Below are 53049 nucleotides of genomic sequence, written 5' to 3'. Positions count from 1 at the left end.
CCGCTCCCGGCTGTCCTCGCGCAGCAGGGCGGCGGCCAGCGCGGGGGTGATGGTGAAGGTCGCCAGCAGCGCGCCGATGATCGCATAGGCATAGGTCTTCGACATCGGGCCGAAGATGCGGCCCTCGATCCCGCCGAGCGTGAAGAGCGGGATGAAGGCGGCGATGATGATCAGTGCCGAGAAGAAGATCGCCTTGTCCACCTCGCCCGCCGCGCGGAGGACGGTGAGCGACAGGCCCGACAGGTCCCGCGAGCTGGCCGGCGCGATGTAGCGGTGCGCGGGGTTCCGGCTGAGGCCGAGATGCCGGTAGATGTTCTCGACCATGATGACGGTGGCATCGACCAGCAGGCCGAAATCGAGCGCGCCGAGGCTGAGCAGGTTGGCGCTCTCGCCGCGGGCCATCATCAGCAGGATGGCGAAGAGGAAGGCGAAGGGCACCGTCGCCGCCACCACCAGGGCACCGCGGAAGTCGCCGAGGAAGAGCCACTGGATGAGGAGGATGAGGGCGACGCCCTCGATGATGTTGTGGACCACCGTACGGGTGGTGATCTTCACCAGATCCTCGCGGTCGTAGAGCGGGACGATCTTCACCCCCGGCGGCAGCACGCCGCCGGCATTGATCCGCGCCACCTCCTGCTGCACGCCGCGGATGGTCGGCAGGGTCTGCTCGCCGCGGCGCATGAGCACGGTGGCGAGGACCACGTCGTCGTTGCCCTCCTGCCCGGCGATGCCGAGGCGGGGCTGGTTGCCGATCTCGACGGTGGCGATGTCGCCGAGCAGGACGGGCATGCCGCCCTCGGCCGAGACCACCACGCTGCGGATGTCGTCCAGCCCGCGGATCAGGCCGATGCCCTGCACCACCGCCGCCTGCGGCCCGATGCGGATGGTCCCCGCGCCCACGGTCGCATTGCCGGCGCGCACCGCCTGGATGACCTGCGGCAGGGACAGGCCGAGCGCCGCCATCCGCCGGAGGTCGACCACCACGTTGTAGCTCTTGGTCAGCCCACCGAAGGAGGTCACGTCCACCACCCCGGGGACGCGCTTGAAGCGGCGGTCGAGCACCCATTCCTGGAGGGTCTTGAGGTCGGCCAGCGAATAGCCCGGCGGCCCGACCAGGCGGTAGCGCATGATCTCGCCGATCGGCGAGAGCGGGCTGATCTGCGGCTGGACGCCCTCCGGCAGCCCATTGAGCTGGCCGAGCCGGTTCAGCACCTGCTGCAGCGCCTGGTCGTAGGTGTAGTTGAAGTTGAACTGCACCCGGACGTCGGAGAGCCCGAAGAGGCTGGTGGAGCGCACCGAGGTGAGGTTCGGCAGCCCGGCCATCGCCACCTCGACGGGGATCGAGACATAGCGCTCGATCTCCTCGGCCGACTGGCCGGCATTCTGGGTGATGATGACGACCTGGGGCGGTACCGGGTCCGGATAGGCTTCGATGTTCAGCCTGGTGAAGCCGATGAGCCCGATAACGATGAAGGTGAAGAACAGCAGGATGACCAGCGGCCGGCGCTGGAGGGAGAAGGCGACAATCTGACGCATGCTGGTCTTTCCGACTGGGCCGGGGCAGCCGGCGGCTTATTCTGCCGTGGCTGCCTGCCCGGCTGCCACGTCCATGCGGAGGCTCAGTCGATCCGTGCCGCGCGGTCGATGAAGAGGGCGCCGCCGGTGACGACGCGGTCGCCGGGCTTCAACCCTTCGGTCACCTCGACCATGTCGCCCGAGCGGATGCCGGGCGCGATCTTGCGGAGCAGGAAGCGGTTGCCGTCCAGCGCAACCCAGACGCTGGCCTCGGCGCCGCGGTAGATGATGGCATTCACCGGGACGCCGACATTCTCCTCGCCCTCGCCGACCGAGATGCGGAAGGTGGCGAACATCTCGGGCTTCAGGAGGTTCTCGGGGTCCTTCACCTCGGCGCGGACGGTCATCCGCCGGGTGGAGGGGTCGAGCCCGGCGCCCATGGTGGCGATGCGGGCATCGAAGCGATGGCCCGGCAGGGCGCCGACGCTGACCTCGACCGGCTGGCCAAGCTTGATCATCGGCGCATCCAGCTCCCGCACCGCGGCGACGAGCCACATGCTGGAGAGGTCGGCGATGGTGAAGACCGGGTCGGCGGCGCCGGTCGAGAGCCACTGGCCGGGGCCGACCCGGCGCTGGACGACGGTGCCGGCGATCGGCGCGGTCACCGGGATGATGGCATCGACCTGCCGGGTCTGCTCGATGCGGGCGATCTGGTCCATGCCGCGACCGAGGACGCGCAGCTTGTCCCGCGCCGCGGCCAGGCTGGCCTCCGCGCTGCGCAGGTCGGCGATGGCGCCGAGCGCGGCGGTGCGGGCCTGCTCGACGTCGCGCTGCGAGGCGGCGCGGGCGCTGAAGAGGCTGTTCTGCCGGGCCTCCTCGCGCCGCGCCTGGTCGAGCGTGGCGCGGGACTTGTTGGCCAGATCGGCGGCCGAGAGCAGGTCGTTGGCGGCACCGGCGAGGTCGGTGGTCTCGATCTCGAAGAGGGTGTCCCCGGCCTTCACCTGGTCGCCCATGCGGACCATGGCGCGGACCACCCGGCCGTTATAGGGCGAGAAGACCGGGGTGGAGCGGTCCTCGTTATAAGCGATGCGGCCCTCGGCGACGCGCTCGGCCCGGAAGGCGCGGGCATGCATCTCCTCGATCCGGAGGGCGCGCATCTCGGTGTCGGAGAGGCGGAATTCACCCTGGGACAGCGGCTCGTTCTGACTGGCAACGGGCGAGGTCGGCACCGCCCCGGCGGCCTTCCGGCTCGCCTCATAGGCGTAATAGCCGCCACCGGCCACGATGCCGGCCAGCGCCAGCAGCAGCCAGAGCCGGCCGCGCCCGCGCGGCGGGGCCCGGGCGGGTTCCGGCGCCGGTTGCGGGGCGACGGGCTCGGGGAGCGGCTTCTGCGACGCCGCGGCATGCAGGCTCACGGCGTCCACCGTCGAGGCGAAGCCATCGGTCCCCTTCGGCGGCGGCAGGTGTCTGGCGTTCATGGCGTTCCCGGAGCCTGGCGATGCGTCTTATTCCGATGGTACCCAGCCTGCCTTCGGCAGAACCTTCCGGCCAAGCTGGTCCGGCATCGTCACGATACATCATGCATGAGGCGGACTTACACAGACATTGCGCGAAACCTGAAACCTGCGCCATCTGTGGCCAACAATTCCCTGAAAACGTCTCATAAAGGGAACGCCTCCGCCAGACCTCATTGGGTGCCGGCCCGCCACATGCGATGAGGATCACTCCAGCCGATGCAGAGGACCGTGATGATCGATACCAGCCAATTTCTCGCGGATCTGGACCGTCTGCGGCAGATCGGCACCTACCGCACCGGCGTCCACCGGCCGACCTTCAGCCCCGAGGACATGGAGAGCCGGCGCTGGCTGGTCGCCGCCATGGAGGCGGTGGGGCTCGAGGCGCAGATCGACGGCATCGGCAATGTCTTCGGCCGGCACCGGGGCCCGGGGCCGCATCTGCTGGCCGGCAGCCATCTCGAGACGCAGAACCAGGCGGGCTGGCTGGACGGGGTGCTGGGCGTGGTCGCGGCGCTGGCGCTGGCGCGGGCCGGGCTGCCGGTCGATGTCTGCGCCTATGCGGATGAGGAGGGGCATTGGGGAGACTTCCTCGGCAGCCGCAGCCTGGTCGGCGCGCTGGACGAGGCGGCGCTGGACGCGGCGCGCAACCGGCATGACGGCCGGCCGCTCCACGAGGCGCTGCGGGAGGTGGGGCTCGCAGGGCGGGAGCGCCTGCGGCTCGACCCCGGCCGCTACAAGGGGGCCTTCGAGCTGCATATCGAGCAGGGCACGCAGCTCGAACGGGCCGGGATGCGGATCGGCGTGGTCACCGGCATCGTCGGCATCCGGCAGTGGCGGATCACCATCACCGGGCAGCAGGACCATACCGGCGGCACCACCATGGCAGAGCGGCGCGATGCCGGGCTGACGGCGGTGCGGCTGCTGGCGGCGGTGGACCAGGAATTCCCGGGGGTCTGCGCCGAGCGCAGCGTCTGGACCACCGGCCGCATCCTGCTGGAGCCAAATGCGCCGCAGATCATCCCGGGCCGGGCGGAGATCACCTTCTCCTTCCGCGACCTCTCGCCCGAGGTGATGGACCGGATGGAGGACTGCCTCCGCCGCGTGGTGCAGGAGAGCAACCGGCGGGAGCGCTGCCCGGCGGTGCTGGAGCCGATCGGGCACACCCTGCCCTCCCCCTGCGACCCCGCGATGCGGGCGGCGCTGCGGGAGGCGGCGGCGGAGCTCTGCCCCGGCGCCTGGGCGGAGATGCCGAGCGGGGCGATCCATGACAGCCAGATCCTCGCCCGGGTGATGCCGGTGGCGATGCTCTTCGTCCCCTCGATCGGCGGGATCAGCCACCACTGGACCGAGGACACGAAGCGCGAGGACCTGGCCCTTGGCCTCGAGGTGCTGGCCGGGGGCGCGCGGCGCTTCCTGGCCGGCTAGGGGATTGGCCGGGCCGGGGCCCGGCCAATCCGGCTAGATCATCAGCTCGATCAGGAAGGGGCCGGGGCGGGAGAAGCTCTGCGCCATCAGGTCGCCGAGCGCCTCGAGCGTCGTCGCCTGGGCCGCCTCGACACCCATGCTGTTGGCGAGCTGGACCCAGCCGATATCGGGGTTGCCGAGATCGAGCATGTCCATCGCCGTGCGGCCGGGATTGGCGCCGACATTCTGGTACTCGCCGAGCAGGATCTGGTACTTGCGGTTCGAGAGCAGCACCGTCGTCACCGGCAGCCGCTCGCGCGCCTGGGTCCAGAGGCCCTGCACCGTGTACATGGCGCTGCCATCGGCCTGCAGGCCGATGACGCGCCGGCCGCCGCCGGCGATGGCCGCGCCGACCGCGACGGGGATGCCGTAGCCGATGGCGCCGCCGCAATTCTGCAGCCAGTCATGCGCCGGGGCCGCGACCGTCTCGGGGAAGAAGCCGCGGCCATAGGTGACGGATTCGTCGACGATGATGGCGCCTTCGGGCATCAGCGCGGCGACGGCGCGGGCCAGGCCCTCGGGCGAGAGGGCACCGCGCGGCGCCTCGGGCCGCCGCCCGGCGGAGGGGATGGCGGCGGCGGGGGCGCCGAGCTCATCGGCCAGCGCGGCCAGCGCCGCCTCGGCATCCTGCTCGTTGCGCGTCAGCACATGGACGGCGGCATCAGCCGGGTAGAGGCGGCTCGGCTTGCCGGGATAGCCGAAGAAGCCGATCGGCTCCTTGGCATTGACCAGGACGAGGTTCTGCACATCGGCCAACGCGGCCAGCGCCTGATCGACCACATAGGGCACGCGGTCGAGCGGCAGGCGGCCCTGGCCACGCTGGGTGCGGGCGTTGGAGCCCTCGGCCAGCAGCCGGCAGCCGGTGGCGGCGGCGATGCGGTGGGCCTGCTTCTGCGCGCCCTCGGTCAGGGCGAGGCCGCCGAGGAGGAGCAGGACGCCCCGCTTCTCCCGCAGGATGCGGGCGACCTGCTTCACCGCATGCGGGTCCGCGACCGGGGCGGCAGGCACCGGCAGGGCCTCGGCGACGACGCCGCCCTCGTTCCAGGAGCTGTCCGAGGGCAGGATCAGCGTGGCGATCTGGCCGGGCGAGGTGCGGGCGGCCTGGATGGCGGTCGCGGCATCGGCGCCGACATCCTCCGACCGGGTCGAGGTGCGGGTCCAGGCGGAGACGCCGCGGGCCCAGCCCTCGGTATCGGCGGTCAGCGGCGCATCGAAGGGACGGTGATAGACCGCCTGGTCGCCCACGATGTTGACGATGCCGGAGCGGGCGCGGCGCGCGTCGTGCAGGCCGGCGAGGCCGTTGGCGAGGCCGGGGCCGCAATGCAGCAGGGTGCAGGCCGGCTTCCCGGCGATGCGCCAGTAGCCATCGGCCGCGCCGGTGACGATGTTCTCCTGCAGGCCGAGGACGCAGCGCATGCCGGGGATGCGGTCGAGCGCCGCCACGAAATGCATCTCGCTGGTGCCGGGGTTGGAGAAGCAGACATCGACCCCTCCCCCGAGAAGGGTCTTCACCAGGCTTTCGGCTCCGTTCACGGCGCGGTCCTCTCCTCAACTTGGGGCGCAGGGTGCGCGGCCTTGCGGCGATGGGCAAGATGGGGCGACACATGGCATTCTGTTGCGCAACCGAGGGGGAGAGCCGCGATGGCCGTGCAACGCTTCATCGTCTCGCGCCGGGTGGCGCTCGGACTCGCCGCCGGACCCCTGCTGGTGGCGGCGGGCGAGGCCCGGGCGCAGCCACGGCTCGACCGGCTGAGCTTCGTGACCAATTGGCGCGCCCAGGCGGAGCATGGCGGCTTCTACCAGGCGCAGGCGGCCGGGCTCTACCGCGCTGCCGGGCTGGAGGTGGAGCTGCGCTCCGGCGGGCCGCAGATCAACCCGGCGCAGCTGCTGATCGGCGGGCGCGTCGACATGGCGATGGGCAACGGGCTCGGCGCGCTGGGCTTCGTGCGCGAGGGCATCCCCTTCCTCTGCATCGCCGCCGTCTTCCAGAAGGACCCGGTGGTGATGATCGGCCATCCCGGCCAGGGCATCACCGGCTTCGAGTCGCTGAAGGGCAGGCCGGTGCTGATCAGCGCCGAGCCGCGCGTCACCTGGTGGCCCTATGTGCGGCAGAAATACGGGCTGAGCGACGAGCAGGTGCGGCCCTATACCTTCAGCCTGGCGCCCTTCCTGGCCGACAAGCGGGTGGTGCAGCAGGGCTATCTCGGCAGCGAGCCCTTCTCGATCCGCCAGCAGGGGGTCGAGCCGGTGGTGCTGCTGGTGCATGACAGCGGCTTCCAGGACTACGGCACCACCATCCATATCGGGGCCAGGACCCTGGCCGAGAAGCGCGAGCCGGTGCAGCGCTTCGTCGATGCGACCATGGCGGGCTGGGACCAGTACCTGAAGGGCCAGGCCGGCGGCTTCGACACCGAGGGCGCCAACCGGCTGATCCGCGCGCAGAACCCGGAGATGGGCGCCGACCTCATCGCCTATGGGACGGCGATGATGAACCGGGAGGGCATCGTGCGGTCCGGCGATGCCGCGAGCCTCGGCATCGGGGCGATGACGGAGGCGCGCTGGGCGGCGCTGCATGCGGCCGCCGCGCAGGTGGGCGTGGTGCCGCAGGGGCTGGACTGGCGGCGGGCCTTCGACCTCGGCCTGGTCAACCGGGGGATCGGCAAGGCCTGAACGCGCCTCGATCCCGCTCAAACCGCTTGAGGCCGAACCAGGCAAGTGCCTGATCCACCTCGTTTCGGCTTGACAATTTTAGGATTTTAGTCCTTTATGCCGGTCCCGGCAGGGGCCGGGATGGAGGCGTGCATGATCATCCGGGTGTCGCCGCAATGGCAGCTGACGATCCCCAAGGCGTTGCGCGAGGAATTCGGGCGGGTGCGCGAGGCGGAGGCGCGGATGGAGCGCGGGGTGCTGATGGTGCGGCCGGTGCTCGCCCCCTCCGCCGATTGGGTGGCGACGCGCTTCGCGCCGCAGGGAATCACCCGCGAGGTGCTGTGGGAGGCGATGCGGGTGATCGAGGGGCGGCGGCGGAAGACGGAAGGCGGCACTTGATAATATTCCTATAGCCTGGATCGGGTGGCGAAGGCAAGCCTTGCCGCCCGCGCTGTCCTCCCGCCATTCTCCCCCATGATGCCCGCCCTGCCCTGCACCCCCGCGTGACGCTCGTCGCCCTCGATGGCGTCGGCAAGCGCTTCGCCAGTGGAACGGAGGCGCTGGCCGGGGTCGACCTGCGGATCGGGGCGGGGGAGTTCCTTGCCATCCTCGGGCCCTCGGGCTGCGGGAAATCGACACTGCTGCGGCTGATCGCCGGCCTCGCCGAGCCGAGCCGCGGGCGCATCACGCGGGCGGCCTCGCGGCAGGTTGGCTTCGTCTTCCAGGAGGCGACGCTGCTGCCCTGGTCGGATGCCCTCACCAATGTCCGCCTGCCGCTGCGGCTCGCCGGGCTGCCGCGTGCCGAGCAGGAGGCGCGGGCGGCGGCGGCGCTGGAGCAGATGGGGCTCCGGGGCTTCGAGCGCGCCTATCCGCGGGAGCTGTCGGGGGGCATGCGGATGCGCGTCTCCATCGCCCGCGCCCTGGTGACGCGGCCGAGCCTGCTGCTGATGGACGAGCCCTTCGCCGCGCTCGACGAGCTGACGCGGCACCGGTTGAATGACGACCTGCTGGCGCTCTGGGCCGGGAGCGGGGTGACGGTGGTCTTCGTCACCCATTCGGTCTTCGAGAGCGTCTACCTCGCCTCCCGCATCGTCGTCATGGCGGCGCGGCCGGGGCGGGTGGCGGCGGAGCTGGCCGTGCAGGCGCCAGCGCCACGGCCGGCGGGGTTCCGCACCTCGCCCGACTACGCCGCGCTCTGCCGGCAGGCGACGGAGGCGCTGGAGGGGGCGCTAGGGGAGGCGAAGCCGCGATGAGGCTGGTGGATGCGCTGGCGCCGGCCGCCGTCGGGGTGGCGGTGCTCGGGGCCTGGGAGGGGCTGGTCCGCCTTTATGGCGTGCCGGCCTATGTGCTGCCGGGGCCGGCCGCCATCGCCGGGGCGCTGGCGGAGGATTGGCCGCTGCTCTCCGGCTCCCTCCTGGTGACGCTCAGGATCGCGCTGCTGGCGCTGCTGCTGGCCGTCTCGCTCGGCGGGCTGCTGGCGGTGGCCTTCGCGCAGTCGCGCTGGGTGGAGCGGGCCTTCTTCCCCTATGCCGTGGTGCTGCAGGTGACGCCGATCGTCGCCATCGCGCCGCTGATCCTGATCTGGGTGGATGACGTCACCCTCAGCCTGCTGATCTGCGCCTGGATCGTCGCCTTCTTCCCGGTGCTGTCGAATACCGTGCTCGGGCTGAACAGCGCCGACCGCAACCATGTGGAGCTGTTCCGCCTCTATGGCGCGACGCGGTGGCAGACGCTCTGGCTGCTGCGGCTGCCGGGGGCGCTGCCCTTCTTCCTGGCCGGCCTCCGCGTCGCGGGCGGGCTGGCGCTGATCGGGGCGGTGGTCGCGGAATTCGTCGCCGGCGCCGGGGGCACCGGGTCCGGCCTCGCCTTCCGCATCCTCGAGGCCGGGTACCAGTTGAAGATCCCGCGCATGTTCGCCGCGCTGGCGCTGATCTCGGCGCTCGGCATCGCCATCTTCGCGGTGCTCGGGCTGGTGCAGCACCTGCTGCTGCGGCGCTGGCACGAGAGCGCGATGCGGCCCGAGGGCTAAAGCTAGGGGGTGGAGCAAGGGATCGGGAGCAGGGAAAGATTACGACTCCGCTTCACCGCCAGCGCCGCGCGGGAAGGACGGGGCGTGCCGGGCGACGATCGTCAGCCCTCGGGCGGCGCCTTGGCCTGGGAGAGCGCGGCATTCTGGTAGCGCGGGTCCTGCGTGACCTCGCGGCCGAGCCAGTCGGGGCGGGCGAAGTCCTGGTCCGGGCCGGCCAGTTCGATCTCGGCCAGGACCAGCCCGGCGAGATGGCCGGCGAATTCATCGACTTCCCAGACCAGCCCGTCATGGCGGATGCGGGTACGGGTCTTCTCGATGATCGGCGGCGGGCAGAGCGTGGCGAGCATCGCCTCCGCCTCCGCGGGCGGGATCCTGTACTCGTATTCCGCGCGGGCCAGCAGGCCGGGGCCCTTGATGGTGAGGAAGGCGGCCTCCCCCGCCTGGCGGATGCGGACGACCGGCGTGCCGGCATGCAGGTAGCCCTGCCGCAGGCGGAGGCCGGGCTCCGTCGCCTGGCCGCGCCAGCCCTCGCCGGTGACGAGGAATTTGCGTTCGATCTCGGTGCCCATGCCCTGGGTATGTAGGGCATGGAGCGGGCCGGGGGAACGCCAGGCTTCAGGCGGGCGGGATGCGGATCACCATGCCCAGCCCCGGCATGGCCCCGCCGAGGACCGGTGCATTGGCCTCCAGCAGGCGCCGCTCGTCGCCGCCGAGATGGCGGGCGGCGAGTGTCGCCAGGGTCTCGCCCGGCTGCATGGTGTGGAACAGGCTGCGGCCGGGGCCGAAGCGCGTGCCGGTCTCGACCTGGGCGTGGTGGATGGCGGTCTCGGCCGCCTCGGTGCTGGCGGCGCCGGCCGGCAGCCGGGCGAAGGCGCCGAGGCTGTCGAGCAGGCCGGGCGTGCGGGCCGGCACCAGCTTGTCCTCGACGCGTGACACGCCCTGGAGGTTGCCGGCGGCAAGCACGAGAAGCTCCGCCGCCTCGCCATCCGCGACCTGGCCTTCGAGCGTCACCGCTTCGCCGCGGCGGGTGATGCGGACGCCGCTATGGGTCAGGCCGAGCCGGTCGAGATGGGCGGCGATCGCCTCCGGCTCGGCGCCCTGGGCGGACAATCCGGCTTCGGCGGGGAATTCGTAGCTGGGCATCGGCATCTCCTTCGGCCCGGGCAACGTGTGACATCGGGGGCGGGTTGCGCCGGGGGCCAGGGGCCCTCACCTTCCGGCGCATGGAACCGCCGCTTCTCGTCCAGCCCGACCCCACCGATCCGCGGCTGACCCGCCGCGTCTCGGGCCTCGACCAGACCGGCGCGCGTGTCGAGGCGAGCGTCACGGTGGAACGGCCGCTGACGCTCTACCTGAACGGCCAGGAGATCGTCACCATGATGACGATCCTCGACCGGCCGGAGGAGCTGGCGCTCGGCTACCTGCTGAACCAGGGGATGCTGCGGCGCGACGATGCCGTGCAGGGCGTCGAGTATGACGAGGATCTCGGCGTCGTCGTGGTGCGGACGGAGCGGCGCACGGACTACGAGGAGAAGCTGAAGAAGAAGACGCTGACCAGCGGCTGCGCGCAGGGCACCGCCTTCGGCGACCTGCTCGAGGATTTCGCCGCGCGGCGGCTGCCGCCGGCGGAGCTGCGCACCTCCTGGCTGTACCGGCTGCTGCACCGCATCAACACGCTGCCGACGCTGTATCTCGAAGCCGGCGCGATCCATGGCTGCGCGCTCTGCGAACAGGACCGGCCGCTGGTCTATATGGAGGATGTCGGCCGGCACAATGCGGTGGACAAGATTGCCGGCTGGATGTTCCGCGCGGGCTGCGAGCCGGGCGACAAGATCTTCTACACCACCGGCCGGCTGACCTCGGAGATGGTCATCAAGACGGTGCGCATGGGCATCCCCATCCTCGTCTCGCGCAGCGGCTTCACCGCCTGGGGCGTCGAGCTGGCGCGGGAGGCGGGGGTGATGCTCATCGGGCGCTGCAAGGGGCGGCGCTTCACCGCGCTCTCGGGCGAGGAGCGGATCGTCTTCGATGCCGACCTCGCCTATGTCGAGGAGGAGAGCGCGAAGCACTGGCGGAAGAATGGCCGGGATGACTAGCGTGCTCGCGGTGGTGCTGGCCGGCGGGCTGGCGCGGCGGATGGGCGGCGGCGACAAGCCACTGCGGATGCTCGGCGGGCAGCCCCTGCTGAACCATGTGCTGGCGCGCGTCGGGCCGCAGGTGGCCGGTGTCATCCTCAATGCCAATGGCGATGCGGGGCGCTTCGCCGGCTATGGGCTGCCGGTGGTGGCGGACCCGGTGCCGGACCATCCGGGGCCGCTGGCGGGCATCCTGGCCGGGCTCGACTGGGCGGCGGCGATGCGGCCCGAGATCGCGGATGTGCTCTCGGTGCCGGGCGACTGCCCCTTCCTTCCGGCGGACCTTCTCGCGCGGCTGCGGGCGGCGCGGGCGGCGGCGGGGGTGCCGATGGCCTGCGCCGCCTCGGGCGGCTGGACGCACCCGCCCGTCGCGCTTTGGCCGGTTGCGCTGCGGGGCGAGCTCCGGGCGGCGCTGCTGGCCGGGGAGCGGAAGATCGACCGCTGGACCGCGCGCTTCGGCTGCGCCAGCGCGGAATGGCCGGCCGAGCCCTTCGATCCATTCTTCAATGCCAATGCTCCGGACGATCTGGCCGAGGCGGAGCGGCTCTTGTCTTCCGGCCTGGCCGGACCCATAGGAACCGCGAGCAGAACCATTTCGGGAGATCTCCCATGAAAGCCTTCCTCGCCGGCGTCATCGCCGCCGCCGCGCTGGCCATTGCCGCCGCCACCATCCTCGACACGGAAGTGCAGCGCAGCGCGACCGAGCATTTCCAGACGGAGGGCGTGCGGCTCTAACCCTCACGGCACGGAGGCCGGGCTGACCCTCCCCGCGGGTGCCGGGGTCATCTTGTTGTGACCGATCACGGCGCTGTACCGCCCCGTCACTGGGATGCTGATATTATCGCGGTCAAGCACCGAGGCCGGACCCACCGGCTCGGACCGGGGGCGGAAGCGTGGCCAACCTCTATGCTCTGGGGGAAGCAGCCCGGCGGCGGCGCTGGGTCGGCCATGCCGTGGCGGTGGCCGGGACCGCGCTCGGGCTCGGGTTGCGGCTGGCGCTCGGCGAGTGGTTCCAGGGCTTTCCCTTCATCAGCTTCATCCCTGGCGTGCTGGCCGCCGCCTGCCTTGGCGGGCTGGTGCCGGGTGTCCTGGCAGTTCTGCTCTCCTCCCTCGCGGTCTGTTACTTCCTGATCGAGCCCGTCGGCAGCTTCACCCTCGGCTCCGTCTCCGCCTGGATGGGCCTTGGCTCCTTCGTGGCGGTGGGCGGCGGGCTGGTGGGGCTGGCCGACCTGGCGATGCGGAGCGGCATCCGCCTTGGCGAGACGAGCCGCGCACTCGCCGCCGCCAATGCCCGGCTGGAGCAGACGGTCGCCGAGCGCATGCGGGAGCTGACGCTGCTGAATGCCGAGTTGCGGGCCGAGATGGAGCGCCGCGACGGCAGCGAGGCGCAGCTCCGCCATCTGCAGAAGCTGGAAGCGGTCGGCCAGCTCACCGGCGGTATCGCGCATGACTTCAACAACATGCTGGCGATCGTCATCGGCAGCCTCGATGCGATGCGGCGCCGGCTGGCGCAGGGCCGCACCGATATCGAGCGGCATCTCGACGCCGCGATGGAGGGCGCGCGGCGGACCGCGACGCTGACCCACAAGCTGCTGGCCTTCTCCCGCAACCAGCCGCTGGCACCGGCCGTCGTCGATGCGAATGCGCTGGTCGCCGGGCTGGAGCACCTGCTGCGGCGGACGCTCGGCGAGACGATCGGGCTGCGATGCGCCCTGGCCGATGACCTGTGGCGCTGCCGCGTCGATCCGGGCCAGCTCGAGAATGCCCTGCTGAACCTCGTCATCAATGCGCGGGACGCAATGCCGGAGGGCGGGCGGCTGACCATCGAGACGCAGAATGCCTGGCTCGACGATGCCTATGCGGCGGAGGAGCCGGATCTGCTGGCCGGGCAATATGTGATGATCGCGGTGACCGATACCGGCTGCGGCATGACGCCCGAGGTGGCCGCACGGGCCTTCGACCCCTTCTTCACCACTAAGGGCGAAGGGCGCGGGACAGGGCTTGGGCTCAGCCAGGTGCATGGCTTCATCAAGCAGTCGCAGGGGCATGTGCGGATCTATTCCGAGCCGACCCATGGCACGACGGTGAAGGCGTATCTGCCGCGGCACCGTGGCGAGGAGGCCAGCCCGCCCCCGCCGGCGGACCGGGCCGAGCCGCCGCCGCGGGGCCAGCGCGAGCTGGTGCTGCTGGTGGAGGACGACCCCGCGGTGCGCCGGGTGCATGCCGGGATGCTGCGGGAGCTCGGCTATGCGGTGCAGGAGGCGGCGGATGGGCCGGAGGCGCTTGCCCTGCTGGAATCGGCCGAGGGGCTGCGGCTGCTCTTCACCGATGTGGTGATGCCGGGGATGAACGGGCGGGTGGTGGCGGAGCGGGCGCGGATGCTGCGGCCGGGCCTGCCCGTGCTCTACACCACCGGCTATGCGCCGAACGCCATCCTGCATAACGGCGTGCTGGATGCGGGGATGGCGTTGCTGACCAAGCCCTTCACCCTCGACCAGCTGGGGCGGAAGCTGCGGCAGGTGCTGGAGGAGGGCTGAGGCCCCCTTGGCCTCGCCGGCGCCAGCGGACAGGATGGCCGCAAGACCGGTGCGACGTCCCGTCGCGGCCGGCGCCATCCTGGGAGGCGTGACGCCGATGCGGTCCCTGCTCGTCCTGAGCCTGCTGCTTGCCTCGCTCGGCCCGGCGCGGGCGGAATACCCCGAACGGCCGATCACCATGGTGATGCCCTATTCGCCCGGCGCGGCGGATGTGCTGATCCGCGCCATGGGCGAGCATATCCAGGCGATGCTGGGCCAGCCGCTGGTGCCCGCGACACGCGATGGCGCCTCGGGCGTCGTCGGGATGCGGGCCGTCGCCGGGAGCGCGCCGGATGGCTACACCCTCGGCCATACGCCGATGACGGCGATCGTCGTCCAGCCGCATCTGCTGCGCGACGCGGGGATCGGCCCGGACAGTTTCGAGGGTGTCTGCGGCACCAATGAGAATGTCATCACCGTCGCGGTGCGGGCGGACAGCCCGGTGCGCGACCTGCCCGGCCTGGTCGAGGCGGCGCGGCGGCGGCCGCTGACCTTCGGCAGCCCGGGTCCGAATTCGCTGCCGCAGCTGGCGGTCTGGCGGGTGCAGCGGGCGACGGGGGTGGAGATGAACCACGTCCCCTACCGGGGCGAGGCGCCGCATGTGAACGACACGCTGGCAGGCCGGCTCGACTTCTCCGCGGCCATCGTCAGCTCGGTGGCGGAGCTGGTGAAGGCCGGGCGGATGCGGATGCTGGCGGTCTTCTCCGAGAACCGGCATCCGGCCTTCCCGGATGTGCCGACCGCGCGCGAGCAGGGTATCGATGCGCTGCAATTCTCGCAGGTGGGCATCTATGCGCCGCGCGGCACGCCCGCACCGGTGCTCGACCGGCTGGAGGCGGCCTGCCGGGCGGCGCTCGACCAGCCCGCGGTGCTGCGTGTGCTGGCGAATACGGCGAGCCCGGCGCGCTTCCTGCCCCGTGCCGCGCTGACGCGGATGATCCGGGAGGAATACGCCAACTACGGGCGGATCCTGCGCGCGCTCGGCGTCGAGCCGCAATAGGCTCAGCGCACCAGCACCTGGGCGGCCTCCCGCGTCTTGTGCACCGCCTCCCCTGCCTCGCGCACCGCGTCGGCGATGCCGCCGATGTTGGTGGAGACGGTGGAGACTGTGCCCGAGGCGTTCCGCATGGCCTCGGCCAGGCTGCGGGTGACGGCGTTCTGTTCCTCGACGGCGGCGGCGGTCAGGGTGACGCTGTCGAGCACGGTGGAGACCGCGTCGCGGATCGCCTCGAGCGCGCCGGCGACGTTGGTGGAGGTGGCCTGGATGCCGTCGATCTCGGTCGAGATCTGCTCCGTCGCCTTGGCGGCCTGGACGGCGAGGTTCTTGACCTCGGAGGCGACGACGGCGAAGCCCTTCCCGGCCTCGCCGGCACGCGCCGCCTCGATCGTCGCGTTGAGGGCGAGGAGGTTGATCTGGCTGGCGATGTTGCGGATCAGCCCGACGATGCCGCCCATCGCCTGGGCGCCCTGGGCCAGGCTGTCGGTCGTGCGGGCCAGGGTCGTCGTCTGCTCCGAGGCGCATTCGGTCGCGTTGCGGGAGCGGGCCATGCTCTCGCTGATCTCGCCGATCGAGGCGGCGAGCTGCTCGATGCCGCCGGCCGCGCTCTGCACATCCTCGGCGGTATGGCCAGCGGCGACGGCGGCGGTCTCGGCGCCGGTGGTGGAGCGCTCGATCGCCCGGTCGATCTCGGCGAAGTTGCGGTCGATGAGCAGCTTCAGATTGGCGAGGAGGTGGATCTGCGCGGTGATGTCGGTGGCGAATTTCACCACCTTGGTGACCTTGCCCTTGGTGTCGAGGATCGGGTTGTAGGCGCCGTCGATCCAGACCTCGCGGCCACCCTTGCCGAGGCGGCGGAACTGCGCGGCCTGGTATTCGCCGCGCTGCAGCGCCTCCCAGAAGCGGGCGTAGTCGGGGCTGTCGCGAAGGGCCGGCTCGACGAAGATGGTGTGATGGCGCCCGCGCACCTCCTCCAGCGTATAGCCCATCGCCTTGAGGAAGTTGTCGTTGGCGTCGAGGATCGTGCCATCCGGGTTGAACTCGATGACGGCCTGGGAGCGGCTCACCGCCATCATCTGGGCGGCATGATCGAGGCCGGCCAGACGATCCCGCGCATCGGCCCATTCGACGACGAAGCCGATCCGCGCCTTGCCCTCGAACAACGGCGTGGTGCGGAGGTCGAGCACGCGGTCGCCGAGGCGGATCGTCTCCTCATGCGGGGCGCGCATCGTCTCGAGCCTGCGGCGCTGCTGGGATGGATCCGGGTGGAAGGCGTCGATCGCACTGCCGATCAACGCATCGGCCCGGAAATTCTGCAGCTGCTTGCGCAGGTCCTCCTCCGCCTCCCGCACCATGGCCATGGCGGAATGGTTCATGTAGACGATCATGCGGTTCTGGTCGGCGACCATGACGCTGGTGCGAAGCGGATCCAGCGCTGCGATCCGGGTGTTCAAACCCTGGGGTTTGCGGAAGGGATTGTGCATCGTCTCATCTCCTTGGCTGCGTGATCCATTTTGATCGACAAGGGCTAAGAACGGGTTAGCGCCCTCGTTGCGCTGGCGCTGCGGGCCGGGTTCCGGCATGGTCCGGCGCCTATGGACGGGATGTCGCCGATTCTGGACTGGGACGGGGTGCTGGCCCTGCGCGAGGGTGGCCCCTGCCCGCCCGGCGCCGGGCCGCTCGGCGCCCTGTTCGGCCCTCTGCTCGCCCCGCCCCGCGCGGCGGATGGCTGCCTCGTCGTCGGGCGGCTGGCGCAGACCCTCGACGGGCGGATCGCCACCGCCTCCGGCTCCTCGCAATGGATCGGCGGCGAGGGCGATATCCTGCACACGCACCGGCTGCGCGCGCTCTGCCATGCCGTGGTGGTCGGCGCCGGGACGGTGCGCCATGACGACCCGCGGCTGACGACGCGGGACTGCACAGGGCCCGACCCGGTGCGGGTGGTCCTCGACCCGGAGCGGCGGCTGTCCGCCGGCTACCGGGTGTTCCGCGAGGGGCCGCCGACGCTGCTGGTGGTGGCCGAGGATGCGCCGGGCGGCGAGCGGCTGGGCGAGGCCGAGGTGGTGCGGGTGCGGCGCGCGCCCGAGGGCGGCGGGCTCGACATCCCCGGCATGCTGGCGGCGCTCTCGGCGCGCGGCCTGTGGCGCATCTTCGTCGAGGGTGGCGGCGTGACGGTCAGCCGGTTCCTGGCGGCGGGCTGCCTCGACCGCCTGCATGTGACGGTGGCGCCGGTGCTGCTCGGCTCCGGCATCCCGGCCTTCACCCTGCCCGAGGCGGGGCGCATTGCCGATGGGCTGCGCTTCCGCTGGACGGTGCATGACCTGGCGCCGGATGTGCTGTTCGACATCGCGCTCGACAGGGTGCGGCCGCGGGTGTGCCAGGAGCCGGCCCCATGACGGCCAGGGCCCTGTGGTGTGTTGCACCGGGCGTGGCGGAGTTGCGGGAGGAGGCGCTGCCGCCGCGCGCGCCCGACCAGGCGCTGGTGCGGATGCTGGCGAGCGCCCTCTCGCGCGGGACGGAGCGGCTGGTGCTGCAGGGCCGGGTGCCGAGGAGCCAGTGGGCGGCGATGCGGGCGCCGCTGATGGGCGGCGCGTTCCCCTTCCCCGTCAAATACGGCTATGCCGCCGTTGGCCTCGTCGAGGCGGGGCCGGCGGCGTTGCAGGGCCGGCGGGTCTTCTGCCTGCATCCGCATCAGGACCGCTTCCTGGCGCCGGCGGCGATGTGCATCCCCATCCCCGATGCGGTGCCGGACCTGCGGGCGGTGCTGGCGGCCAATATGGAGACGGCGCTCAACATCCTCTGGGATGCGCGGCCGCTGCTCGGCGAGCGGGTGCTCGTCATCGGCGCGGGCGTGGTCGGGCTGCTGGTGGCGGCGCTGCTGGCGCGGCTGCCGGGCGTCGAGCCCCTGCTCTGCGATGTCGATGCCGGGCGGGCGGGGCTCGCCGCGGCGATGGGGGCGCGCTTCGCATCGCCGGGCGAGGTGCCGGAAGGGTTCGAGCTGGTGGTGCATGCCAGCGCCGACCCGGAGGGGCTGCGCCTGGCGCTCGGCCGCGCCGGCCTCGAGGGCCGCATCCTGGAGGCGAGCTGGTATGGCGACAGGCCGGTGAGCCTGCCGCTCGGCGAGGCCTTCCATGCGCGGCGGCTCTCGCTGCTGTCGAGCCAGGTCGGCCAGGTGGCGCCGGCGATGCGCGGGCGGCGGAGCCATGCGGAGCGGCTGGCCCTGGCCCTCGCCCTGCTCGATGATGCACGCTTCGATGCGCTGCTGGCGCCGCCCGTGCGTTTCACCGAATTGCCGGCCGCCCTGCCGGGGCTGCTGGAGGGGCAGGTCATCTGGCCCTGCCCCACGATCTTCTATGGTGAGTGACCAAGCATGTTCAGCCTGACCGTCTGCGACCACATCATGGTCGCCCATAGCTTCCGCGGCGCGGAATTCGGCCCGGCGCAGCGGCTGCATGGCGCGACCTTCGCGGTCGAGGCGGAGTTCCGCGCCGAGCGGCTGGATGCGCTGCACCTGCTGGTCGATATCGGCCTCGCCAAGGTCGAATTGCGCCGCGCGCTGGATGGGCTCGACTACCGCAACCTGGATGCGGAGCCAGCCTTCGCCGGGTTGAACACCACGACGGAATTCCTCTGCCACCACATCCACGGGCTGCTGGTGGCGGCGCTGAAGGCGGGACGGCTCGGGCCGCAGGCGGAGAATGTCACGGGCCTCAAGGTGCTGCTGCGCGAGAGCCCGAATGCCTGGGCGGCCTATGAGGGCCCCATCGGGGAAGGCCCCACTGCATGAGCGCGGCGCCGATCGCCCTGCTCGTGCCGGGCCCCTTCGGCACCGTCTCGGGGGGCTATAACTACGACCGGCGGCTGGTCGAGGGGCTGCGGAGCCTCGGCCAGGAGGTCCTGGTGGTGGAGCTGGACGGGCGGCATCCCCTGCCCGACCAGGCGGCGGAGGGCGCGGCGCGGCGGGCGCTGGCCGGGCTGCCGGCCGGGGCGCGGATCGTCATCGACGGGCTCGGCCTGCCGGCCTTCGCGCCGCTGGCCGATGCGCTGGTGGCGCGGCGGGCCGTGGCGCTGATCCATCACCCGACCGCCCTCGAGGGCGAGACGGCGCAGCGCGAGGCGCTGCGGGCGGTCGAGGCCTCGCTCTTCCCCCGGCTTGCGCGGCTGGTGGCGACCTCCCGCCTCACCGCGGCACGGCTGGCGCGGGATTTCGGCGTGGCGCCCGGGCGGATCGGCGTGGTGGAGCCGGGGACGGACCCGGCGCCGCGGGCGCGCGGCTCGGGCGGGCCCGGCGTCGTGCTGCTCTCGGTCGGCACTCTCATCCCGCGCAAGGGGCATGACGTGCTGCTGCGGGCGCTGGCCGGCATCCCGGATGTGGACTGGCGGCTGACCATCGTCGGCGCGGCGCGGGATGCCGTCCATGCCGCCGGGCTGCAGGCGCTGGCGGAGGAGCTGGGCCTCGCCCAGCGGGTGGATTTCGCCGGCGAGGTCGAGGGGCCGGCGCTGGCGGCGCTGTATGACGGGGCGGATGCCTTTGCCCTGGCCTCGCACTGGGAGGGCTATGGCATGGCGGCGGCCGAGGCGCTGGCGCATGGCCTGCCGGTCTCGGTGACGGCGGGCGGGGCGCTCGGCGAGCTGGTGCCGCTGGAGGCGGGCAGCGTCTCGCCGCCGGGCGACGTGGTCTCGCTCGGCAAGGCGCTGCGGCGCGTGCTGTTCGACACCGAGCTGCGGGCGCGGATGGCCGAGGCGGCCTGGGTGGCCGGGCAGCGCCTGCCGCGCTGGGACGACCGGGCGGCCGCCTTCCTTGCCGAGCTGGAGCGCGCGGCATGAGCGAGGAGTTCGACCCCGACTGGCTCGACCTGCGCGAGCCCTTCGATGCCATGGCGCGCAGCGCGGCGCTGGCCGACCGGCTGCTGGCCCGGCTGCCGGCGCGGCCCCGCTTCATCGACCTCGGCGCCGGCACGGGCAGCCTGCTGCGCTTCCTGGCGCCCCGGCTCGGGCGGGCGCAGGCCTGGACCCTGGTCGATGCCGACCGGGTTTTGCTGGAGGCGGCCTTCGACACCATCGCCGACCGGGCCGAGGCGGTGGGCTGGACCATCTCCTTCCCCAACAAGCGGACGCTGCTGGTGCATGCGCCGGGCGGGGCCTGGCGGGTGGAATCGCTGGTCGCCGACCTCGCCGAGGCACCGCGCGGCCTGCCGCTCGCCAATGCGGATGCGGTGGTGAGCTCGGCGCTCTGCGACCTCGTCTCCCGCGCCTGGGCGGAGCGGCTGGCCGGGGCGCTGCGCGTGCCCTTCTACGCCGCCCTCTGCGTGACCGGGCGGGACCGCTTCGCCCCGCCGCACCCGGCCGACCGGGTGGTGGCGGACGGGTTCCGGCGCGACCAGGGGCGGGACAAGGGGTTCGGCGGCGCGGCGCTCGGGGCCCGGGCGCCGGCGGTGCTGGCGGAGGTCTTCGCGGCGCGCGGCTTCGCGGTGGAGGGCGCGCCGAGCGACTGGGAGGTGCGCGGGCGCGGCCCGGCGCCGATGCCGGGGATGGGCGAGGCGGCCGGGCGGTTCCTCACCGAGTTGGTCCTGGGCCATGCCGAGGCGGCGCGGCGGCAGGACCGGCGCGGCGACCGGCGGATCGAGGCCTGGCTGGAGGCGCGGCTCGACCAGGTGGCGGAGCGGCGGCTCTCGGCGCGGATCGGGCACCGGGACCTGCTGGCGTTGCCGCAGGGCAAGGGGTGACGGCCATGGCGGAGCGGCCCGTCGCCATCATCGCCGCGGAGGCGCCGGTGCGGCCGCGGCCAACCGGCTTCCCGCCGGACCTGGCCGCCAGGCTGGAGGGGCGGGAGAAGCAGCCGCTCGGCGATGTGTTCGGCCTGCGGAATTTCGGGGTGAACCTGACGCGGCTGGCGCCCGGCGCCGCCTCCTCCATGCGGCATGCCCATAGCCTTCAGGACGAGTTCATCTATGTCCTGGAAGGCAGGCCCATCCTGGTGACGGATGCGGGGGAGACCCAGCTCGAGCCCGGGATGTGCGCCGGCTTCCCGGCCGGCACGGGCGATGCGCACCGGCTGGTGAACCGGACGGCCGGGGATGTGCTTGTGCTCGAGGTCGGTGACCGCACGCCGCTCGACCGGGTGACCTACCCGGAGGATGATCTGGTGGGCGAGGCCGACGAGGCCGGCCGGTTCCATTACCGGCGGAAAGACGGCACCGCGATCTAGGCGGCCCGTCCCGTGCCGGACCACGGGTGAAGCCGCTCCAGCCTTTGTTGTCGCGGGCAAACATGAATTTGCTCCAGGGAGGATACCCATGCCGCTTCTCGGCTGCATCGCCGATGATTTCACCGGCGCCACCGACCTCGCCAACACGCTGGTCAAGGGCGGGATGACCGCCGTGCAGGTGATCGGCGTACCAACCGGCCCGCTGCCCGAGGCGGATGCGGTGATCGTCGCGCTGAAGTCGCGCACGGCGCCGGTGCGGGAGGCGGTGGCGGAGAGCCTCGCCGCCTGCGAGGCGCTGCTGGCGGCGGGCGCACGGCAGATCTTCTTCAAGTACTGCTCGACCTTCGACAGCACCGACGAGGGCAATATCGGCCCGGTGGCGGATGCGCTGGTGCGGCGCCTCGATTGCGGCTTTGCCCTCGCCAACCCCGCCTTCCCGACCAATGGGCGGACGATCTACCAGGGGCATCTCTTCGTCGGCGGCGCGCTGCTGAACGAGAGCGGGATGGAGAACCACCCGCTGACGCCGATGCGGGATGCCAACCTGGTGCGGGTGCTCTCGCGGCAGACGGATGGCACGGTGGGGCTGGTGCCCTTCGCCGTGGTGGAGCAGGGCGCGGCGGCGATCCGCCGGGCGATGACCGGGCTGAAGGAGGGCGGGCGGCGCTACGCCATCGTCGATGCGGTGACGGATGCGCATCTGCTCGCCATCGGCGAGGCGGCGGCCAAGCATGCGCTGATCACCGGCGGCTCCGGCGTGGCGATGGGGCTGCCGGGGAATTTCCGCGCCGCCGGCCTGCTGCCGGAGCGCGGGGCGGCGGCGAGCGAGCTGCCGCCGGCGCAGGGCTATGCGGCGGTGCTGGCCGGCTCCTGCTCGCGGGCGACGCTCGGGCAGATCGGCTATGCGCGGGACCATGCCCATACGCTGGAGCTCGACGTGCTGGCGACGCCGGATGTGGCGGCGCTGCAGCGCCAGGCGCTCGATTGGGCGGCGGACAAGCTGGGCGAGGCACCGGTGGTGATCGCGGCCTCGGCGCCGCCGGAGCGGGTTGCGGCCCTGCAGGCGCGGCTCGGGCGCGACAAGGCCGGGGCGCTGGTTGAGGACACCCTGGCCGGCATCGCCGAGGCGCTGGTGGCCCGTGGCGTCGGGCGGCTGGTGGTGGCCGGTGGCGAGACCTCGGGCGCCGTTGTCTCGCGGCTCGGCGTGCGGAGCCTCCGCATCGGGGCGGAGATCGACCCGGGCGTGCCCTGGACCTATGCGGAGGTCCCCGGGCTGCATCTCGCGCTGAAATCGGGGAATTTCGGTGCGCGCGACTTCTTCCTGAAGGCATTCGGCCAATGAGCGAGGACGACCTCCGCGATGCGATCGCGGCGCATGGGCGGCTGCTCTTCGGGCGTGGCTTCTCGGTGGGCTCGGCGGGCAATATCAGCGTCCGGCTGCCGGACGGCTTCCTGATGACGCCGACCAATTCCTGCCTCGGCCGGCTCGACCCGGCGCGGATCAGCAAGCTCGACCGCGAGTACCGGCATGTCTCGGGCGACAAGCCCTCGAAGGAGGTGTTCATGCACCGCGCCTTCCTCGAGGCGCGGCCGGAGGCGGAGGCGGTGGTGCATCTGCACTCGACCCATGCGACGGCCATCGCCTGCCTCGCCACGCCCGGCGAGCCGGCGCCGATCCCGCCGCTGACGCCCTATTTCGTCATGCGTATCGGGCGGGTGCTGCCGGTCATCCCCTACTACCGGCCGGGTGACGCGGCGATGGAGCCGGCGATCGCCGCGGCGGCCCGCGATGCGCGGGCGGTGCTGCTGGCCAATCATGGGCCGGTGGTGAGCGGAAAGTCGCTCGACGATGCGGTCTATGCGGCGGAGGAGCTGGAGGAGGCGGCGAAGCTCGCCCTGCTGCTGCGCGGCCAGCCGGCCCGGCTGCTGACCGAGGCGCAGGTCGAGGACCTGCTCGGCACCTTCGGCTGATCGGTTGCCCCCGGCACGGCCTTGGCTTGGCTCGCCCGGCAACGTAACAAGGCGCCTGGAGCAAGCTCCGATCGGATGGAATCCTCTGGTCGGAGGTACTTGCCCGTTGAAACAACAAGCCAGGGCGGGGTCCGTGAGCCAGTGCGAACGGAAACCGCGCCAGCGCTGGGGGAGCCCGTCCCATGACCACCCGCCCGATCCGGCGGCGCGCCGCGCTGGCCGGCGCGGCCCTGCTGCCCTTCGCCGCCCCGTTCCCCCTGGCCGCGGCCCCGGCGGACCGGCCGCTCCGCATCCTGCTCGGCTTCCCGGCGGGGGCGGGGCCGGACCTGCTCGGGCGGTTGCTGGCGGAGGGCATGCGGGAGGGCTGGCCGGCCGGCATCCTCGTCGACAACCGCCCCGGCGCGGGCGGGCTGATCGCGGCGCAGGAGGTGGCGAAGGCCTCGCCGGCGGATGGCGGCACCGTGCTGCTCGGCGAGGTCGGGCAGCTCGCCATGGCGCCGAGCACCTATGCGCGGCTGCCCTATGACCCGGCCCGGGACTTCACGGCGGTGGCGGCGCTGGCCTCGGTGGACTTCGCCCTCGTCGTGCCGCCCGGCCTGCCGGGCACCGACCTCGACGCCTATCTCGACTGGGGGCGGCGGCAGCCGGCGCTCTACATGGGCACCTTCGGCGCGGGCAGCCCGGGGCATTTCGCCGCCGCCATGCTGGGCGCCGCGGCCGGGCTGACGGTGGAGCCGGTGCATTTCCGCGCCACGGCGGATGCGGTGTCGGCGCTGCTCAACGGCAATGTGCAGGGCATGTTCGGCAGCATCGCCGTGGTGGCGCCCCATGTGCAGGCCGGGCGGATGAGGGCGCTGGCGATGACCGGGCCGGAGCGCTCGCCGCTGCTGCCCGGCGTGCCGACCATGGCGGAGCTGGGCCGGCCGGCGCTCTCGGTCAGCGCCTGGTTCGGGCTGGTCGCGCCGGCCGCGGTGCCGGCGCCGATGGTGGCGGAGATCGAGGCGGCGGTGCTGCGGGCGATGGCCGCGCCCGCGCTGCGGATGCGGCTGCAGGAGGCGGGCTTCCGCCCCTCCCCCGCGGGAGGGCGCGAATTCGCCGCGCTGATCCGGGCGGAGACGGCGCGCTGGGCGCAGGTGGTGCGGGAGACGGGGTTCCGCGCGATCGAGTAGGTCAGGCGGCGTAGATGCGGATGCGGACGGCGGCCGGCCGGCGCTCGCCATAGCCGAGGAAGATGCCGCGGTGCAGCCAGGCATGGGCGGGCGCGGCGGTCTCGAAGACCGGCACCGTGCGGAAATAGACGCGCTCGGGCGGGACGGGCTCGCCCCGGAGGAGGCGGGCCATGTCCTCCGGCGCGGCGTGGCGGAGACCGCTGTTCACCACATGCACCAGGGCGCCGTCGGCGAGGCGGATGGTGTAGCGGGCAACGATCTCCGTCACGCCGTCGGGGCGGATGAGCTGGTGGTCGGTGCCGCCCGGCAGCACCTCGCCGGCGAGGCGCGGCCCGGCGACGCGGCCGCCGAGGATCGGGACGACGCGGCGCTCCCCCTGCGGGCCGGGGCCGAGGATGATGGGCGCGGCGACATCGAATTCGGCCGCCGCGACGAAGTCGAGGCTGGGTGGCATGACGCGTCCTCCGGTGGCCGGGAAGCCTACCCCTTCGCCCATGTCTCCAGTAGCGCCACCGCCTCCGCCACCAGGGCCTGGCGGGCGGGGATGCGGCCCGCGCCGATCGGGGCGCCGGCCTCGCGGCGGAGCGCGGCCACGTCGCCGCCGCGGCGCCGCTCCTTCGGTACGCCGGCCAGGATGCGGCCGCTATCGGCGAGGGAGGCGGCATAGACCACCCGCGCGATGCCGGTGATCTGCATCGCGGCGACGCAGAGGGCGCAGGGCTCGCAGGAGGTGAAGACGGTGCAGCCCCCGAGGTCGAGCGTGCCGAGCCGGGCGCAGGCATCGCGGATCGCCTCGGTCTCCCCATGCGAGGTCGGGTCGAGCCGGCTGCGGGAGCGGTTGAACCCCTCCCCCACCACCTGCCCGTCGCGCACCACCACGGCGCCGAAGGGCTCGCAGCCGGGGGTGGCGGCGGCCTCGGCGGAGAGGGCGATGGCGCGGCGCAGCGCCTCCTCGTCAGTCATTCCTGATCCCCATGGCCCGGACGGCGGCACCGATGGTGTTCACCTGCCCGGCGACGAAGCCGGCGAATTCGGGCTGCGTCTTCACGCCGGTGATGATGCCGACGGTTGCCAGCCTCTCCTGGATGGCGGCGGTCTGCAACAGGGCGGAGACCTCGCCGTGCAGGCGCCGGGTCACCTCGGGCGGCAGGTTGGCGGGGCCGGAGAGGCCGAGCCAGTTCTGGGCGAGCAGGTCGGGCAGCCCCGCCTCGCCGGTGGTCGGAACCTCGGGGACGCTCGGCGCGCGGGCGGGCGCCGTCACCGCATAGGCGCGGAGGCGCCCGGCGCGGATGTTCTCCACATTCTCCGGCAGCGTGTCGAAGGAGAGCAGGATGGAGCCGCCGAGCAGGTCGGCCTGCATGGGCTGCGAGCCGCGATAGGGCGCATGGTTCAGCGGGATGCCGGTCTGCTGGCTGAACATCGTACCGACGACATGCCCGACCGAGCCGGCGCCCGAGGTGCCGAAGGTAGCGGGCTGGGGCTGGGCGCGCATCCAGGCCATCAGCCCCTTCAGGTCCTGGGCCGGCACCTGGAGGTTGGTGACGACCACCATCGGCGTCGCGCCGATATAGGCGATATGGGTGAAGGAGCTCAGCGGGTCATAGCCCGGGCGCGCGTAGAGCGGCGGCGAGGTGACGATCGGGGCGGTGTTGCTGAGCATCACCGTCGTGCCGTCGGGAGGCTGCTGGGCGACATGGGCGGCGGCCAGCGTGCCGCCGGCGCCGGGGCGGTTGTCCACCAGCACCCGCTGGCCGAGCCTTGGCGCCAGGGCCTCGGCCAGCACGCGGGCGGCGATGTCGGAGGAGCCGCCGGGCGGGAAGACGACGACGATGCGGACCGGGCGGGTGGGCCAGGCCTCCGCCTGGGCCGGCCGGGCTGCCTGCCCAAGGGCCATGCAGAGCATTGCCCCGAAAATCCGCAATCCGCGTCTGAACATGGCGCACCCCCTGGATCACCGGGTGGTGAGCAAGGGGTGGGCCAGTGACCCGCCCCCCCGTGACTTGCGGCGCCGTCGCGGCTAGAAGCCCGAGGCCCGACCGGCCGGGGGACCCATCATGCTGACCACCTATTCCGTCGAGGCCGGCCAGCTCGTCGTGCGCGAGGGGGCGCAGGCCACCGAGACATTGGGCCGCGCCGTCTGGATCGACCTGCTGACCCCGACCCAGGAGGAGGAGCGGCAGGTCCAGGCCGCGCTGCGCCTCGAGATCCCGACGCGGGAGGAGATGCAGGAGATCGAAAGCTCCTCCCGCCTCTACCGCGAGGAGGATGCGCTCTTCCTCACCGCGCCCTTCCTCTACGGCGTGGAGGGCGGCGAGCTTGGCTCGACCGCCATCACCTTCGTCCTCGGCAACTCGGCGCTGGTGACGGTGCGCTACGCGACGCCGAAGGCCTTCGCGGTCTTTTCCGCCCGCTGCCAGCGCACGCCGGTGCAGCTGCTGACGACGCCGGACGGGGTGATGCTGCACCTGTTCGAGCAGGTGGTGGACCGGCTGGCCGACATCCTCGAGCGCATCGCGGCCGAGATGGACCGTGCGAGCCAGGCCGCCTTCCGCACCGCCAAGGCCAAGGTCAAGGCGACCACCAAGGATGCCGACCTGAAGGACGCGCTCATCACCCTCGGCCAGGTGGGCGAGGTGACGACGCGGGCGAGCGAGACGCTGCTCGGCCTGTCGCGCATCCTCACCTTCCTCACCGCCGAGAAGGCGACGGCGGTGCGGCGCGAGAACCAGCCGCTGATCAAGACGCTGGTGCGCGACGTGCGATCGCTCGTCGAGCATGCGAATTTCCTGAACAGCAAGGCAAACTTCCTGCTCGACGCGGTGCTCGGCATCATCAATGTCGAGCAGAACGCCATCATCAAGACCTTCACCGTGGCCTCGGTGGCGCTGATGCCGCCGACGCTGATCGCCAGCATCTACGGCATGAACTTCCAGGTGATGCCGGAGCTCACCTGGAAGTTCGGCTACCCGATGGCGCTGGTGGTGATGATAGTCTCGGCGGTGCTGCCGATCCTCTACTTCAAGCGGAAGGGATGGCTCTGATTCCTGGCCGCGTCCGGTTGGCGGCGGCGCTCCTCGCCGTCGCGGCGGGGGCGGCGCGGGCGGAGGAGGTGCCGCCCTGCCCCGCCGGCGCGCCCGAGATCCGCATGACGGTGACGGACCCGGAGCCGGTGATCAGCCGGGCGCTCGGCATCGACGCGCTGCATGGCGAGACGGGGCTGCCGCGCAGCCCGCTGCTGCACCACCTGGCGCTCACCACCTCCCGCGTCGAATGGAGGAGCGAGATCGACACCCGCTACCGCAGCGGCACGGGCGGGGTCTGCGCCCGGCCGGCACGGGTTGCCCTCGCCCTGGTGCAGAACGAGCACCTGGTGCGGATCGCCGGCGAGATCCCCCGCGGTGGCTGCCTCTGGCGCGAGGTGCTGGCCCATGAGCGGCGGCATGTGGCGGTGAACCGGCGCACGCTGCGGGCCGCGGCGGCGCAGGCGCGGGCCGCGGCAACGGGCTGGGCGGTGCGGGCCGAGGGGCGCGGGGCGACGCTCGACGAGGCCATGGCCGGGCTGCAGGAGGGGTTGCGGCACGCCATCGAGCCGGCGCTGGCCGCGATGCGCGACGCGCGCGAGCAGGCCCATGCACGGATCGACAGCCAGGCGGAATACGAGCGCCTGGGCGAGGTCTGCCCGGCCGACCAGCGGCGGCTGCGGGAGGTGTTCCGGGCGGCAGTACGTTGAGCGGCGCGGCGATGCTCCCTCAGGCGCGACCCTTGCGTTGCGCCTCTGTCCCTGCACCATGGGCGCCATTCTGTCGTGTGATTCACGCCTCCGGCCGTTCCAGCCTTCGGCGATCACGCTCCATGGGAGGATTCCGGCTTGCCTGCGACCCATCACATCGAACCGACGCTCGAGACTATCCGCTGGGGCGGGTTCGACGCGGCCTTCCCGCCGGTGAAGACCGTCGATCCGGGCGACCTCGTCATCCTCGAATGCGTCTCGGGCGCCCCCGACGTGATGCCGCCGGCGGGCAGCGGCCTCGCCATCCCGCCGCGCCTGGCGGCGATCCATGCCGCGGCGCCGCCACGCCATGGCCCGCATATCCTCACCGGCCCGGTCGCGGTGCGGGGCGCCGAGCCGGGGGATTGCCTCCGCGTCGATATCGAGCGGATCGACCTCGGCTGCGACTGGGGCTTCTGCGCCTTCCGGCCGCTGGCGGGGACCTTGCCGGAGGACTTCCCCTACAAGCGGGTGCTCCACATCCCGGTCGACCGCGAGGCGATGACCTGCCGCGTGCCGGTCGGCCCCGGCGTCACCATCCCGCTCTCGCCCTTCTTCGGGGTGATGGGCGTCGCGGGGCCGGAGGAATGGGGCACCATCTCCACCAAGGAGCCGCGGGCGCATGGTGGCAACCTCGACAACAAGGAAATCGGCGCGGGAGCGACGCTGTTCCTCCCGGTCTTCACCCCCGGCGCCAACTTCTCGGCCGGCGACGGGCATGGCGTGCAGGGCGATGGCGAGGTCTGCATCAATGCGCTCGAGATCTGCCTGACCGGGCATTTCCGCCTCAACCTCGAGAAGGGCGGCGGGGCGAAGGACCCGGTGCTGCGCTTCCCGCGCGCCGAGACGCCGACGCACTACATAAGCATGGGCATGCACGAGGATCTCGACCTCGCCATGAAGCAGGCGCTGCGCGAGATGATCGCCTTCATCGTCTCGCGCACCAACCTCTCGTCAGCGGACGCCTACCAGCTCTGCTCGCTCGCCGTCGATTTCCATGTGACGCAGACGGTCAACGGCGAGAAGGGCGTGCATGGCATGCTGAAGAAGGGGCTCTTCTTCTGAGTCAGCCGCCCCTGACGAAGGCGGCGAAGGCCTCGGCATAGTCCGGGTGCCAGCGTGACAAGGGCGGGCGGTTCTCGACGATATCGCCCGCCGACCAGAGGATGCGGCGCTCGTCCAGGGCCCGCGGCACGTCGTTGTCGGGGCAGAGGATGTAGAAGTCGCCGGCCTCCAGCCGCTCCAGCATGAAATCCACCGTCTGCTCCGGCGTCCAGGCGGCGGCGGGCTTCTCCGCGCGGCCCTTGGCGGTGAGGCCGGTGAAGACGAAGCCGGGGATCAGCAGATGGGCGCCGATCCGGCAGCCCGGCGTGTTGCGCAGCTCGTGCTGCAGCGCCTCGGTGAAGGCGCGGACGCCGGATTTGGCGACATTGTAGGCCGGGTCGCCGGGCGGCGTGGTGATGCCCTGCTTCGAGCCGGTATTGATGACGAGGCCGGGGCGGCCACGCGCGATCATGCCGGGGACGAAGACCTGGCTGCCATGGATGATCCCCCAGAGATTGGTGCGCAGGATGCGCTCCCAGTTCTCCGCCGGTCCGAGGATGGTGCTGCCGGGCTGGATGCCGGCATTGTTCATCAGCACATCCGTCCCGCCGAAGCGGGCGCGCACCGCGGCCTCCAGCGCGGCGACCTGGTCCGGGTCCCCGACATCCGCCTGGTGCGTCATCACCTCGGCGCCGGGGGCGGCGGCCACGATGGCCTCCGCCGCCGCGCCCAGGCGGTCCTCGCCGAGATCGGCGAGGACGATGCGGAGGCCGGCCTGGGCGAAGCGCGTCGCCGCGGCGAGGCCGATGCCGGCGGCGCCGCCGGTGACCACCGCCACGGCGCCGGGCACCAGGGCCGGATGCGGCATCAGAAGAAGCCGCCGACGCGGCGCTGGGCCTCGCGCGCCAGGCGACGCATCGGACGCTGGCCGGGGATGAGGACGCGGCCGCCACCCATCCGCCGCGCGGCGGTGGCGCCGAGCACCAGGGCACCGATGCCGGCCAGCGCCGCCGCCGTCATCACCGGGTGGAGCTGGGCCTCAAGGAAGAGGCTGGTCTTCCGCACCGGGGCGACGGGGCGGGTCAGGCTCTTCTCGGTGCCGTCCTCGCGGGGCTGGTAGAGGTTGTCGGCGCGGCTCGCCTTCGGGCGCTTGTCGGTGACCTGGGCGGGGTAGCCGATCGCCTCCATCACCAGGTCGGTGGCGCGGGGGAAGAGCGCGCCCATCAGCGCGATGGCATGGCCGCCGAAGCCCACCACGATCTCCCGCTTGCGGTGCGCGCAGGCATGCAGGATGGCGCGGGCGACGAGGGCCGGCTCATAGGCGGGGGGCGGGACGCGGACGCCGGGGCTGTCGAGGTAGTTGCGGGCATGGTCCTGGAAGCCGGTCTCGATGCCCGAGGGCTTGATGAGGGTGACGCTGATCGGCGCGCCGCTCCGCTCCAGCTCCATCCGCAGCGCGTCGGTGAAGGCGCGGACGGCATGCTTGGTGGCGGAATAGGGGCCCTGCAGCATCATCGCCCGGTCCGACAGCACGCTGCCGATATTGACGATGGCGCCGCCGCCGCGCTGGCGCAGGGCGCGGGCGGCGATGGTGCTGCCATGGACGACGCCCCAGTAATTCGTCTCGAACAGGCGGTGGTGGTCGGCCAGCGGCACCTTCTCGATCTCGCCATAGATCGAGGTGCCGGCATCGTTCACCCAGGAGTCGAAGCCGCCGAAGACGCTCTCGACCTTGCGGGCCGCGGCCTCCAGCTCCTCGAGCTTGCCGACATCGGCGACGGCATAGTCAGCGCGGGCGCCGCGGTTGCGGAGATCCTGGACGATCTGCTCCATCGCCTCGCCGTTGCGGGCGATGAGGAAGACGCGGGCACCGGCCTGGGCGGCGGCGCGGGCGGTGGCGAGGCCGATGCCGGAGCTGGCGCCGGTGATGACGATGGTCTGCTGGTTGAGCGGCTTCAGCCGGAGCTGCGGCATGGGGGGGACCTCGGGGGTTGTTGGGGGAGTGCGGGGTCAACCGCCCTCCCCCTCACCCGGTTCCCGGCTAGATCGTCAGCGTACCGGCCTTGGCGGCGGCGTAGCGGGCGGCGACCTTCTCCCAGTCGACGACATTCCACCAGGCTTCGAGATAGGCCGGGCGGCGGTTCTGGTACTTCAGGTAGTAGGCGTGCTCCCAGACATCGTTGCCGAGGAGGACGCGGCCGCCATCCATCAGCGGCGTATCCTGGTTGGGCCGGCTGGCCAGCGCCAGCTTGCCGCCGCCATCCACGGTGACGAAGACCCAGCCCGAGCCGAAGACGCGGGCGCCGGCACCGTTGAAATCCGCCCGCAGCTTGTCGAGCCCGCCGAGGTCGCGGGTGATGGCGGCGGCGAGGTCGCCCGATGGGGCACCGCCCTTCCCGCCCATCACGCCCCAGAACATCGTGTGGTTGACATGGCCGCCGCCATTGTTGCGGAGCGCGGTGCGGATGCCCTCGGGCATCTCGCCGAGCTTCGCCAGGATCTGCTCGATCGGCATGGCGGCGATCTGGCCGTGGTCCTTCACCGCCGCGTTGAGGTTGGCGACATAGGCGGCGTGGTGCCGGCCATGGTGGATCTCCATGGTCTGGGCGTCGATATGCGGCTCATTGGCATTGGGCGCATAGGGCAGCGGCGGCAGGGTGAAGGGGCCGGAGGCGGCCGGCGCCGCCTGGGACCAGGCGCGGGGGGCGGCGAAGACGCTCGCCAGGGCGGCGGTACCGAACAGGGCGGTGCGGCGGCTCAGCAGTGCGGACATGGGCGCTCTCCTCATTGTTGCGGGGGGCAGATGGGGCTCCCTGCGGGCGAACCAAGGCGGCATCACCGCAATGCCCGGTAGGCAAAGGCCGCGTAGGGGTCCCAGGCGACGGAGGCCGGGCCGCCGGGGACGGGCATGCGGCTGCCGGGCGGGCGGCGGGCGACCAGCATGCCGCCCTCCCCTAATTCGAGCAGCAGGCGGACATGGTCGCCGAGGAAGACGGTGTCGCGCAGCGCGGCCGGCAGCGCCCCCTCGCCCATCTCCTCCGCCGGCAGGGCGGCGACGGCGACGCGGTCGGGGCGGATGGCGACGATGCAGCGGCTGCCCGGCCCGCCGGCATCGGCGACGCGCGCCTCCACCAGCGGGCCGCAATCGAGGCGGATGCCGCATTCGCTCTCCTCCCGCCATTCCACCGTGCCGGGCAGCCGGTTGTTCTCGCCGAGCAGGCCGGCGATGAAGGCGGTGGCGGGTTCCTCGTAGAGGGCGCGTGGCGCGGCGCATTGGGCGATGCTGCCCTCCTCCAGCACGGCGATGCGGTCGGCGAGCGCCATCGCCTCCTCCCCTTCGCGCGTCGCCAGCAGCACGGTGAGGCCGCGGGCGCGGAACAGCCGGCGCAGCTCGAAGGCAAGCGCCCGGCGCGGGGCGGGATCGAGGCCGGCGAAGGGGTCGTCGAGCAGCAGGATCGGCTGCTCCGGGGCGAGCGCGCGGGCGAAGGCGGCGCGAAGCTGGGGCAGCGGGCCGAGCTGGTCGGCGCGACGGCCCTCCAGCCCGTCGAGCCCGAGGGCGGTGAGCGCGCGGGCGATGCGCGCCGGCCTGTCGCGGGCGGCGATGTCGAAGCCCGGCAGGGGCTGGCCGACCGCCTCCTGCAGGGTACGGCGCGGCGGCATGCCGGGTTCGAAGGCCGAGAGGCCGCGGCGCGGCGCGGCGAGCGGGGCGAGGTCGCGCCCGGCGAGCAGCATCCGCCCGGCATCGGGCCGCTCGGTGCCGGCCAGCAGGCGGAGCAGCATCGACTTGCCGGCGCCGGCCGGTGCCAGCAACGCCAGGGTTTCGCCCCGTGCGAGATCGAAGCTGACATCCTGCAACCCGGCAGCGGATTTCCGCACCCCCTCGAAGCGCAACAGCGGTGCATCCATCAGTCGCTCTCCCGATGGCGGAGGCATCGCCGGGCAGGACGCCGGTGTCAACGCGAAGGCGGAACCCATGGCCGGCAGGCCGCGTTGCTGCGGCAAGTTTCCACCTCGCAAGGAGCGATACGATGTCTGCAGCCAACGACATGTCCAACGACGCCCGCCGCCTCAAGGAGCAGGCCGCCGCCTCGGCCGACCGGGTCACGACGGATGCGCAGGAAGAGCTGGCGAAGCTGCGCGCCCAGGTGGAGCGCCTGATGCAGGAGCGCGTCACCCCGGCCCTGGCCGGCGCTGCCGACCAGGTGCAGGACTACGCGACCCGCGCCCGCGAGGCGGTCGAGGATCGCGCCGATGCGCTGTCCGACACGGTGCGCGAGAAGCCGCTGATGGCGGTCGCGATCGCGGCCGTCGGCGGCTACCTGATCGGCCGGCTGATGGGTGGCAACACCTACGTCTATCCGCGCGATCGGCACTAAGTACCGATGCGCCTGTTCAGCCTCCTGCGCCTTGCGGCGCAGGCCGAGTCGCTGCGATGGCGGCGGACCGGCCGCGGCGTCGCCATCCAGGCGGCGCTCGGCGCTGCGGCAGCCGTCTTCGGGCTGATGCTGCTGGTGATGCTGCATGTCGCGGCGCTGATCTGGCTGGCGGACGGGCGCAGCGGCACCTCGGCGGCATTGATCGTCGCCGGCGTCGATCTGGTGATCGCCGCGGTGCTGGGCTGGCTGGCCGCGCGGCATGCGGAGGATCCGATCCAGGTCGAGGCGCAGCGGGTGCGGGACGATGCGCTGCGGCAGGTGGGTGATACCGCCTCCCGTGCCATGGTGCTGGCGCCGCTGCTGCGCAGCCGCAGTGCCAAGAAGGGGCTGATCGGGGCGGCCGTGACCGCGGCCGTGGTCGGCTTCATCGCCAAGCGGTGACGGAATGGCGGCCGGGCCGATCAAGGCCCGGTCGCCGCGTCATCGGTATCGATCCCCCGCCCTCCTGGCGCGTTCGGCCAGTAACAGGCAGCGAGGGGATGGCGGCATGGACCGCGAGCTTCACCATCATCTGACGACATTGCTGGACGGGTTGCGCCCGTTGCTGGCCATGGCCGAACGCGATGGCGTGCCGGGCCAGGCGGCGGCGCGGCTGCGCATGGCTGCGGCCGAGATCGAGGAGGCGCTGGAGCCGGGCACGCTCCGCCGGCGCGCCGATGACGAGCGCGCCGTGGACGCGGCCAATGACGAGGCGATCCGCCGCGGTGAGCGCGAGCGTGGCGCCTGGGGGATCGACGAGGCATGAGGCCGGCCGGGGACAGGTCCGTCGAGGACAATGCCGCGGAAGGGCGCTTCGAGATGGCGGTCGGCGATGCGCTCGCCTTCATCGCCTATCGGCGGGAGGGCGGCAGCGTCGCGCTCCTCCATACCGAGGTGCCGGAGACGCTGGAGGGCCAGGGCATCGGCTCGGCGCTGGTGCGGGGCACACTGGACCGCTTGCGGGCGGAGGGAAAAAACGTCGTCCCGCTCTGCAGCTTCGTCGTGCGCTTCGTCGAGCGGCATCCCGAATACGGGGACATGATCGTCGGGAGATGAGCGGGATGCGGGGCCTGGCGCTGGCGCTGGCCCTGGCCCTGCCGGCGATCGCGGCACGGGCGCAGGATGCCGCCTGCACGGCGCCGGCGGCGGCGCAGGTGCTGGAGTGGCGCAGCGCGGTTCTCGGATTGCGGATGCGCTATCCGGCGAGCTTCCCGCTCGAGGCCACGGGTCCGGACACGGCGCGGTTCGTCAGCCTCGACGGGCAGGCCAGCGCAACCGTCACGGCGATCGCCAACGGGTTGGGGCAAAGCCTCGCCGAGGTGATGCGCGAGGCGCGGCAGGACATCATCGAGAACAGCGGCGGAGAGATCACCTATACCCGGACAACGCCGAGTTGGTTCGTCCTTTCCGGGTACATGGCTGGCCGGATCTTCTACCGGCGCAGCCTGGTATCGGCGGATGGCGGGATGATCGGCACGCTCTGGGTGGAATTCCCGCGCGCCTTGAAGCCCTGCTTCGAGGCGGCGGTGACCACCATGTCCCTCTCCTTCCGCGAGTGGCCTCGCTAGTCCGGCAGGATGGCGGCGTGGGCGAGACTGCTCAGCACATCCATGCGCTGGTTGTGGAACACCTCCGTCTGGCGGCAATTCGAGAAGAAGGCGAATGAGGTGCCGCTCGTCGGGTCCGCCCAGCAATAGGAGGAGCCGACGCCGCCATGGCCGAAGGTGCGTGGGTGGGCGATGGTGCCGAGGCCGCGCGCGACGGGCGTCTCGCCGCGCGAGTGGGGGCCGAGGCCACGATGCATCGGGATGCCCATATAGTCGTCGATGCGATCGCCGGTGAAATTGCGCGTCACGAACTCGATCATGCGCGGGGAGAAGAGGCGGGTGCCGTTCAGCGCGCCGCCGCCGGCGAGCATCTGGTAGAAGGCCGCCATGCCGCGCGCCGTGCCGTAGCCGCCGCCGCCCGGAATGCCGGCGGCATGATGGGCGGAGGTGTTCTCCGCGGCGCGGGGGACGAAGGCGCCATCCTGCTTCGGGTCGTAGATCTCGGCGGCGCGGGGGAGCTGGGCATCCTCCATGCCGATGACGACGTCATCCCCGAGGCCAAGCGGGGCCAGGATCCGCTCCTGGATGAAGGCGCGGAAGTCCTGGCCGGTGATGGCCTCGATCAGCACCGCCGAAACCCAGTGCGCGGCGGCCGGGTGGTACTGCACGCGGCTGCCGGGGGTCCATTCCAGGGTGAAGGCGCTGACGGTCTGGCGCAGCAGGGCATGGTCGGCCCAGCAGGCTTCCGGCACCACCGCCGAGGGGAAGCCGCCCTGATGGGTGAGGAGCTGCAGGATGGTGATGTCGCCCTTCCCGTTCGCCGCGAATTCCGGGACATGCAGGGCGATGGGGTCGGAGAAGCGCAGCCTCCCCTCCTCCGCCAGCAGCCAGAGCGCCGAGGCGGTGACGACCTTGGTGTTGGAATACATCAGGAAGAGGCTGTCGGCCGTGGCGGGCGTGCCGAGCCGCGCCTCGCCGAAATGGCGGAAGAGGGCGAGCTTGCCATGGCGGGCGACGGCCACCTGGGCGCCGGGGTGATGGCCCTCGGCGATATGCCGCTCGATGACGGCGCAGAGCCGGGCGAGCGGGCGCGGGTCGAGGTTCAGCGCCTCGGGGTGGGATTCGGTCAGCGGGAAGGCCATGGACATGCTCCCTCGGTTATTTCCGAGGGAGCCTAGCACCGCCGGACCGCGATGCTAGTCGGGCTGGATGCGGGCGCGGCGGATGGTCTCGGCCCAGCGGCTGGCATCGGCGCGGATGAGGGTGCCGAGGGCGTCGGGACTCTCGTTCACCGGCTCGAGGCCGAGGGCGGCGAGGCGCTCGGCGACCTCGGGCCGTGCCACGACCTGGCCGATCGCCGTGTTCAGCCGGGCGATGATGGCGGGGTCGGTGCCGCGGGGGGCGACGATGCCGTGCCAGCCCACCGCCTCGCCGCCGGTCATGCCGGCTTCCGCGAGGGTCGGCACCTCGGGCAGGCCCGGTGCCCGCGTGGCGGAGGAGACGAAGAGGCCGCGCAGGCGCCCGGCGCGGACATGGTCCGTCACCGCGCCGATATTGATCATCACCCCCTGCAGGCTGCCGCCGAGCAGGTCGTTCACCGCCAGCGCGCCGCCGCGATAGGGCACATGGGTCCAGCGCATCTCGGCCGCCGCCTGGATCTGCTCGCCGAGGAGATGGGCGAGGCTGCCATTGCCCGGCGTGCCGACCGCGACAGGGCCGCGGCGGGTGGCGCCGACGAAATCCTGGAGACTCGTCGCGCTGCTATCGGCGCGGACGACCAGGATCTGCGGCACGCGGACGGCACGCGCCACCGGGGCGAAACCCTCGACCGGGTCGAAGCCGAGATGCGGGAAGAGGGTGCGGTTGATGGAGAGGCTGTCGGAGCCGGCGAGCAGCGTATAGCCGTCGTGCCTGGCGCGGGATGCCGCCTCGTAGCCGATATTGCTGCCGGCGCCGGGCTGGTTCTCCACCACGACATTCTGCCCCAGCGCCTCGGTCAGGTGCCGGGCGAGCAGGCGGGCGACGATGTCCTGGCTGCCGCCGGCGGCGACCGGGACGATGATGCGGATGCTGCGCTCGGCCGGCCATGCCTGGGCGAAGGCCGGGGTTGCGAAGCTCGCGGCGGCGAGGGCGAGGAGGCTGCGGCGGTGCATCAGGCGAGTTCCAGTTTGCGGCGGAGCAGGGAAAGCGGGCGGTCCGGCGTCTGCGCCGCCTGGTAGGCGATGCGGATGGCGTCGCGGGAGCGCGCCCAGGTGGCGGGGTCGGTGCCCTCCGCGACCTCGATGGTGCTCACGCCGCAGCGGAGCAGCATGGCGTACTGGTCGGGGAGGACGTGGCCGGTCGCGCGGACCTCGCCGGTGAAGCCGTGATGCTCGCGCAGGGCCCGGATCTGGGTGAAGGCGCGGCCGTCCTTCGACTTCGGCAGGCGCACCGCGACCAGGGCGAGGCGGTCGAGGAAGGGGGCGATCTCCTCCGGCTGCGCCTCGGGCGGCAGGGCGACGCCGAGTGGCGCGTTGCGGCCGGCGAGCGTGGCGGCCTCGGCGCGCAGGCGGGCGAGGCTGACGATCGCGGGGCCGTCGGGCAGCGGCGCCTCGTCCTCGACGAGGCTCCAGGCATCGGGGCGGAGCTCGCCGGCTTCAAGCAGGGGCATAGAGGGCGTCCTTGAAGGGCGTGGCGCCAAGGCGGCGATAGGTGTCGATGAAGCGCTCGCCCGGGGCGCGATGGGCGATGTAGGTGGTGATGAGGGTCTCCACCGCGTCGACGACCGTGTCGTAGGAGAAGGCGGGGCCGATCAGGTCGCCGATGGCGGCGTCGTTGGTCGCCGAGCCGCCGAGGGTGATCTGGTAGACCTCCTCCCCACGCTTATCGACGCCGAGGATGCCGATATGGGCCACGTGGTGGTGGCCGCAGGCATTGATGCAACCGGAGATGTTGATGAAGCACTCACCGATGTCGTGCTGGCGGTCGAGCGAGGCGAAGCGCTCGCTGATGCGCTGGGCGATGGGGATGCTGCGGGCCGTCGCCAGCGCGCAGTAGTCCATGCCCGGGCAGGCGATGATGTCGCTGATCAGGCCAATATTCGGCGTCGCCAGGCCGGCGGCGCGGAGGCCCTCCCAGAGCGCGTACAGGTCCTCCTGCCGGACATGCGGCAGGACCAGGTTCTGCACATGGGTGACGCGGATCTCGCCGAAGGAGTGGCGCTCGGCGAGGTCGGCGATGGCCTCCATCTGCTCGGCGCTGGCATCGCCGGGGATGCCGCCGATCGGCTTCAGCGAGATGGTGACGGAGGCGTAGCCCGGCTGCCTGTGCGCCCGAACGCTGGCCGAGGCCCATTGGCGGAATTCGGGATCGTCGGGGAGCGACTGGTCCTCGAGCGCGGCAAACGGGGGCGGGGCGAAATGCGCGGCGATGGCGGCGACGACCTCCGGATCGAGCCGGTACTTGTCGCGCGGCATGCGCTCATACTCGCGCTCGACCATCTGCGCGAACTCGTCGCCGAGGTCGCGGACCAGGATCTTAATGCGGGCCTTGTAGATGTTGTCGCGCTGGCCGAGCGCGTTATACACGCGCAGCACGGCTTCCATATAGGCGAGGAACTCGGCCTCCGGCACCCAGTCGCGCAGCTTGCGGGCGATGATGGGGGTGCGGCCGAGACCGCCGCCGGCATGGATCTCGAAGCCGACCTCGCCGCGCTCGTTGCGCTTGGCCAGCACGCCGACATCATGCACCTGCGCCGCGACGCGGTCGTTCGGGCTGCCGGTGATGGCGATCTTGAACTTGCGCGGCAGCCAGGTGAATTCCGGGTGCAGCGTCGACCACTGGCGCAGGATCTCGGCATAGATGCGCGGGTCCACCACCTCATCCGGCGTGGCGCCGGCATATTCGTCGGTCGTGGTGTTGCGGATGCAGTTGCCGCTGGTCTGGATGGCATGCATGTCCACCTCGGCGAGCGCCTCGAGCATCGCCGGCACGTCCTCCAGCTTCGTCCAGTTGAACTGGATGTTCTGGCGGGTGGTGAAATGGCCGAAGCCGCGGTCCCAGCGGCGGGCGATGGCGCCGAGTTGGCGGAGCTGCGCGCTGTTCAGCAGGCCGTAGGGGATCGCCACGCGCAGCATGTAGGCGTGGAGCTGGAGGTAGAGGCCGTTCATCAGCCGCAGCGGCTTGAACTCGTCCTCGGTCAGCTCGCCCGCGAGGCGGCGCTCGATCTGGCCGCGGAATTCCACGATCCGCTCGCGGATGAACTCGCGGTCGATCTCGTCATAGCGGTAGGTGCGGGCATGGGGCGGGTAGGTCAGGGCGTTCATGCTCAGGCGGCCTCGGCTGCGACGCTTGGCCCCTGCACGCGCAGGCGCTCGCGGAATTTCAGGGGCGTGGGGCCGTCGAGGGCCACATCCACGGCATAGACGCCGACGACCTGCTGGTCCCGCTCGCCCTGGCGGGCGAGATCGAGGCCGGATTCGGCGGCCTCCGGCGCGAAGGGCGTGGTTTCGGCGATGTGCTCGGCCCAGCGGCCCTCGGTGCCGAGCCAGACCACGCGGCCATCCCGCAGGCGGTTGGCGGTGAAGACCACGGGAGCGGTGGCGGGGCGGGCCTTCGCCTTGGTGCTCATCGGGTAATATCCTGCGGGGCGGGTGATTGCCTGCTATTTAACGACCGTCAGTGTGGGCAACAAGACCCCCTCACCTGATTGCGTGATATCTACCCGCCAGATTTCACTACAGATTTTCGTATTTCAAGCGGCATCGCCCCAGGCGCCAGCGGCGCCTAGGCTGGCACGGTGCAGCCCTTCCTCCGCCCCGCCCTGGCCGGCGCCGCAGCCACCGCTTCCGGCAACGGGCTGGCGCGCTTCGCCTATGTGCCGCTCTTCCCCGCCATGGTGACGGCGGGCTGGGTCGATGGCGGGCAGGCGGGGGCGCTCGGGGCGGCGGCGCTGCTCGGCTACCTGATCGGCACGCTCGGCGGCCGGCCGGTGGCGCGGCGGCTCGGCGTGCCCGGCCTGCTCGATTGCGGCATGGGGCTGGTGGTGCTGGCGCTCGCGGCCTGCGCCTGGAATGGCGGCTTCGCCTGGTTCCTGCTCTGGCGGACGCTGGCCGGGATCGGCGGCGGGCTGCTGATGGCGCTGGCCGGTCCCGCCACCCAGGCCTCCGTGCCGCCGGCGCGGCGCGGGGCGGCGGGCGGCGTGGTGATCGCAGGCGTCGGGCTCGGCATCGCCACCGGGGCGGTCGCCGTGCCGGCGCTGCTGCCGGGCGGCCTCCCGGCGACCTGGCTCGGGCTGGCGGGGCTGGTGGTGGCGCTCTGGGCCTTCGCCCATCCGCGCTGGCCGCGCATGGCGCTGACCGGCGAGGCGGCGGAGGCACCCCCCCGCGCCCGGCTGCTGATCGCCACCTATGGGCTGCATGGGGCGGGGATGGTGCCGCCCATGGTCTATCTGGCCGATCTGGCGGCGCGTGGGCGGGGCCTCGGCCTTGGCATTGGCGCGGCGGTCTGGCTGGTCTTCGGCCTGGCCGGGGTGGCGGGGGGCATCCTCTCCGGGCGGGTGACGGACCGGATCGGCGGGCGGCCGGCGCTCCGCCTCTGGCTGCTGGTGCAGGCGGTGGCGCTGGCGCTCACCCTGCCGCCCTGGCCCGCCCTGGTGCTGCCGGCCGCGGCGGCGGCGGGCTTCGCCGCGATCGGGGTGACGACGGTGACGCTGACCGTCTGCCGCGAGCTGGCGGGGCCACGGGCAACCGGGCTCTGGGTGCGCTGCACGGCCGGATTCGCGGTGACGCAGACGCTGGTGGGCTTCGGCCTCGCCGCCCTCTTCGCCGCGACGGGCGAGAGCCACCTGGCGGTCTTCGCCATGGGGCTCGGCTTCTCGCTGGCGGCCTTCGGCGGGGCGGTGGGGCTCGCCAGAGCATGATCGTCGCAGGCTGGAACGGCCGGAGACGTGAATCATGCGACGAAACAATAAGCTAGGCCATGCTCCGCGATCCAGTGATCGTGGAGCATGGCTTAGGATGCCGGCCGACTGAACCGACGGGGACCGCCCATGCGCCGCGCCTTGCTGCTCGCCTTCTGCTTCGCCCTCCCTGCCTGGGCGGAGGAGCTGCCGGTCAGGGCGGTGACCCTCTCCAATGCCGGCCTCGCCGAGATCGAGCGTGCCGGGCGGCTGGAGGCGGGGGCGGGCATCACCTTCCGCGTCCCGCTCGAGGATGTGGATGACGTGCTGAAGAGCCTCGTGCTGCGCGACCCGCTGGGCGTGGTGGAGGGGTTGCGCCTGCCGGCGCAGGAGATCGAGGCGGAGGCCTTCCGTGGCCTGCCGCTGCGGCCGGGCGATTTCGAGAACCGCGCCAGCCTGCTGCGCGCCCTGCGCGGCCAGGTGGTGGAGGCGGGCGGCAGCACGGGCCGGCTGGCCGATGCCGAGGAGGCCGAGGGCGGCCTGCGCGTCTCGCTGCTGACCGAGCGCGGGCTGCGCCTTCTGCTGTTGCGCGAGGGCGAGGAGGTGCGGTTGGCCGATGCCGGCCTCGCCGCCCGCATCGCCCGCGCGGCCGAGGCGCTGGCGGCCTCGCGCGCGGCGGATGAGCGGAGCATCGAGATCCGCCTGCGCGCCGATGCGGCGCGGGAGGTCGCCTTCGCCACCGTCACCGGCGCACCGCTGTGGAAGCCCTCCTACAGGCTCTTCCTGCCGGAAGCGGCGGGCGAGGCGCGGCTGCAGGGCTGGGCCGTGGTGGAGAACCGCTCCGGCGCCGATTGGGAGGGGGTGCGGCTCTCGCTCGTCTCCGGCAATCCGGCGGCCTATCGCCAGGCGCTCTACACGCCGATCCGGATCGAGCGGCCGGAGCTGCCGGTGCGCGGCGCCGAGCAGGTGCAGGTGGCCGCCGATACTGGCGCCCGGCCGCCGCCGCCCGCGCCGATGGCCACCATGCCGGCGCCCGCCGGGCGGGCGATGCGGCTGGAGGCGGCCCCCTCCCCCGCACCGGCGCCGGTTGCGGCGGTGCCGCAGGCGGTGGCCGAGAGCGTGGCGGGGAGCGTTGCCTTCACCCTGCCCGCCCCCGTCTCGATCCGCGGCGGGGAGACGGCAAACCTGCCCTTCCTCGATGCGCGGCTCCAGGCCGAGCGGGTCTGGTGGGTGCAGGATCTCGGGGCGCGCAACCCGTTGAGCGCGGTCCGGCTCGACAATGCCGGCGGGGCGACGCTGCCGGACGGGCTCGCCGCCGTCTTCGATGCGGCGGGCGGCTATCGCGGCGATGCGGAGCTGCGGGCGGTGCTGCCGGGCGAGCGGCGGCTGCTGGCCTTCGCGCGCGACCGGGACGTGCTGCTCTCCTCCGCGGCCGCGAATGCCGAGCGGCCGGCAGGGGTGGAGCTGCGGCGGGGCGTCGTCCTGCTCATCGCGCTGCGGCGGGAGGAGGTGGCGCTGGCGGTCGAGCCGCGCGGCGCGCGCGGGCGGCTGGTGGTGGACCTGCCGCGGCGCATCGGGGCGCGGCCGCTCTTCCCGGTCGTGGCGGAGGGGGATTTCGGCCTGCGGACGGAGACGATGCTGGAGGGCGCGCCGGTGACGCTGCGCTTCGCCTGGGAGCGGGAGGGGCGGAGCGAGGTGCCGATCATCGACCCCGGCCTCGGCGACCCGGTGCTGCTGCGCTGGCGGGAGATGGATGTGGAGGCGAGCCTGCGCCGCCTGCCCGGCGGGCCGGGCAGCCTCGAGACGCTGCGGGCGGTGCTGGAGCGGCTGCCCGCCGATGCGCCGGGGCGGCCGGGGCTGGAGGCGGTGGTGGCCGGGCTCGGCGAGTCACGCCGGCTGCTGGACGTGGCGCGCGGCGCCATCCGGCAATATGCCGTGGCGGAGGCGGCGCTGGGCCGCGCCCGCGCCGCCGCCGAGGACCGCAGCGGCGCCGAGCGGGAGGAAGCGCGGCGGCGGCTCAACGCCGCGAGCCTCGCCGCCGAGCAATCCGGAGCCGCGGCCGATGCCGCCTGGGAGGCCTGGCAGCGGCAGGTGGCGGAGGTGCTGGGACGGACGGGCTAGGTCCCGCCAGCGGCCTGATTGTCCTGTCGTTCGTGGGCATCCGGCATTGCCGGCGATCGAACAGGCTGTCCTGCCGCAGGCTGCCCTGCGCTGGTTGGGCTATCGAGGGGCGCCTTCCATGGCGTCGACGGGCTCCTCGAAGGCGATGAACAGCACGCAAGCTTCGGCCGAACGGCAGGCCGCGCTATGCGGGAGCCGAGCCGGGCCGAAAGCGTATGTGCCGGGCCGCATCACAACCGCGTCCTGCCCATCGAACTCCACCAGCAACTCGCCCGCGATCAGGACCATGCGCTCCGCGGAATTGTGCCAGTGGCGCTCGGCTTTGCTGTTGCCGGGCAGCCGGAAGAACACATCCGCATTGTGCTTCGCCGGATCGCCGTGCAGGACGGCGATCTGGCAGCCCGATGGCATGAAGCTCGGGCACGGCCCCCATTGCAGGCCGGGTCCCGCAAGGTCGCGGGTGATGGCCCGCTCGGCCGGCTGGGCCGGTGCGGATGACGGCGTCAGCGCGGCAAGCCCGGCGCCTGTCAGCACCATGGCGAGCCCCTTCGTAATATGGTCCTTCATCTGGGCCGATCCTCCCGTTCCCTTGGCGGCCGAGGGGGGGCCTGAGCCGCAGCGCGAGCCTAGGAGCTTCCGTGCCGGGGTGACATCAAACTCTGCCGGCACCTGAGGCCGAACAGGACAGCCGGCGTTCCGAGATGTTCGTGGATGGTGCGATGGCGGCCCAGATGTTCATGCGCTGGTCGTGCCCAGGGCGCTTCCGTTCGCATCCGCTCACGGAATCCGCCCTATTCGGCCTTGATGCCAGTGGCGGGGATCACCTCCGCCCAGAGCTTGATCTCGCGTGCCAGCCGGTCGCGCAGCGCCGCCGCGTCGCCCGGCATGATCACGACGCCCTGCGGCACGACGCGGCTGGCGAGGGCCGGGTCCGCGAGGCTGGCGCGAAGCGCGGCGTGGAGGCGCGCCTGCACCTCGGGCGGCGTGCCGGGCGGGACGAAGAGGCCCTGCCAGAGCACGCCGGCGCAGCCGGGGAAGCTTTCCGCCACCGATGGCAGGTCGGGCAGGCTGGCCAGCCGCTCCTCCGAGGAGATGGCGACAAGGCGGATGATGCCCTCCTTCACCAGCGGCTCCGCATCGAGCGGCGAGGCGTAGAAGACCTGGATGCGGTTGGCGCGCAGGTCGATAAGCGCCGGGCCGGCGCCGCGATAGGGCACATGCTCGAAGCGGGCGCCGGATTTCAGCATCAGCAGCTCGGTCAGCAGGTGGTTCACCGAGCCGCTGCCGGAGCTGCCGTAGTTCAGCTTGCCGGGATTGGCCCTGGCATAGTCGATCAGCCCCTTGAAGTCCTGCACCGGGACCGAGCTGTGCACCGCCAGGGCGAAGGGGGTGTAATAGACCTCGCCCACGGGCTGCAGCTCCCGCATCGGGTCGCGCGGCGTGAGGCCGGGCTGCAGCGCCAGGTTGATCGCCAAGCTGTTGGTGCCGATCAGCAGCGTGTAGCCGTCCGGCCGGGCCTGGGCAACGGCGGTGGAGGCGATGGAGGTCGCGCCGCCGCTGCGGTTCTCGACGACGACGGTCTGGCCAAGCTCCCGCCCCAGCCGCTCCGCGATCATCCGCACCATGACATCGGTGAGGCCGCCGGGGGCGTAGCCGATCAGCAGCGAGAGCGGGCGGTTCGGATACGCCGGCTGGGCCAGGGCGGGCGCGGGCATGGCGAGGAGCGACCCCGCCTGGAGGAGGCGGCGCCGGGTCGTGGCGATCTGAATCATCGGGTGGGTTTTTCCCCTTGGGACTCGGCGGCCCAGCGCCGCAGGTTGTCGCAGAAAATCGCGGCGACGCGCTCGGCCAGGCCCTCCCCGGCGGCGGCGCTGTGGGGCGAGACGATGACGTTGGGAAGGTCCCAGAAGGCGCTCCCGGACGGCAGCGGCTCCTCGGTGAAGACGTCGAGGAAGGCACCGGCGAGGTCGCCGGAGCGCAGCGCGGCAAGCAATGCCGCCTCGTCCGCCACGCCGCCGCGGGAGACGTTCACCAGTCCGGCGCCGGGAGGCAGCAGGGCAAGGGCGGCGGCGTCGATCAGGTTGCGGGTGGTCTCGGTGAGCGGGCAGGCGAGTATCAGCCAATGGGCACGGGGCAGCCAGCCCGGCAGGGCCGCATAGGACGCGGCCTCGGCGAAATGCGGCGGCGGCGGGGCCGTGCCGTCGCGGCGGATGCCGATGGGGGTGAGGCCGAAGGCGGCGGCGAGGCGGGCGATCTCCTGGCCGATCGGGCCGGTGCCGACGATCAGCGCCGTCTGGCTGGCGAGGTCGGGCGGCTCGCCCTCCCCGTAGATCGGCTCCCAGGCATGGCGGGCCTGGGCCTCCATCACCCGCGGCAGGCGGCGGGCCAGCGCGAGCAGGCCGGCGATGGCGGCCTGCGCCACGGCCGGGGCGCTGGCACCGCTGGCGCCGACCACCTCGATCCCCCGCGCGCGCATCGCCTGGTAGGGCGCCATGTCGGTGCCGGCGGAGAAGGTCTGCACGCGCCGCAGGTCGGGCGCCGCGAGGATCAGCGCGACGAAACGCTGGAAGCGTTCGGTGAGGCGGAAGCGGGTGCCGCCGAGGAAGAGGTCGCGGGAGACGAAGGCCATCCCGATGCCCGCGGTATCGGGCAAGGGGCCCTCGGGGGCGACGGGGACGAGCTCCACCCCCGGCAGGGCGGCGCGGATGCGCCCGCCGTGCCGGGCCTCGGCGACGTCGGAGAGGAGGACGCGCATCAGTCCCGGTAGCTGGGGTCGATGCGGTCGAGCTTGCGGAGCAGCGCCGGCCAGTCGAGCAGGCCGAAGGGCCGGCGGACATGCGGCTGGTAGTTCATGTAGGTCTTCTCGACGATGTCGGGCGGCACCTGGATCATCGGGCTGTTGCAGGACATCGCCGCGATCTGCGTCCTGCAGGAGAGTTCGAGCCGGTGCAGCGCGTTGAAGGCCTCGGGGATGGTGGTGCCGACGGTCAGCAGGCCGTGGTTGCGGAGGATCATCGCGTTGTTGTCGCCGAGGTCGCGCACCAGCCGCTCCTGCTCGGAGAGGTCGAGCACCACGCCGTTGAAGTCGTGGTAGCTGACCTTGGCGAAGCGCATGCTGGTCTGGGTGTTCGGCAGCAGGCCGCATTCGAGCGTCGAGACCGCCATGCCGGCCCAGGTATGGGTATGGGCGACGCAGGCGAGGTCGTGGCGCGCCTTGTGGATCGCCGAGTGGATGACGAAGCCGGCGCGGTTCACGCCGTAATCCTGGCCGGGGAATTCCGGCTTCAGCAGGATGTTGCCGTCGTAATCGACCTTCATGAGCGAGGAGGCGGTGATCTCCTCGTAGAGCAGGCCATAGGCGTTGATGAGGAAGGCATCCTCGCCCGGGACGCGGACGGAGACGTGGTTCGCGATCAGGTCGCTCATCTGGTAGAGGTCGACCAGGCGGTAGCAGGCGGCGAGGTCGATGCGGGCCTGCCACTCCTCCGGGCTGACCTTATGGCGCAGCGAGGGGATGCGGTATTCCGTGCTGTCGAGCATCGTTCTTCCTTTCCTGGACGCGGCCGCCATCCCGCACCCGATCGGCCGCTTTGTCCAGACACCGGCGGAACCCGGGCGGGCGCGGGCCGCTGCTGCCGCGGCACAGCGCAGGAGAGAGCCGCATGACCGGGACCCGATTCAAGCCGCCGGGGCCGCTCGGCTATGGTGGCGCGCCGCTCGGCAACATGTTCGCCGCGGTGGACGAGGCGACGGCGCGGGGCGCGCTGGAGGCGGCCTGGGAGGGCGGCATCCGCTATTTCGACACGGCGCCGCATTACGGCTCGGGCCTGTCGGAACATCGCTTCGGCGAGGTGTTGCGCGACCGGCCGCGGGAGGAGTTCGTGCTCTCGACCAAGGTCGGGCGGCTGCTGCGGCCGGATGCGGCGCGGCCGGAGAACCCGCCCTTCGTGCATGGCCTGCCCTTCCGGGTGGCGCTCGACTATTCCTATGACGGCACGCTGCGCAGCATCGAGGACAGCCTGCAGCGGCTCGGCCTCGACCGGATCGACATCGCCTTCATCCATGACATCGCCGAGGATGCCCTGGGCGCGCGCTGGACGACGGTTTTCGACGAGGCCATGGCCGGCGCGGCGCGGGCGCTGATCCGGCTGCGGGAGGAGGGCGTGATCCGGGGCTGGGGGCTCGGCGTGAACCGCGTCGAGGCCTGCGAGCGGGCGCTCGCCATGTCGGACCCGGATGTCTTCCTGCTGGCGGGGCGCTATTCCCTGCTGAACACGCCGGCGCTCGGCTCGCTCTTTCCGGCCTGCGCCGGGCGTGGCGTGCATGTCGTCATCGGCGGGCCGTATAATTCCGGGCTGCTGGCGGGCGGCCGGCACTACGAATATGCCGAGGCGCCGCCCGAGATGGTGGCGAAGCGCGACCGGATGGCGGCGATCGCCGCGACGCATGGCACCGACCTGCGGGCGGCGGCGCTGCAATTCTGCGCGGCGCATCCGGTGGTGGCGGCGGTGATCCCCGGGGCGAAATCGGCCGGGCGGGTACAGGAAAACCTCGCGCTCATGGCGCAACCGGTCCCGGCCGGTTTCTGGCAGTCCTTGCAGGCCGAGGGGCTGCTTCCGGCAGGGGCGCCGACACCCTGAAAAAAACCGCGGCAGTTCGGCCCTCGCGCCCGGATTTTGGCGACATTATCATGCCATTATGGTTCGTTATCGAAATCAAGCGTCTATACAACCTGCGATGGAAACATTACGATCTGCCCGACACTGACGGTAGCCTGAGAACAATGCCGCGAACCGCCGCCATGCCGCCCTCGCCCCTGCCGCTCGGGACCCTTCCGGCGAATGCTGTGCTGGTCGAGCCCATCCACCTGCGGCTGAAGCAGGCCCGGGTGGAGGCCGGCGTCACGCTGGCGCAGATGGGCCTGGCGCTCGGCGTCAGCCCGCAGCAGGTGCTGAAATACGAGCGCGGGCAGAACCGGCTCTGCGCCGACCGGCTGCCGGTCTGGGCGGCGCTCTGCGGCGTCTCGGTCGAGGAGCTGCTGGGCGATGCCGGGCGCCACGCGCTGACGTTCTTCGCGGGGGATGGGGTGATGAGCCTGGTGCAGGCCTTCACCGCCATCTCCGACCCCGGCGTGCGCCAGGCCCTGATCGAGACGGCGCGGGCGCTCGCCATCGCCGACCGGCAGCGGCGCGAACGCCCGGCTGCCGTATAGGGCAACTTCCCCCGCATCGGCTCGGGGAAGCGGCTTCGCCGTGGTGCTTGCTCCCGTCTCGCTCTACCGGCCCCGGAAGACGGGCTTGCGTTTCTCAGCGAAGGCGGCGGTCGCTTCCCGGTGGTCCTCGGTGGCGCTGACCACGCCGACGCAGCTCGCGGCGAAGGAGAGCGCCTCGCGGAAGCCGCTGGTCTGGCCCTGCTGCACCATGCGCTTCATCAGCCGGATGCCGACCGTGGGGCCGGACGCGAGCCGCTCGGCGACCGAATAGGTGTGCGCCATGAGCTGGTCGTCCGGCACCGCCTTGTTGATCAGGCCGATGCGCTCGGCCTCCGTGGCGCCGACGAAATCGCCGAGCCAGAGCATCTCGAGCGCCTTCGGCATGCCGACCAGCCGCGGCAGCAGCCAGGCGCCGCCATCGCCGGCGACGAAGCCAACCTTGATGTAGGTCTCGGCGAAGCGGGCGCTCTCGGCGGCGAAGCGCAGGTCGCCCATCAGCGCCATGTCCATCCCCGCCCCGGTCGCGGCGCCGTTCACCGCGACGATATAGGGCTTGTCGAGCTCCATCAGCGTCAGCGGGATGCGGTGGACATGGTCGGTGAGGTATTTGGCGCGGTCCCAGGGCTGCTGGCCGCCGGCCGCATTGGCCGCCATGCGCTTCACGTCGCCACCGGAGCAGAAGATGCGGCCGGCGCCGGTCAGCACCACGCAGCGGATGGCGTCATCGTGGATGCATTCGCGCAGCGCCGCCTCCCAGAGCGACAGCATCTCGGTGGTGAAGGCATTGCCGCTGTCCGGGCGGTTCAGGGTGATGGTCGCGATGCCGCCCTGGGTCTCGAAGAGCAATTCACTCATGCGCCGTGTCCTCCGTCTCGCCCGGCATCCTGCCCCGATCGACGATGAGCGGCCACAGCCCGGCGGCGCCGGCACGGCGGGCCTCGCCGCCAAGCCAGGTGGCGGTGGCCGATTCGGTGCCGAATTCGCCGCCCCAGGCGGCGAGGCGGCGGGCCAGGGCCGGGTCACGCCCCGGTGCGGCGAGGCAGGCCTCGGCCGCGGCGGCGACGCGCAGCCGGGCGCAGGCGATGGCGAAGCGGCCGGGGTCGCGGGCCGCCCGCCGCACCGCATGGCGGGCCATGGCGGCAAGGGCGCGGGAGGCCGCGCCGCGGGCCAGGACGCCGATCGCGCCCAGCATGGCGGCGGCGCGGAACAGGGCGCCGAGGTCGCGCAGCCCGGCGGGCGTCAGCCCCTGACCGGGCGGGCCGGCGGCAAGCACCGGCATCTCCTCCAGCAGCACCAGGTCGCGCGGCTCGCCGGCGCCATTGGTCCCCGTGGTGCCGATGGCGGGGCGCCCGGCGAGGATGGTGCGCGGCCCCTCCCCGTCCTCCAGGACCAGCACGGCGGCGCCCGCATGGCGCGCCCAGGGCAGGCGACGGAGCTGCCCGGTAAGCAGGCCGCCCAGGAGGCGCGGCGCCTCGCCCTCCGTCACCGGGCCGATCGTCAGCGGGCCGAGCGGCGGGGCGAGGCCGGCCCGGGCGAGCGCATGATGGCCGAGCAGCGTCTCGGCCACCGGCAGGGGCGCGGCCGCGGCGCCGGCCGCCTCGACGATGGCGAGCAGGCCGGGCAGCCCCAGCCCCTCGCCATCCAGCTCGGGCGGCAGGGCGGCGCGCAGCACCGGCCCCTCCTCCAGCGCCGTCCAGCAGTCGAGGTCGAAGCCGGGCGCCGTGCCGGTCCCGGCCAGCAGCCGGACCGTCTCCGCCACCAGACGTCCCGGGGGCCGCATCGCTGGCCGCACAGCCTGGGCGGGGCGCCGCAGCGCGGGCAGCGGGATCAGCGGCGGCGGCTCGGCGAGGCGGGGGCGCGCCTCCTCGGGCAGCAGGCGGCGGAGGGCGGCCAGGGGTGCCTCGGCCTCCAGCGCCGCCAGGGTGGCGAGGCGGCGCGACGGGCGGCCGGCGCGTGACAGCCCCATGGAATGGAGGGTGGCGCAGGCGGCGACCAGGCGGCCGAGCACCGGGTCCGCCTCGGGCGGGGCGTCGGCCCCGGCGAGGGCGGCGAGCAGCGGGAGGTGGCGCAGCCAGCCATCCGGCGCAGCGCGGGCGACGGCGGCGGCTTCCGCCCAGAGGGCCAGCCCTTCCTCGGCCGGGCCGAGCAGGCGGTCCTCGGCGAGGAAAACCTCCTCGAGGGCGAGGCGCCCGGCGCCCTGCGGCACGAGGCCGGGCAGCGCGAGGTCGAGCAGGAAGAGGCTTAGGCCGGGCCCCTCGCCATCGCCGGTGCGGGCGAGCAGCAGCATCCGCCCCCCGGCTTCACCGATGACGTGGCAGCGGCCGGTGAGGCGCCAGCCGCCCGGCGCGGGGCGCGCGCGGCAGCGGAGGGTCGCGTCGCCGGGCAGCGCCGCCTCGGTCAGGCCGATGCAGGCGGAAAGCCGGCCCGTGGCGAGGCGGGGGAGCAGCTCGGCCTGCTGGCCGGGCGTGCCGGCGGCGAGCAGCAGGGGCCCCACCAGCCATTCCGCCACCCAATGGGCGCGCAGCGGGGCGCCATGGGCCAGCAATTCCTCGGCGATGATGTGGCGGTCGGCCGCGCTGCCGCCCTGGCCGCCCAGGGCGCGGGGCCAGCAGGTGCCGATATAGCCGCGGGCGCCGAGGCGTGCGGCGAAGCCGGGGTCCGGTGCCGCCCAGCTTCCCGCCGCGGGGTCGAAGCCGCCCGCGGCGATCTCGGCCGCGAGGAAGCCGCGCAATTCGCGCCGCAGCCCCGCCGCATTGGCCTGCCTCATCCCTGCCCCTCCGCCATGGCGGAGAGGTTAGCGGAACGGGTTGCGCTGGGGAGGGTGGATCAGGAGCCTGCCTGCGCGGCGCGGACGGCGCGGCGCAGCTTGGCGATGCCGGTGCGGAGATGGCCGTTGCCGCAGAGCCGCATGCCCTCCGCCGCCAGCGAGCGCGAAGGCTCCTGCGTCGCGGCCGGCATGCCGGCGAGCCGGGCGGCGAGGCTGCCGCAATACTCCAGCGTGTCGGTCGTCACCCGCGGCCCCGGCTCCGCCGCGGCGGACATCGCCAGGACCATCAGCAGCGCGGGCGGCGTGAGGACGGTATTCATCGACGACCAGAATGCGGCGCCGCGCCTCATCGGGCGATGGGCAGAGGATGACGCTTCGGTCATGGCAGTCACGGCTTCGGCAGGCGCAGCACGACGCGGAGGCCGGGCGGGGTGCGGTCCGGCGTGGCATCCTCCAGCCGCAGCTCGCCCGCATGCAGATTCACCACTGCCTGCACCAGCGAGAGGCCGAGGCCGGAGCCAGGGGTGGCGCGGGCCTTGTCGGCACGGAAGAAGCGCTCTCCGGCATGGGCGCGGTCCTCGGGCACAAGGCCGGGCCCGTCATCCGCCACCGCGACCTCGATCGCGGCCGGCAGCAGGCGGGCCGCGAGGGTCACGGTGCCGCCGGGGGGAGTGAATTTGATGGCGTTGTCGAGCAGGTTGGCGATGGCCTGCAGCAGCAGGTCGCGGTCGCCGACCAGCTCCAGCCGCTCCGGCAGGTCGGTGGCGAAGTGCTGGCCGCGCGCCTCGGCCGCCACCTCGTAGATCTCGGCGGCATCGGCGAGGACGGGGACGAGGTCAAGCGGGGCGAAGGCGGCGCGGCGGGCGCCGGCCTCGGCCTCGGCGATGCGCAGCAGGGCCTGGAAAATGCGGCTGATGCCGTCGAGATCGGCGATGCCTTGCTCCACCGCGGCACGCAGCGCGGCCTCGTCCGGCACATCGGAGAGGGCGTCCTCCAGCTTGGCGCGGGCGCGGGCGATGGGCGTGCGGAGGTCATGCGCGATGGCGTCGGAGACGCCGCGCACGCCCTCCATCAGGGTGACGATGCGCTCCAGCATGCCGTTGAGCGTCTGGGCGAGCCGGTCGAACTCGTCGCCGCGGCCCGAGAGGGCGATGCGCGAGGCGAGGTCGCCGCCGGCGATGGCCGCGGTGGTGGCGAAGACAGGCCGCATCCGCGTCTGCAGCGCATGGCGCAGCATCCAGGCGCCGAGGAGTGCGAAGAGCACGACCGCGCCGGAGGCCCAGAGCACGCCCTCGGTCAGCAGCCGGCGCAGCTGCTCCCGCTCCGACTCGTCGCGGCCGACGATGAGGCGGAGGCCGGGCAGGTCGAGCCGGTGCAGCCGGGCCTCCGCCGCGACGCCGTCATGCAGCACGCGGGTGCGGAACCAGGCGCCCTCGGCCGCCGGGGCATTCGGCCAGCGGTCGAGATTGCCGGCGAGGCGCCGGGTGCCTTCCGCCTCCAGCAGCAGGTAGAGCGACTCGTTCTCGACATCGACGGCGAGGCGCTCCTCGATCGCCTCGGCAAGGCCGGTGGCGCCGGCCTCCCGCCAGCGTTCGGCCAGCGCGATGGCATCGGCGCGGATGGCGGCATCGGTCTGCCGGTCGAGCGCGCCGGCGGTCGCCCACCACAGCACGGCGACGAGGGCGATGGCGGCGGAGGCGAACATCGCCGCGAAGAGCAGGGCGAAGCGGAAGCCGGCGCTGCGCAGCAGGCGCGGCGGGCCGAGGGCGAGGCCGGGGGCCAGCGCCTGATCGCCGCGACGGAAACTGGTTTGGCTCAGGGCTCGGCCCGGATCATATAGCCGGCATTGCGCACGGTATGGATCAGCGGCTTGTCGAAGCCCTTGTCGAGCTTCTGGCGCAGGCGGCTGACATGCACGTCGATGACGTTGGTCTGCGGATCGAAATGGTAGTCCCAGACCTTCTCGAGCAGCATGGTGCGGGTCACCACCTGCCCGGCATGGCGCATCAGATGCTCGAGCAGGCGGAATTCGCGCGGCTGCACGTCGATGCGCTTGCTGGCCCGGG

Annotated in this window: 58 protein-coding genes (2 of these 58 running past the window's edge); 31 read left to right on the top strand and 27 right to left on the bottom strand. The window is 72.5% G+C overall.

Going from position 1 to position 53049, the window contains the following annotated elements; translation table 11 throughout:
• Together BLR02_RS00815 and BLR02_RS00810 are read right to left on the bottom strand one after the other, a co-directional pair.
• Window positions 1-1536, bottom strand: the 5' portion of a protein-coding gene (locus BLR02_RS00815) for an efflux RND transporter permease subunit (RefSeq protein WP_090560501.1). It extends 1611 nt beyond the left edge of the window; only the first 1536 of its 3147 coding nucleotides appear in the window; it begins with the start codon at window positions 1534-1536; its stop codon lies off the left edge, out of view.
• An 83-nt stretch (window positions 1537-1619) separates the two neighbouring features.
• Entirely contained in the window at window positions 1620-2993 is a 1374-nt protein-coding gene (locus BLR02_RS00810; protein ID WP_090659569.1) for an efflux RND transporter periplasmic adaptor subunit, read from the bottom strand.
• Between the two features lie 255 nt (window positions 2994-3248).
• Here BLR02_RS00810 and BLR02_RS00805 point away from each other — a divergent pair, with 255 nt between their 5' ends.
• Complete coding sequence (locus tag BLR02_RS00805; RefSeq protein ID WP_245704568.1) at window positions 3249-4457, top strand: Zn-dependent hydrolase; 1209 nt, start codon at window positions 3249-3251, stop codon at window positions 4455-4457.
• Window positions 4458-4490: 33 nt separating this feature from the next.
• On the opposite strand, the gene BLR02_RS00800 is transcribed toward BLR02_RS00805, so the two are convergent.
• The gene (locus tag BLR02_RS00800; RefSeq protein ID WP_090560499.1) at window positions 4491-6029 is read right to left on the bottom strand and encodes an acetolactate synthase large subunit; all 1539 of its coding nucleotides are present in this window, start codon (window positions 6027-6029) and stop codon (window positions 4491-4493) included.
• A gap of 108 nt (window positions 6030-6137) precedes the next feature.
• Here BLR02_RS00800 and BLR02_RS00795 point away from each other — a divergent pair, with 108 nt between their 5' ends.
• From BLR02_RS00795 to BLR02_RS00780, 4 genes are all read left to right on the top strand, one after another.
• The gene (locus BLR02_RS00795) at window positions 6138-7166 is read left to right on the top strand and encodes an ABC transporter substrate-binding protein (protein ID WP_090659566.1); all 1029 of its coding nucleotides are present in this window, start codon (window positions 6138-6140) and stop codon (window positions 7164-7166) included.
• A 132-nt stretch (window positions 7167-7298) separates the two neighbouring features.
• A complete protein-coding gene (locus BLR02_RS00790; RefSeq protein ID WP_090659563.1) occupies window positions 7299-7544 on the top strand; it encodes a hypothetical protein in 246 nt (81 codons plus the stop codon).
• Window positions 7545-7648: 104 nt separating this feature from the next.
• Complete coding sequence (locus BLR02_RS00785; RefSeq protein ID WP_245704567.1) at window positions 7649-8398, top strand: ABC transporter ATP-binding protein; 750 nt, start codon at window positions 7649-7651, stop codon at window positions 8396-8398.
• Window positions 8395-9174, top strand: a complete 780-nt coding sequence (locus BLR02_RS00780; protein ID WP_090560495.1) for an ABC transporter permease — start codon at window positions 8395-8397, stop codon at window positions 9172-9174. The genes BLR02_RS00785 and BLR02_RS00780 overlap by 4 nt, the downstream gene beginning before the upstream one ends.
• Window positions 9175-9275: 101 nt before the next feature.
• Here BLR02_RS00780 and BLR02_RS00775 read toward each other — a convergent pair whose 3' ends face one another.
• Window positions 9276-9743 carry a CYTH domain-containing protein gene (locus tag BLR02_RS00775; protein ID WP_090560494.1) on the bottom strand — a complete coding sequence of 156 codons (468 nt, stop codon included), beginning with the start codon at window positions 9741-9743 and terminating at the stop codon, window positions 9276-9278.
• A 46-nt stretch (window positions 9744-9789) separates the two neighbouring features.
• Entirely contained in the window at window positions 9790-10317 is a 528-nt protein-coding gene (locus BLR02_RS00770) for a BON domain-containing protein (RefSeq protein ID WP_090659557.1), read from the bottom strand.
• Between the two features lie 80 nt (window positions 10318-10397).
• Between BLR02_RS00770 and fdhD the strand changes: the two genes are divergently transcribed.
• From fdhD to BLR02_RS00750, 5 genes are all read left to right on the top strand, one after another.
• The gene (gene fdhD / locus BLR02_RS00765) at window positions 10398-11270 is read left to right on the top strand and encodes a formate dehydrogenase accessory sulfurtransferase FdhD (protein WP_090560492.1); all 873 of its coding nucleotides are present in this window, start codon (window positions 10398-10400) and stop codon (window positions 11268-11270) included.
• Window positions 11263-11922 (top strand): molybdenum cofactor guanylyltransferase MobA, encoded by a 660-nt coding sequence (gene mobA / locus BLR02_RS00760; protein ID WP_218127300.1) that lies wholly within the window; start codon window positions 11263-11265, stop codon window positions 11920-11922. Before fdhD ends, mobA begins: the two co-directional genes overlap by 8 nt.
• Window positions 11919-12044 (top strand): hypothetical protein, encoded by a 126-nt coding sequence (locus tag BLR02_RS30765; protein ID WP_256336709.1) that lies wholly within the window; start codon window positions 11919-11921, stop codon window positions 12042-12044. The genes mobA and BLR02_RS30765 overlap by 4 nt, the downstream gene beginning before the upstream one ends.
• A gap of 158 nt (window positions 12045-12202) precedes the next feature.
• On the top strand, window positions 12203-13846 hold the full coding sequence (locus tag BLR02_RS00755) for an ATP-binding protein (RefSeq protein ID WP_090659554.1): 1644 nt from the start codon (window positions 12203-12205) through the stop codon (window positions 13844-13846).
• A 49-nt stretch (window positions 13847-13895) separates the two neighbouring features.
• Window positions 13896-14885 carry a Bug family tripartite tricarboxylate transporter substrate binding protein gene (locus BLR02_RS00750; protein ID WP_176849313.1) on the top strand — a complete coding sequence of 330 codons (990 nt, stop codon included), beginning with the start codon at window positions 13896-13898 and terminating at the stop codon, window positions 14883-14885.
• A gap of 2 nt (window positions 14886-14887) precedes the next feature.
• Here BLR02_RS00750 and BLR02_RS00745 read toward each other — a convergent pair whose 3' ends face one another.
• Complete coding sequence (locus BLR02_RS00745; protein WP_090560488.1) at window positions 14888-16366, bottom strand: methyl-accepting chemotaxis protein; 1479 nt, start codon at window positions 16364-16366, stop codon at window positions 14888-14890.
• A gap of 120 nt (window positions 16367-16486) precedes the next feature.
• Between BLR02_RS00745 and BLR02_RS00740 the strand changes: the two genes are divergently transcribed.
• The 9 genes from BLR02_RS00740 to BLR02_RS00700 all read left to right on the top strand — a co-directional run bounded on the left by BLR02_RS00740 (window position 16487) and on the right by BLR02_RS00700 (window position 24230).
• Window positions 16487-17278, top strand: a complete 792-nt coding sequence (locus tag BLR02_RS00740) for a RibD family protein (protein WP_090661461.1) — start codon at window positions 16487-16489, stop codon at window positions 17276-17278.
• Entirely contained in the window at window positions 17275-18246 is a 972-nt protein-coding gene (locus tag BLR02_RS00735; RefSeq protein ID WP_090560487.1) for an MDR/zinc-dependent alcohol dehydrogenase-like family protein, read from the top strand. The genes BLR02_RS00740 and BLR02_RS00735 overlap by 4 nt, the downstream gene beginning before the upstream one ends.
• A 6-nt stretch (window positions 18247-18252) precedes the next feature.
• Window positions 18253-18669 carry a 6-pyruvoyl trahydropterin synthase family protein gene (locus tag BLR02_RS00730; protein ID WP_090659548.1) on the top strand — a complete coding sequence of 139 codons (417 nt, stop codon included), beginning with the start codon at window positions 18253-18255 and terminating at the stop codon, window positions 18667-18669.
• On the top strand, window positions 18666-19709 hold the full coding sequence (locus BLR02_RS00725) for a glycosyltransferase family 4 protein (protein WP_090659545.1): 1044 nt from the start codon (window positions 18666-18668) through the stop codon (window positions 19707-19709). Before BLR02_RS00730 ends, BLR02_RS00725 begins: the two co-directional genes overlap by 4 nt.
• Window positions 19706-20608, top strand: a complete 903-nt coding sequence (locus BLR02_RS00720; protein ID WP_090659542.1) for a class I SAM-dependent methyltransferase — start codon at window positions 19706-19708, stop codon at window positions 20606-20608. Before BLR02_RS00725 ends, BLR02_RS00720 begins: the two co-directional genes overlap by 4 nt.
• A 5-nt stretch (window positions 20609-20613) precedes the next feature.
• Complete coding sequence (locus BLR02_RS00715) at window positions 20614-21090, top strand: cupin domain-containing protein (RefSeq protein WP_090659539.1); 477 nt, start codon at window positions 20614-20616, stop codon at window positions 21088-21090.
• 88 nt (window positions 21091-21178) lie between these two features.
• Window positions 21179-22432, top strand: a complete 1254-nt coding sequence (gene otnK / locus BLR02_RS00710) for a 3-oxo-tetronate kinase (RefSeq protein WP_090659536.1) — start codon at window positions 21179-21181, stop codon at window positions 22430-22432.
• Entirely contained in the window at window positions 22429-23061 is a 633-nt protein-coding gene (otnC, locus tag BLR02_RS00705; RefSeq protein WP_090560481.1) for a 3-oxo-tetronate 4-phosphate decarboxylase, read from the top strand. The genes otnK and otnC overlap by 4 nt, the downstream gene beginning before the upstream one ends.
• A gap of 182 nt (window positions 23062-23243) precedes the next feature.
• Entirely contained in the window at window positions 23244-24230 is a 987-nt protein-coding gene (locus BLR02_RS00700) for a Bug family tripartite tricarboxylate transporter substrate binding protein (RefSeq protein ID WP_090659533.1), read from the top strand.
• A gap of 1 nt (window position 24231) precedes the next feature.
• Here the strand turns inward: BLR02_RS00700 and BLR02_RS00695 are convergent, their stop codons facing one another.
• From BLR02_RS00695 to BLR02_RS00685, 3 genes are read right to left on the bottom strand one after another with little or no spacing between them, the layout of a single operon-like run.
• Window positions 24232-24684, bottom strand: coding sequence for a DUF3237 domain-containing protein (locus tag BLR02_RS00695; RefSeq protein ID WP_245704566.1), 453 nt, complete (start codon window positions 24682-24684; stop codon window positions 24232-24234).
• 26 nt (window positions 24685-24710) lie between these two features.
• The gene (locus BLR02_RS00690; protein WP_090659531.1) at window positions 24711-25193 is read right to left on the bottom strand and encodes a nucleoside deaminase; all 483 of its coding nucleotides are present in this window, start codon (window positions 25191-25193) and stop codon (window positions 24711-24713) included.
• The gene (locus tag BLR02_RS00685; RefSeq protein WP_176849312.1) at window positions 25186-26124 is read right to left on the bottom strand and encodes a Bug family tripartite tricarboxylate transporter substrate binding protein; all 939 of its coding nucleotides are present in this window, start codon (window positions 26122-26124) and stop codon (window positions 25186-25188) included. The genes BLR02_RS00690 and BLR02_RS00685 overlap by 8 nt, the downstream gene beginning before the upstream one ends.
• A 160-nt stretch (window positions 26125-26284) precedes the next feature.
• On the opposite strand from BLR02_RS00685, the gene corA reads away from it, so the two are divergent.
• From corA to BLR02_RS00670, 3 genes are all read left to right on the top strand, one after another.
• Window positions 26285-27271, top strand: a complete 987-nt coding sequence (gene corA, locus BLR02_RS00680; RefSeq protein ID WP_090560476.1) for a magnesium/cobalt transporter CorA — start codon at window positions 26285-26287, stop codon at window positions 27269-27271.
• A complete protein-coding gene (locus BLR02_RS00675; protein ID WP_143018003.1) occupies window positions 27262-27960 on the top strand; it encodes a hypothetical protein in 699 nt (232 codons plus the stop codon). The genes corA and BLR02_RS00675 overlap by 10 nt, the downstream gene beginning before the upstream one ends.
• Before the next feature lie 138 nt (window positions 27961-28098).
• Window positions 28099-29064 carry an acetamidase/formamidase family protein gene (locus BLR02_RS00670; RefSeq protein ID WP_090659523.1) on the top strand — a complete coding sequence of 322 codons (966 nt, stop codon included), beginning with the start codon at window positions 28099-28101 and terminating at the stop codon, window positions 29062-29064.
• 1 nt (window position 29065) lies between these two features.
• On the opposite strand, the gene BLR02_RS00665 is transcribed toward BLR02_RS00670, so the two are convergent.
• The 4 genes from BLR02_RS00665 to BLR02_RS00650 form a co-directional block, all read right to left on the bottom strand.
• Window positions 29066-29911 (bottom strand): SDR family NAD(P)-dependent oxidoreductase, encoded by an 846-nt coding sequence (locus BLR02_RS00665; RefSeq protein ID WP_090659520.1) that lies wholly within the window; start codon window positions 29909-29911, stop codon window positions 29066-29068.
• Window positions 29911-31017 (bottom strand): SDR family oxidoreductase, encoded by a 1107-nt coding sequence (locus BLR02_RS00660; protein WP_090560472.1) that lies wholly within the window; start codon window positions 31015-31017, stop codon window positions 29911-29913. The genes BLR02_RS00665 and BLR02_RS00660 overlap by 1 nt, the downstream gene beginning before the upstream one ends.
• A 67-nt stretch (window positions 31018-31084) precedes the next feature.
• Window positions 31085-31816, bottom strand: a complete 732-nt coding sequence (locus tag BLR02_RS00655; RefSeq protein WP_090659517.1) for a superoxide dismutase — start codon at window positions 31814-31816, stop codon at window positions 31085-31087.
• A 62-nt stretch (window positions 31817-31878) separates the two neighbouring features.
• Window positions 31879-32949 carry an ABC transporter ATP-binding protein gene (locus BLR02_RS00650; protein ID WP_176849311.1) on the bottom strand — a complete coding sequence of 357 codons (1071 nt, stop codon included), beginning with the start codon at window positions 32947-32949 and terminating at the stop codon, window positions 31879-31881.
• Window positions 32950-33071: 122 nt separating this feature from the next.
• Here BLR02_RS00650 and BLR02_RS00645 point away from each other — a divergent pair, with 122 nt between their 5' ends.
• The 5 genes from BLR02_RS00645 to BLR02_RS00625 all read left to right on the top strand — a co-directional run bounded on the left by BLR02_RS00645 (window position 33072) and on the right by BLR02_RS00625 (window position 35026).
• Window positions 33072-33419: a DUF883 family protein gene (locus BLR02_RS00645; protein ID WP_090560469.1), complete on the top strand. Its 348-nt coding sequence runs from the start codon at window positions 33072-33074 to the stop codon at window positions 33417-33419.
• A 6-nt stretch (window positions 33420-33425) separates the two neighbouring features.
• Window positions 33426-33860 carry a phage holin family protein gene (locus BLR02_RS00640; RefSeq protein WP_090560468.1) on the top strand — a complete coding sequence of 145 codons (435 nt, stop codon included), beginning with the start codon at window positions 33426-33428 and terminating at the stop codon, window positions 33858-33860.
• 106 nt (window positions 33861-33966) lie between these two features.
• Window positions 33967-34224: a hypothetical protein gene (locus BLR02_RS00635; RefSeq protein WP_090560467.1), complete on the top strand. Its 258-nt coding sequence runs from the start codon at window positions 33967-33969 to the stop codon at window positions 34222-34224.
• Window positions 34221-34514, top strand: coding sequence for a GNAT family N-acetyltransferase (locus tag BLR02_RS00630; RefSeq protein WP_090659511.1), 294 nt, complete (start codon window positions 34221-34223; stop codon window positions 34512-34514). The genes BLR02_RS00635 and BLR02_RS00630 overlap by 4 nt, the downstream gene beginning before the upstream one ends.
• Window positions 34511-35026 carry a hypothetical protein gene (locus tag BLR02_RS00625; RefSeq protein ID WP_143018001.1) on the top strand — a complete coding sequence of 172 codons (516 nt, stop codon included), beginning with the start codon at window positions 34511-34513 and terminating at the stop codon, window positions 35024-35026. The genes BLR02_RS00630 and BLR02_RS00625 overlap by 4 nt, the downstream gene beginning before the upstream one ends.
• Here BLR02_RS00625 and BLR02_RS00620 read toward each other — a convergent pair.
• Genes BLR02_RS00620 through BLR02_RS00600 form a run of 5 tightly spaced genes read right to left on the bottom strand, consistent with a single transcriptional unit; the run spans window position 35023 to window position 39614 of the window.
• On the bottom strand, window positions 35023-36147 hold the full coding sequence (locus BLR02_RS00620) for a serine hydrolase domain-containing protein (protein WP_176849310.1): 1125 nt from the start codon (window positions 36145-36147) through the stop codon (window positions 35023-35025). The two genes, BLR02_RS00625 and BLR02_RS00620, sit on opposite strands and share 4 nt — an antisense overlap.
• A 54-nt stretch (window positions 36148-36201) precedes the next feature.
• Window positions 36202-37158 carry a Bug family tripartite tricarboxylate transporter substrate binding protein gene (locus tag BLR02_RS00615; RefSeq protein ID WP_090659503.1) on the bottom strand — a complete coding sequence of 319 codons (957 nt, stop codon included), beginning with the start codon at window positions 37156-37158 and terminating at the stop codon, window positions 36202-36204.
• Window positions 37158-37655: a DUF934 domain-containing protein gene (locus tag BLR02_RS00610; RefSeq protein WP_090659500.1), complete on the bottom strand. Its 498-nt coding sequence runs from the start codon at window positions 37653-37655 to the stop codon at window positions 37158-37160. The genes BLR02_RS00615 and BLR02_RS00610 overlap by 1 nt, the downstream gene beginning before the upstream one ends.
• Window positions 37642-39309, bottom strand: a complete 1668-nt coding sequence (locus tag BLR02_RS00605) for a nitrite/sulfite reductase (protein ID WP_090659497.1) — start codon at window positions 39307-39309, stop codon at window positions 37642-37644. The genes BLR02_RS00610 and BLR02_RS00605 overlap by 14 nt, the downstream gene beginning before the upstream one ends.
• Before the next feature lie 2 nt (window positions 39310-39311).
• Window positions 39312-39614: a DUF2849 domain-containing protein gene (locus BLR02_RS00600; RefSeq protein ID WP_090560460.1), complete on the bottom strand. Its 303-nt coding sequence runs from the start codon at window positions 39612-39614 to the stop codon at window positions 39312-39314.
• A 168-nt stretch (window positions 39615-39782) separates the two neighbouring features.
• Between BLR02_RS00600 and BLR02_RS00595 the strand changes: the two genes are divergently transcribed.
• Both BLR02_RS00595 and BLR02_RS00590 read left to right on the top strand, forming a co-directional pair.
• Entirely contained in the window at window positions 39783-40904 is a 1122-nt protein-coding gene (locus tag BLR02_RS00595; RefSeq protein WP_090659493.1) for a YbfB/YjiJ family MFS transporter, read from the top strand.
• A 129-nt stretch (window positions 40905-41033) separates the two neighbouring features.
• Window positions 41034-43004, top strand: a complete 1971-nt coding sequence (locus BLR02_RS00590; RefSeq protein WP_090659490.1) for a DUF4139 domain-containing protein — start codon at window positions 41034-41036, stop codon at window positions 43002-43004.
• Window positions 43005-43103: 99 nt separating this feature from the next.
• Here the strand turns inward: BLR02_RS00590 and BLR02_RS00585 are convergent, their stop codons facing one another.
• The 4 genes from BLR02_RS00585 to BLR02_RS00570 all read right to left on the bottom strand — a co-directional run bounded on the left by BLR02_RS00585 (window position 43104) and on the right by BLR02_RS00570 (window position 46544).
• A complete protein-coding gene (locus tag BLR02_RS00585) occupies window positions 43104-43571 on the bottom strand; it encodes a cupin domain-containing protein (protein ID WP_090560457.1) in 468 nt (155 codons plus the stop codon).
• 224 nt (window positions 43572-43795) lie between these two features.
• Window positions 43796-44776, bottom strand: coding sequence for a Bug family tripartite tricarboxylate transporter substrate binding protein (locus tag BLR02_RS00580; RefSeq protein ID WP_090659487.1), 981 nt, complete (start codon window positions 44774-44776; stop codon window positions 43796-43798).
• Window positions 44773-45759 carry an NAD(P)-dependent oxidoreductase gene (locus BLR02_RS00575; RefSeq protein ID WP_090659484.1) on the bottom strand — a complete coding sequence of 329 codons (987 nt, stop codon included), beginning with the start codon at window positions 45757-45759 and terminating at the stop codon, window positions 44773-44775. The genes BLR02_RS00580 and BLR02_RS00575 overlap by 4 nt, the downstream gene beginning before the upstream one ends.
• Window positions 45759-46544: a class II aldolase/adducin family protein gene (locus BLR02_RS00570; protein ID WP_090659481.1), complete on the bottom strand. Its 786-nt coding sequence runs from the start codon at window positions 46542-46544 to the stop codon at window positions 45759-45761. Before BLR02_RS00570 ends, BLR02_RS00575 begins: the two co-directional genes overlap by 1 nt.
• A 122-nt stretch (window positions 46545-46666) precedes the next feature.
• On the opposite strand from BLR02_RS00570, the gene BLR02_RS00565 reads away from it, so the two are divergent.
• Complete coding sequence (locus BLR02_RS00565) at window positions 46667-47644, top strand: aldo/keto reductase (protein WP_090659478.1); 978 nt, start codon at window positions 46667-46669, stop codon at window positions 47642-47644.
• Between the two features lie 143 nt (window positions 47645-47787).
• Complete coding sequence (locus BLR02_RS00560; protein ID WP_176952652.1) at window positions 47788-48216, top strand: helix-turn-helix domain-containing protein; 429 nt, start codon at window positions 47788-47790, stop codon at window positions 48214-48216.
• Between the two features lie 63 nt (window positions 48217-48279).
• On the opposite strand, the gene BLR02_RS00555 is transcribed toward BLR02_RS00560, so the two are convergent.
• From BLR02_RS00555 to BLR02_RS00535, 5 genes are all read right to left on the bottom strand, one after another.
• Window positions 48280-49071 (bottom strand): enoyl-CoA hydratase/isomerase family protein, encoded by a 792-nt coding sequence (locus BLR02_RS00555; RefSeq protein WP_090560451.1) that lies wholly within the window; start codon window positions 49069-49071, stop codon window positions 48280-48282.
• Window positions 49064-50983: an acyl-CoA dehydrogenase family protein gene (locus tag BLR02_RS00550; protein WP_090659475.1), complete on the bottom strand. Its 1920-nt coding sequence runs from the start codon at window positions 50981-50983 to the stop codon at window positions 49064-49066. Before BLR02_RS00550 ends, BLR02_RS00555 begins: the two co-directional genes overlap by 8 nt.
• A gap of 59 nt (window positions 50984-51042) precedes the next feature.
• Window positions 51043-51303: a hypothetical protein gene (locus BLR02_RS00545; RefSeq protein WP_090560449.1), complete on the bottom strand. Its 261-nt coding sequence runs from the start codon at window positions 51301-51303 to the stop codon at window positions 51043-51045.
• A 68-nt stretch (window positions 51304-51371) separates the two neighbouring features.
• A complete protein-coding gene (locus BLR02_RS00540; protein WP_090659472.1) occupies window positions 51372-52688 on the bottom strand; it encodes a sensor histidine kinase in 1317 nt (438 codons plus the stop codon).
• Window positions 52689-52798: 110 nt separating this feature from the next.
• On the bottom strand, window positions 52799-53049 hold the 3' end of the coding sequence (locus tag BLR02_RS00535) for a winged helix-turn-helix domain-containing protein (protein WP_090560447.1). It continues 430 nt past the right edge of the window; only the last 251 of its 681 coding nucleotides appear in the window; the start codon falls outside the window, past its right edge; the stop codon is at window positions 52799-52801.

It is taken from the genome of Belnapia rosea (assembly GCF_900101615.1).
GTDB lineage: Bacteria > Pseudomonadota > Alphaproteobacteria > Acetobacterales > Acetobacteraceae > Belnapia > Belnapia rosea.
Note: the sequence above shows the minus strand (reverse complement) of the source record. Positions and strands in the feature narration are given on the sequence as shown.

What these genes read in the sequence shown, in the direction of transcription:
- BLR02_RS00810 (WP_090659569.1), bottom strand. Translation starts at nt 2,993, where the DNA reads ATGAACGCCAGACACCTGCCGCCGCCGAAGGGGACCGATGGCTTCGCC.
- BLR02_RS00805 (WP_245704568.1), top strand. Translation starts at nt 3,249, where the DNA reads ATGCAGAGGACCGTGATGATCGATACCAGCCAATTTCTCGCGGATCTG.
- BLR02_RS00795 (WP_090659566.1), top strand. Translation starts at nt 6,138, where the DNA reads ATGGCCGTGCAACGCTTCATCGTCTCGCGCCGGGTGGCGCTCGGACTC.
- BLR02_RS00790 (WP_090659563.1), top strand. Translation starts at nt 7,299, where the DNA reads ATGATCATCCGGGTGTCGCCGCAATGGCAGCTGACGATCCCCAAGGCG.
- BLR02_RS00780 (WP_090560495.1), top strand. Translation starts at nt 8,395, where the DNA reads ATGAGGCTGGTGGATGCGCTGGCGCCGGCCGCCGTCGGGGTGGCGGTG.
- BLR02_RS00775 (WP_090560494.1), bottom strand. Translation starts at nt 9,743, where the DNA reads ATGGGCACCGAGATCGAACGCAAATTCCTCGTCACCGGCGAGGGCTGG.
- BLR02_RS00770 (WP_090659557.1), bottom strand. Translation starts at nt 10,317, where the DNA reads ATGCCCAGCTACGAATTCCCCGCCGAAGCCGGATTGTCCGCCCAGGGC.
- fdhD (WP_090560492.1), top strand. Translation starts at nt 10,398, where the DNA reads ATGGAACCGCCGCTTCTCGTCCAGCCCGACCCCACCGATCCGCGGCTG.
- mobA (WP_218127300.1), top strand. Translation starts at nt 11,263, where the DNA reads ATGACTAGCGTGCTCGCGGTGGTGCTGGCCGGCGGGCTGGCGCGGCGG.
- BLR02_RS30765 (WP_256336709.1), top strand. Translation starts at nt 11,919, where the DNA reads ATGAAAGCCTTCCTCGCCGGCGTCATCGCCGCCGCCGCGCTGGCCATT.
- BLR02_RS00745 (WP_090560488.1), bottom strand. Translation starts at nt 16,366, where the DNA reads ATGCACAATCCCTTCCGCAAACCCCAGGGTTTGAACACCCGGATCGCA.
- BLR02_RS00740 (WP_090661461.1), top strand. Translation starts at nt 16,487, where the DNA reads ATGTCGCCGATTCTGGACTGGGACGGGGTGCTGGCCCTGCGCGAGGGT.
- BLR02_RS00735 (WP_090560487.1), top strand. Translation starts at nt 17,275, where the DNA reads ATGACGGCCAGGGCCCTGTGGTGTGTTGCACCGGGCGTGGCGGAGTTG.
- BLR02_RS00730 (WP_090659548.1), top strand. Translation starts at nt 18,253, where the DNA reads ATGTTCAGCCTGACCGTCTGCGACCACATCATGGTCGCCCATAGCTTC.
- BLR02_RS00725 (WP_090659545.1), top strand. Translation starts at nt 18,666, where the DNA reads ATGAGCGCGGCGCCGATCGCCCTGCTCGTGCCGGGCCCCTTCGGCACC.
- BLR02_RS00720 (WP_090659542.1), top strand. Translation starts at nt 19,706, where the DNA reads ATGAGCGAGGAGTTCGACCCCGACTGGCTCGACCTGCGCGAGCCCTTC.
- BLR02_RS00715 (WP_090659539.1), top strand. Translation starts at nt 20,614, where the DNA reads ATGGCGGAGCGGCCCGTCGCCATCATCGCCGCGGAGGCGCCGGTGCGG.
- otnK (WP_090659536.1), top strand. Translation starts at nt 21,179, where the DNA reads ATGCCGCTTCTCGGCTGCATCGCCGATGATTTCACCGGCGCCACCGAC.
- otnC (WP_090560481.1), top strand. Translation starts at nt 22,429, where the DNA reads ATGAGCGAGGACGACCTCCGCGATGCGATCGCGGCGCATGGGCGGCTG.
- BLR02_RS00700 (WP_090659533.1), top strand. Translation starts at nt 23,244, where the DNA reads ATGACCACCCGCCCGATCCGGCGGCGCGCCGCGCTGGCCGGCGCGGCC.
- BLR02_RS00695 (WP_245704566.1), bottom strand. Translation starts at nt 24,684, where the DNA reads ATGCCACCCAGCCTCGACTTCGTCGCGGCGGCCGAATTCGATGTCGCC.
- BLR02_RS00690 (WP_090659531.1), bottom strand. Translation starts at nt 25,193, where the DNA reads ATGACTGACGAGGAGGCGCTGCGCCGCGCCATCGCCCTCTCCGCCGAG.
- BLR02_RS00685 (WP_176849312.1), bottom strand. Translation starts at nt 26,124, where the DNA reads ATGGCCCTTGGGCAGGCAGCCCGGCCGGCCCAGGCGGAGGCCTGGCCC.
- corA (WP_090560476.1), top strand. Translation starts at nt 26,285, where the DNA reads ATGCTGACCACCTATTCCGTCGAGGCCGGCCAGCTCGTCGTGCGCGAG.
- BLR02_RS00675 (WP_143018003.1), top strand. Translation starts at nt 27,262, where the DNA reads ATGGCTCTGATTCCTGGCCGCGTCCGGTTGGCGGCGGCGCTCCTCGCC.
- BLR02_RS00665 (WP_090659520.1), bottom strand. Translation starts at nt 29,911, where the DNA reads ATGCCGCATCCGGCCCTGGTGCCCGGCGCCGTGGCGGTGGTCACCGGC.
- BLR02_RS00660 (WP_090560472.1), bottom strand. Translation starts at nt 31,017, where the DNA reads ATGCCGCAGCTCCGGCTGAAGCCGCTCAACCAGCAGACCATCGTCATC.
- BLR02_RS00655 (WP_090659517.1), bottom strand. Translation starts at nt 31,816, where the DNA reads ATGTCCGCACTGCTGAGCCGCCGCACCGCCCTGTTCGGTACCGCCGCC.
- BLR02_RS00650 (WP_176849311.1), bottom strand. Translation starts at nt 32,949, where the DNA reads ATGGATGCACCGCTGTTGCGCTTCGAGGGGGTGCGGAAATCCGCTGCC.
- BLR02_RS00645 (WP_090560469.1), top strand. Translation starts at nt 33,072, where the DNA reads ATGTCTGCAGCCAACGACATGTCCAACGACGCCCGCCGCCTCAAGGAG.
- BLR02_RS00640 (WP_090560468.1), top strand. Translation starts at nt 33,426, where the DNA reads ATGCGCCTGTTCAGCCTCCTGCGCCTTGCGGCGCAGGCCGAGTCGCTG.
- BLR02_RS00635 (WP_090560467.1), top strand. Translation starts at nt 33,967, where the DNA reads ATGGACCGCGAGCTTCACCATCATCTGACGACATTGCTGGACGGGTTG.
- BLR02_RS00630 (WP_090659511.1), top strand. Translation starts at nt 34,221, where the DNA reads ATGAGGCCGGCCGGGGACAGGTCCGTCGAGGACAATGCCGCGGAAGGG.
- BLR02_RS00625 (WP_143018001.1), top strand. Translation starts at nt 34,511, where the DNA reads ATGAGCGGGATGCGGGGCCTGGCGCTGGCGCTGGCCCTGGCCCTGCCG.
- BLR02_RS00620 (WP_176849310.1), bottom strand. Translation starts at nt 36,147, where the DNA reads ATGGCCTTCCCGCTGACCGAATCCCACCCCGAGGCGCTGAACCTCGAC.
- BLR02_RS00615 (WP_090659503.1), bottom strand. Translation starts at nt 37,158, where the DNA reads ATGCACCGCCGCAGCCTCCTCGCCCTCGCCGCCGCGAGCTTCGCAACC.
- BLR02_RS00610 (WP_090659500.1), bottom strand. Translation starts at nt 37,655, where the DNA reads ATGCCCCTGCTTGAAGCCGGCGAGCTCCGCCCCGATGCCTGGAGCCTC.
- BLR02_RS00605 (WP_090659497.1), bottom strand. Translation starts at nt 39,309, where the DNA reads ATGAACGCCCTGACCTACCCGCCCCATGCCCGCACCTACCGCTATGAC.
- BLR02_RS00600 (WP_090560460.1), bottom strand. Translation starts at nt 39,614, where the DNA reads ATGAGCACCAAGGCGAAGGCCCGCCCCGCCACCGCTCCCGTGGTCTTC.
- BLR02_RS00590 (WP_090659490.1), top strand. Translation starts at nt 41,034, where the DNA reads ATGCGCCGCGCCTTGCTGCTCGCCTTCTGCTTCGCCCTCCCTGCCTGG.
- BLR02_RS00585 (WP_090560457.1), bottom strand. Translation starts at nt 43,571, where the DNA reads ATGAAGGACCATATTACGAAGGGGCTCGCCATGGTGCTGACAGGCGCC.
- BLR02_RS00580 (WP_090659487.1), bottom strand. Translation starts at nt 44,776, where the DNA reads ATGATTCAGATCGCCACGACCCGGCGCCGCCTCCTCCAGGCGGGGTCG.
- BLR02_RS00575 (WP_090659484.1), bottom strand. Translation starts at nt 45,759, where the DNA reads ATGCGCGTCCTCCTCTCCGACGTCGCCGAGGCCCGGCACGGCGGGCGC.
- BLR02_RS00570 (WP_090659481.1), bottom strand. Translation starts at nt 46,544, where the DNA reads ATGCTCGACAGCACGGAATACCGCATCCCCTCGCTGCGCCATAAGGTC.
- BLR02_RS00565 (WP_090659478.1), top strand. Translation starts at nt 46,667, where the DNA reads ATGACCGGGACCCGATTCAAGCCGCCGGGGCCGCTCGGCTATGGTGGC.
- BLR02_RS00560 (WP_176952652.1), top strand. Translation starts at nt 47,788, where the DNA reads ATGCCGCGAACCGCCGCCATGCCGCCCTCGCCCCTGCCGCTCGGGACC.
- BLR02_RS00555 (WP_090560451.1), bottom strand. Translation starts at nt 49,071, where the DNA reads ATGAGTGAATTGCTCTTCGAGACCCAGGGCGGCATCGCGACCATCACC.
- BLR02_RS00550 (WP_090659475.1), bottom strand. Translation starts at nt 50,983, where the DNA reads ATGAGGCAGGCCAATGCGGCGGGGCTGCGGCGCGAATTGCGCGGCTTC.
- BLR02_RS00545 (WP_090560449.1), bottom strand. Translation starts at nt 51,303, where the DNA reads ATGAATACCGTCCTCACGCCGCCCGCGCTGCTGATGGTCCTGGCGATG.
- BLR02_RS00540 (WP_090659472.1), bottom strand. Translation starts at nt 52,688, where the DNA reads ATGTTCGCCTCCGCCGCCATCGCCCTCGTCGCCGTGCTGTGGTGGGCG.